The sequence below is a fragment of the Pseudomonas sp. MYb2 genome (assembly GCF_002979955.1).
Taxonomy (GTDB): Bacteria; Pseudomonadota; Gammaproteobacteria; order Pseudomonadales; family Pseudomonadaceae; genus Aquipseudomonas.
The window spans coordinates 337465-395135 of sequence record NZ_PCQC01000003.1 but is presented as its reverse complement, the minus strand read 5'-3'; the positions used below and the strand labels follow the sequence as shown (position 1 = coordinate 395135).

Below are 57671 nucleotides of genomic sequence, written 5' to 3'. Positions count from 1 at the left end.
GTCGATCCGCTGTGTGGCGGCGCCGATTCGCGATGCGAGCAAGGGCATCGTGGCGGCGATCAGTATCGCCAGCACCGTGCCGTACATGCCGCTGGAAAAAATGGCCGAGCTGATTCCCCTGATCAAAGGGGTCACAGCCCGGCTCTCGGCGGAGCTCGGTCTGAAGATTTAAACCTTGAGCGTCGCCATGTCGATCACGAAACGGTACTTCACGTCGCCGGCGATCATGCGCGCATAAGCCTCGTTGATCTGGCGGATGTCGAGCATTTCGATGTCGCAGGTGATGTTGTGCTCGGCGCAGAAGTCCAGCACTTCCTGGGTTTCGGCGACGCCACCGATCAACGAACCGGCCAATACGCGACGGCTCATCACCAGTTTGCCGGCGTGCACTGGCGGATCGATCGGTTCGATCAGGCCAACCAGAATGTGCACTCCATCGAAGCGCAGGGTGTCGAGGTACGGGTTGAGATCGTGCTGCACTGGAATGGTGTCGAGCAGGAAGTCGAAGTAACCCGCGGCAGCTTTCATCTGCTCGGCGTCGGTGGAAACGATCACGTGATCGGCACCCTGACGACGACCTTCTTCAGCTTTGCTCGCTGAGCGGGTAAACAACGTCACTTCAGCGCCCATGGCTTTGGCAAACTTGATGCCCATGTGGCCGAGGCCACCCATGCCGAGGATTCCGACCTTGTCGCCGGCCTTGACGCCGTAGTGCTTGAGCGGCGAGTAGGTGGTGATGCCAGCGCAGAGAATCGGTGCCGCGCTGGCCAACGCGAGTCTTTCCGGGATGCGCACGACAAAGTGTTCGCTGACCACGATGCTGTCCGAATAACCGCCCATGGTGTTGCTGCCATCGACCCGATCCGGGGTGGCGTAGGTCATGGTCGGGCCTTCGAGGCAGTATTGCTCAAGGTTCGACTGGCAGGCTTCGCAGGTGCGGCAGGAGTCGACCATGCAGCCAACCCCGACCAGATCGCCTACTTTGTGTTTAGTGACATTCGCACCGATCGCGGTGACTTTTCCGACGATCTCGTGGCCGGGCATCAGCGGGTAAACAGCGATGCCCCATTCGTTACGGGCCTGGTGGATGTCGGAGTGGCAGACGCCGCAGTAGAGGATTTCGATGGCGACGTCGTCGGCGCGCGGGCTGCGACGTTCGAACTTCATCGGGGCGAGGGGGGTGGTGGCCGATTGGGCGGCATAGCCGATGGCGGTGTACATGTGAAACCTCGCAAAAGCAGGAACAAGTGAGGCGGCGCATTCTGGGCGCCGACTGACCGGTCGGCCATGACGATTCCTCCGGGTCTCATGCCTAATCCTCCGGGATGCGGGTTTGATCGGTCGTATTGGCAAAAGGATCTGCGATGATGCTTTTATCCCTTTTTCCGCCACATTTTCAGTGAAGAGTTTTGATGCAATTAACCCGTCATCTTGATGCCAATGCCCGGCTGGTTTCGTTGATCGAGCCGTTGGCGCTGCGCGATGGTTATTCCCCGACCGGGTTGCCCGGTGTGCAAGTGTTGCGCGCCAGTTGCGACGTTGCCCGTGGCCCGCACATTTATGAACCGAGCCTGATGATCATCGCCCAGGGCAGTAAACTGGCATTCCTTGGGCCGCGCACGATGGAGTATGGCGCTGGGCATTACCTGATTCAGGCGCTGCCGGTGCCGTTCGAGTGCGAGACGTTTGCCTTGCCGGATGCGCCGTTGCTCGGGGTGTCGGTGGCGATAGATCGGGTGTTGCTCGGTGAGTTGGTGCTGGCCATGGGCCTGGCGCCGGGGCGGCATATTCCGGCGCAGACGCCGGAGTCGATGACTTCGGTGGTGCTCGACGATGACATGCGCGGTTGTGTCGAGCGCTTGCTGAGCTGCCTGCACGATCCGCTGGAATGCCAGATTCTCGGGCCGGCGAGGGTAAGGGAATTGTTGTTTGTCGCGTTGCGCGGGCCGCAGGCCGATGTGTTGCGCGCGTTGGTCGAGCAGCAGGGGCAGTTTGCGCGGGTGGCGGCGTCGATCAGTCATCTGCATGCGCATTACACCGAGCCATTGAATGTCGAGACGCTCGCCGGTTGCGCGAACATGAGCGTGTCGACCTTTCATGAGCATTTCAAGCGCAGTACGTTGTTGTCGCCGGTGCAGTATCTGAAGCGTTTGCGGTTGTTGAAGGCGCAGACGTTGCTGGTGGCGGAGGGCTTGGGCGTGGCGCAGGTGGCGCATCGGGTCGGGTATCAGAGTACGTCGCAGTTCAGCCGCGAATACAAGCGCTACTTCGAGCGCAGCCCGGGTGACGAGCGCGCTGCCTGAGGATTTACACACTCCCTGTGGGAGCTGGCTTGCCAGCGATAGCGGTGGTTCAGTTTGCCGTGATGTCGTTTGACACGGCCCCATCGCTGGCAAGCCAGCTCCCACAGGGATTTGTGGTGCTAGCGGAATCGTGGGCAACAAAAAGGCCCCCGTTTCGGGAGCCTTGGTGTTCAGCGTTTCGACTTACATATTCGGATAAGTCGGGCCGCCGGCGCCTTCCGGCGTGACCCAGGTGATGTTCTGCGAAGGGTCCTTGATGTCACAGGTCTTGCAGTGCACGCAGTTCTGGGCGTTGATCTGGAAGCGCTTCTCGCCGTCTTCCTTGGTAATCACTTCGTACACGCCGGCCGGGCAGTAGCGCTGCGCCGGTTCGTCGTACAGCGGCAGGTTCTTGCTGATCGGAATGCTTGGATCGGTCAGCTTCAGGTGGCACGGCTGTTCTTCTTCGTGGTTGGTACCAGAGATGAACACCGAGCTGAGCTTGTCGAAGCTGAGTTTGCCGTCCGGCTTCGGATAGTCGATCTTCTTGCAGTCGGCCGCGAGCTTGAGGCAAGCGTAATCCGGCTTGGTGTCGTGCAGGGTGAACGGCAGTTTGCCGCCGAAGATGTTCTGATCCAGCCAGTTGAAACCGCCGCCGACGATGGCGCCGAACTTGTGGATCGCCGGGCCGAAGTTGCGGCTGGCGAAGAGTTCGTCGTAGAGCCAGCTCTTCTTGAACGCGTCCACATAAGTGGTCAGTTCTTCAGCCCCGTCCTTTTCCGCGAACAGTGCGTCAGCCACCGATTCAGCGGCGAGCATGCCGGACTTCATCGCGGTGTGGCTGCCTTTGATCTTGGCGAAGTTCAGGGTGCCGAGGTCGCAACCGATCAGTGCGCCGCCCTTGAAGACCATTTTCGGCAGCGAGTTCAGGCCACCTTTGCAGATCGCACGGGCGCCGTAGCTGATGCGCTTGCCGCCTTCCAGGTACTGCGCCAGCACCGGGTGATGCTTGAGGCGCTGGAATTCGTCGAACGGCGACAGGTAAGTGTTGCTGTAGGACAGGTCAACGATCAGACCGACCACCACCTGGTTGTTTTCCAGGTGATAAAGGAACGAGCCGCCGGTGTTCTCGGTGCCCATGATGTCCAGCGGCCAACCGGCGGTGTGCACCACCAGGCCTGGCTGGTGTTTGGCCGGGTCGATTTCCCAGATTTCTTTCAGGCCGATGCCGTAGTGCTGAGCGTCGGCATCGCTGTCGAGGTTGTAGCGCTTGATCAGTTGCTTGCCGATGTGGCCACGGCAGCCTTCGGCGAACAGCGTGTACTTGCCACGCAGCTCCATGCCGGGGGTGTACAGGCCTTCTTTCGGGTTGCCTTCGCGGTCGACGCCCAGATCACCGGTGATGATCCCGCGCACCACGCCTTGCTCGTCGATCAGCGCTTCCTGAGCGGCGAAGCCCGGGTAGATTTCTACACCGAGGTTTTCGGCTTGCTGGGCCAGCCAGCGGCACAGGTTGCCGAGGGAGATGATGTAGTTGCCTTCGTTGTGCATGGTTTTGGGCACAAAGAGGTCAGGAATCTTCTGCGCGCTGTCGGCGTTTTTCAGCACGAAAATATCGTCGCGGGTGACAGGCGTGTTCAGTGGCGCGCCAAGTTCTTTCCAGTCCGGGAACAGTTCATTCAGAGCGCGTGGTTCGAACACGGCGCCGGAGAGGATGTGTGCGCCGACTTCGGAGCCTTTTTCGACCACGCAGACGCTGATTTCCTTACCGGCTTCGGCGGCCTTCTGCTTCAGACGGCAGGCGGCGGACAGGCCAGCGGGGCCGGCACCGACGATGACCACGTCGAATTCCATGTATTCGCGTTCCACAGGCTATCTCCTACTCAAGGCTCAACAGTTTTTTTTCTAATTTGGAGGTTCGGTGTCGATCCGTTATTGCCTTTACGTTAACGTCAAGGGTAATAATGGGCAAACCACCTTTCTCTCTAGGCGGCGCATTATATCTACACCACTCCTAGCGTCCAATACAAACGTTTGTTTGAATCGGCTCCAGACCAGAGAAATCAAAGAAGCGCGGCTTATGAATGGTCATTTTGCTGTATTGACCGGAATAGGCGTTCCGGTCAAGATACGGGCGGTTTTGCGCTCGTCGTAGGCAGACTGGTGGTTTCAAGAGCACGTCTAAAGACAGGGCACAGGCAGTAAAAGGTGATGCGCAGCGCAGTCTGGCGCGCATTTTACACCGGGTCAGGATCAATGACTTGTCGGTCACCACTGACGAACGGTCGCAGGTCCTCACACCGGGAATCCACCTGCAGACCCGAGTCGGCGTTTTTAGAGGTGCCCTTGTAGGCCCGATGAGCATCAACCGCCAGGTTCGCCTAGGCGACTTTCTTTTCACCGGAGAGTAACGAGGAATCCATGAAGGTTCTTGTAGCTGTCAAACGCGTTGTGGATTACAACGTCAAGGTTCGCGTCAAGGCGGACAATTCCGGCGTCGATCTCGCCAACGTCAAGATGTCGATGAACCCGTTCTGCGAAATCGCAGTGGAAGAAGCCGTACGCCTGAAAGAGAAAGGTGTTGCGACTGAAATCGTCGTCGTCTCCATCGGCCCGACCACCGCTCAGGAGCAGCTGCGTACCGCACTGGCTCTGGGTGCCGACCGTGCCATCCTCGTCGAATCCGCTGAAGATCTGACCTCGCTCGCCGTGGCCAAGCTGCTCAAGGCTGTGGTCGACAAGGAACAGCCGCAGCTGGTGATCCTTGGCAAACAGGCCATCGACAGCGACAACAACCAGACCGGCCAGATGCTCGCGGCACTGAGCGGCTACGGTCAGGGCACGTTCGCTTCGAAAGTCGAAGTTTCCGGTGACAGCGTTGCCGTGACTCGCGAAATCGACGGCGGCGCGCAGACCGTTTCGCTGAAACTGCCTGCAATCGTCACCACCGACCTGCGTTTGAACGAGCCGCGCTACGCGTCTCTGCCAAACATCATGAAAGCCAAGAAGAAGCCTCTCGAAGTGCTGACTCCGGACGCTTTGGGCGTTTCCACCGCCTCCACCAACAAGACCCTGAAAGTCGAAGCGCCGGCGGCACGCAGCGCAGGCATCAAGGTCAAGTCCGTGGCTGAACTGGTTGAAAAACTCAAGAACGAAGCGAAGGTAATCTAAATGACTATCTTGGTTATTGCTGAACACGACAACAAAGTGCTGGCCCCGGCCACACTGAACACCGTGGCTGCTGCGGCCAAAATCGGCGGCGACATCCACGTTCTGGTTGCAGGCCAAGGCGCTGGCGCCGTGGCTGAAGCTGCTGCGAAAATCGCTGGCGTGAGCAAAGTCCTGAACGCTGATAACGCGGCTTACGCGCATCAGCTGCCGGAAAACGTTGCTCCGCTGGTCGCAGAGCTTGGCGCTGGCTACAGCCACATCCTGGCTGCTGCCACCTCCAACGGCAAAAACATCCTGCCGCGCGTTGCCGCGCAGCTGGACGTTGACCAGATCTCCGAGATCATCTCGGTCGAAAGCGCTGACACCTTCAAGCGCCCGATCTACGCCGGTAACGCTATCGCTACCGTGCAATCGACCGCCGCGATCAAAGTGATCACCGTGCGTGCCACCGGTTTCGACCCGGTTGCTGCTGAAGGCGGTTCGGCTGCCGTTGAAGCAGTCGCTGCTGCGCACAACGCTGGCACTTCGAGCTTCGTTGGCGAAGAGCTGGCCAAGTCCGATCGTCCAGAGCTGACCGCTGCCAAGATCGTCGTTTCCGGCGGCCGTGGCATGCAGAACGGCGACAACTTCAAACACCTGTACGCCCTGGCCGACAAGCTGGGCGCAGCCGTCGGTGCTTCGCGCGCTGCGGTTGACGCAGGTTTCGTACCGAACGACATGCAGGTCGGTCAGACCGGCAAGATCGTTGCGCCACAGCTGTACATCGCCGTTGGTATCTCCGGCGCGATCCAGCACCTGGCCGGTATGAAAGACTCCAAAGTGATCGTTGCGATCAACAAGGATGAAGAAGCGCCGATCTTCCAGGTGGCCGATTACGGTCTCGTGGCGGATCTGTTCGAAGCAGTCCCTGAGCTGGAGAAGCTGGTCTAATCCAGCGGCTTCACTTATAAAGAGCCCGGCCTGTTGGCCGGGCTTTTTTTTGTCTCGGATTTGAGTGGGAGCGTTTCGCCATGGATTTGCGCTGCGGATGGTTGTTGGGATTGGCCCTGTTGCCAGGTTTGGCCGCGGCCGCCGGCAAGTGCGAACGCCTCATCGTCACTGGTAGCCCGGATGCGCCACCGTATCTGTGGCAGGATCCGCAAAATCCCAAGCAGTTGATCGGCGCCAGTGCCGACCTGTTGCAACAAATCGGCAAAGACCTCGGCATCAAAGTCGAGTTGCTCTACGCCGGTAAACGCTCGCAAGCCCTCGATGAAGTGCGCAGCGGGCGCATGGACATGCTGGCTGACGCACCGCTGACCCTCAACGAGTTGGAAACCCTCGACTACATCCATCCACCGTTGCTGGAAAACGACTATCTGGTGTGGACGCGCAAAGGCTCGACACTGGTCTACAGCGAAGCCAAAGACCTGCACGGCCATGCCGGAGCCTTGTCGGAAAAGTCTCGCATGACCCAGGCATTTGGCACGTTCGCCGAGCAGAATCTGACCCTGACCAAGACAGCCAACCTCACCCAAGCGCTACAGAAATTGCTCCTTGGTGAAGTGGAATATGTACTCGCCGGCCGCTATTCGGGCATGGCCGCCGCGCAGGCGTTGGGTATGGCCAATGACCTGTTGGCGTTCGAACAACCCATCGACCGGCCGGGGCTGTTTCTTGCGGTTTCTCACAACTCGGCCTGCAACGATCCGTGGTTGCGCGGACAGCTAGCCAAAAAGATGACAGAATTGCCCGCGTCCGGACTGACGGAAGCCGCGCTGCAACGCAATATCGAGCGCTGGAAGGCGCAGCAGCAACAGCCGCAACAACCTGTCAGTGCCCCAAAACAGTAGGGATTCTTAGTGAGTATTCGACCTCTTTTCGCGGCTGTGGCCGTTCTGGCCCTGGCCGGTTGCGCGACCGATCCGGCACCCGTTGAACAAATGCGCCTGACCGAGCAGGCCATTACCCAGGCCAAGGCTGTCGGCGCCACCGCTGATGAAGTGCCGGAAATGAAACTGGCCGAAACCAAATACGACCGTGCCAAAGGCAACATGGCCGACGAGTCCTACCGCAATGCGCGTATGCGTGCCGAACAGGCTGAGCTGGATGCGCGTCTGGCTGAAGCCAAAGTGCTGACGCAAAAAAGCGAAGAACAGGTGAACGTGCTCAACACCCGCATCGTCCGACTGCGCAAGCAACTGGGAGATGCCCAATGAGCCTCAAATCCAAAGTCGTTGGCGCGCTGATTCTCGCCGGTTGCGCCAGCCTGTACGGCTGCGCCGGACAGCACAGCGAATCCGCTCTGCAAGAAGCCGGCGCCGACTTCCAGAAAGTCAAAGAAGACTCCAACGTGCTGCGCATCGCGCCGAAAGACGTGATTCGTGCAGGAGAATCGCTGGCTCGCGCCGATCGCCTGTCGACCTATTGGGGCAGCGGTTCGGACGTGGTGCACTACGCCTATCTGAGCCAGCGCTACAGCGAAATCGCCCGCGAACACACCAATCAGGTGCTCAACGAAGAGCGCGCGGCCAAGCTCGAACTGGAACGCCAGCGTCTGCAGTTGGCTTTGCGTGAGTCCAAGCTGCTGAGCGTACAGCAGCAGGGTAAATGGCTCGAAGAGCAGATCGTCGCACTGGCCACTACGCAAACTGACCGGGGCCTGGTGATGACCCTCGGCGATGTGTTGTTCGACACCGGTGAAGCGGAGCTGAAAAACTCGGCCAACCGTGTCGTGCTGAAGATCGTTCAGTTCCTGCAACTGAATCCGAAACGCGTGGTGCGCATCGAGGGCTACACCGACAGCACCGGCGGCAAGCAGGAAAACCTCAAACTGTCCCGCGACCGCGCACAAGCCGTGGCGGACGTGCTGATGGATCTCGGGATCGACGACAAACGCATTCAGGTCGAAGGTTACGGCGATGAATACCCGGTAGACGTCAATGCTTCCGAGCGTGGGCGCGCACAGAACCGTCGGGTGGAAATTGTCTTCTCCGACGAAAAAGGCCAGCTCGGCGCCGCCCGCTAAGCAAGGCAAAACCCTGTAGGAGCTGCCGAAGGCTGCGATCTTTTGACTTTTCTTTTTGAAGATCAAAAGATCGCAGCCTTCGGCAGCTCCTACACAGCTCCTGGAAAGCCCGGACTGTCATGCAGTGCCGGGCTTTTTTACGTCTGTCGATTAGCTCGCAAATCAGTACAGTCAGGGGCAGACACCGCACTGTATGGTCGACTAAAGTGGTAACTGTCCCAGTACACTTCTAAACTGTTCCGGTATTGTTTCACACAAGAATAAAATGCCCGTGAAATCGAGTGCTGCGTCATGACCAATCTCTTGCTCTACCAACGTATTGCTCAGCAACTGGCCGAAGACATTCGCCGTGGTGTCTATCAACCGGGGGAGCGCGTGCCTTCGGTGCGCAAGATGAGTTCGCAGCTCAACGTCAGCCATGCGACGGTGTTGCAGGCGTACGCCAATCTTGAAGATCAGGGGCTGATTCGCGCGCGTCCGCAGTCCGGTTATTACGTGCACCAGACACCCGCGTTGACTGCGCCGACGCCCGACATCGCCCGGGTTGAGCGTCCCGGTCTGGTGACCCGCAGCAGCATCATTCAACAGGTTCTGGTCGAATCACGACGCGAAGGTGTATTCCCGTTGGGCGCTGCGGTGCCGAGCGTCGATTACCTGCCGGTTCGGGCGCTGCATCAGCAACTGGCCAAAGTTACCCGTTTCCATAGCCCGCGCGCCTTCAGCTACATGTTCAGCCCCGGTTTTGAACCGCTGCGCCGGCAAGTGGCGATCCGCATGCGCGATGCCGGCGTAGTCGTCGACCCGTCGGAGGTGGTGATCACCCACGGTTGCGTCGACGCCTTGCAGATGTCGTTGCGGGTACTGACCCGGCCCGGCGATCTGATCGCGGCTGAATCACCGACTTATTATGGTCTGTTGCAACTGGCTGACCTGCTCGGCCTGAAAGTCATCGAAATCCCCAGCGATCCCGCCACCGGCATGAGCCTGGAGGCGCTGCAACTGGCGGCCAATCAATGGTCAATCAAAGCGTTGGTGCTGACCACGCGCCTGAGCAATCCCTTGGGCGGCACCATGCCCGAAGAGCGCCAGAAGCAATTGCTGCGCCTGGCCTCGGACTTCGATATCCAGATCGTCGAAGACGACATCTATGGCGAGTTGATGTTCGAGCAGGGTCGCACCAAAGCGCTCAAGGCGTATGACCGACTGGATCGGGTTATCTACTGCTCGAGTTTTTCCAAAACGTTATCGCCAGGGGTGCGCATCGGCTGGATGATCGCCGGCAAATACCAGCAGGAAATCCAGCGCTTGCAGACCTTCAGTACGCATTCGGCGTGCAGCGTGACGCAAATGGCCATTGCCGCCTATCTGGAAAACGGTGGTTATGACCGGCATTTACGGTACATCCGCCAGGAATACCGGAAAAACCTCAGTGCCTTTCAATTGGCGGTGCAGCAGTACTTCCCCGAAGGCACGCAAATGTCCCGGCCCACGGGCGGTTTCATCCTCTGGGTGAGTCTGCCTGGGCGGGTCAATACGCAGGAATTGCATGTTCGCGCCTTGCAGCAGGGCATCAGCATTGCGCCGGGGCTTATCTTCAGTAATACCGAGCAGTTCAACCACTGTATACGCCTCAATTGCGGGATTCCGTGGAATCGCGAAGCGGAGAGGGCGCTGATGACCCTGGGTCTGTTGGCCACTCAACTGTGTCAGGAAACAGCAGGCGGATTCTGAACGAGAGGCGGCTGATGCTTGTCTTGTGACGCTCAACAAGCGAGCATATGGCCCTCTGCCGTTAGTGTCGTTGGGTCCATGAAAGCGATTTTTCCTGCCGCCGGAGTTCTGCTGTGCCTGCTGATGATCGGCCATGCGCCTGCTGTGGCGGCCGCAGTGCAGGAAAAGCCCGCCGTCACGAGTACAGCCAAGAAGCAGGCAACCAGCCAGAAAAAGACGCCGGTCAACAAGGCCCAGAAGAAAAAAGCCGCTGCGGTGAAGAAGCGAGCACCGATCGCTTCCAAGTCAAAACCCGCCAGCGAAGTGGCGAAAACCAGATTGCCAGCGGCCAGGCTCGACTTGAGCCTGCCCAAGGATATGGTTCAGGAGTTGAAACCCAAGGGCACTGTTGAATTGCCCAAGCGCGAGCCGATCCTGCCGCAGATGTTTGGCGAGAAAAACAGCGGTTTCCAACTCAACGGTCGCTTGCTCAGCAACGAAATGCAGTTGCAACTGCGCAACGAAGAGCGTCGCGAAGTCGAAGGCGCGGCACTCGATTTCGAATTCAAGCAGTAAATTCCGCCGGTCTGTGACCCGCACAGCAGACGCTTTGTCGCAGACTGGTCAGTCACATTCGCTTATCGCTAAAAACCCCGGTACCGGCAATTTAAAACAGCCGTTTTAGCGGTTACTCTGTTCGGCGTCTCTTTAACACATCGCCCGTCGCGAGGATTTTTCCGTCATGAAATGCCGTGAAGGCTGTGGCGCTTGCTGCATTGCCCCTTCCATCAGTTCGCCGATTCCCGGCATGCCCGATGGCAAACCTGCCGGCGAACGTTGCGTGCAACTCTCGGTCGAAAACCTGTGCAGCATTTTCGGCCGCCCCGAGCGTCCGACAGTTTGCTCGGGTTTTACCGCGGATCTCGAAACCTGCGGCAGCAGCTCGGAAGAGGCGATCAGGCTGATCGGCTGGTGGGAGCAAATGACGGCGGCGTGATGTGTCAAACGAACGGAACTTCAACAATAAGGAATAAGACTATGGGTTCGCTGCATCGTATCGCTGTGTTGTGTGGTTTGACCGCTGTGCTGGCCACGTCCGTCGCTCAGGCTGAAGACTGGAAGGTCGCCAAGGAGCAGGATGGCATCAAGGTCTCGCTGGCCGAAGTGCCGGGTTCGGACTACAAGTCCTACCAAGGCGTTGCGCTGATGAAAACCACCGTCGCCAAACTGCGCGCACTGCAGGAAGACGTCGCTGGCGCCTGCGCCTGGATTCACGAGTGCAAGACCCAGAAACTGCTCAAACACGAAGGCGATCAGAGCTGGACCTACACCCAGTTCAACACGCCTTGGCCGGTAACTCCACGTGACTCGGTGATCGAAGTCACCACCGTCGAAGGCGCCGACGGCAGCCTGACCCGCAACCTCAAAGGTCTGCCGACGTACGTTCCGGAAGAAAAAGGCTTTGTCCGCGTGCAGCAGGTCAAAGGCTTCTGGAAGTTCGTACCCAAGGGCGACCAGGTTGAAGTGACCTACCAGGTGCACACCGAGCCCGGTGGCAGCGTGCCGGCGATGGTTGCCAACAAGTTCGTGGTCGACGCACCGTTCAACACCCTCAAAGCCTTGAAAGAACGCGCCGAGAAGTAATCAAACGCGCTCTAAGAAACGCCCCGACCGATACGGGGCGTTTTGTTTTGTATCTATATTGTGTTTCCAGATATGCGTTGAACGAAATTTTCACAAAGCGTTCAAGACAATTCGCCCGCGCTGTTTTCCGGCTGTCATCGCTTTAAATGAAAGTGTCTGGCAGCGCGGCAGTAATCAATGGCAATGGCGCGGGTGATCGTGCAACATTTGCGCACCGCGCAAGCCCCGGGGTCTGGAATGACCAATAGAGGGCATGGCGCCGCTGTATTTTGCAACTTCAACTTCCAATGGGTCCTAAAACGACATGGCAAACCCGGACGCCCTGAATCAGCAGCGATCTTCTGCTCGCCTGCTGCAACCGACCGTCAAATCGCATCTGGCCTACACGCTGCTTTGTGCGCTGGTCATGATGGTGATGTTTTCCGTGCTGCGCCTCGCGCTGCTGGTCTACAACCGCGAGATGATCCTCGACACCCCGGCTTCGACCTTCCTCGAAGCCTTCGCCAACGGCCTGCGTTTCGACCTGCGCCTGGTGGTCTATGTGTGCATTCCGCTGGTGCTGGCGCTGTTCAGTGCCCGCGCCATGGCCGCGCGCGGTTTCTTTCGCCTGTGGCTGACCATCGCCTCGAGCATCGCGCTGTTCCTCGGCCTGATGGAGATGGACTTCTACCGCGAGTTCCACCAGCGCCTCAACGGTCTGGTGTTCCAGTACGTGAAGGAAGACCCGAAAACCGTGATGAGCATGCTCTGGTACGGTTTTCCGGTGGTGCGTTACCTGCTGGCGTGGGTCATCGGCACTGTCATTCTGACCCTGGCGTTCAAAGGCGCTGACCGTGCCACGCGTCCGCGCGGACCGTTCAGCGGCGGCAGCGTCAGCAGCCGTCAGGTTGCGCCGTGGTACACCCGTCTGGCGGTGTTCGTGGTCTGCCTGCTGATCTGCGTGGTCGCCGCTCGTGGCACCCTGCGTCAAGGCCCGCCGATGCGTTGGGGTGACGTGTACACCACCGATTCCAACTTCGCCAACCAGCTCGGCCTCAACGCTACGCTGTCGCTGATCGAGGCTGCCAAGTCGCGCATGGGCGAGGATCGCGACAATATCTGGAAAGCGACGTTGCCGCAGGAGCAAGCGCAGAAAGTCGTGCGTGACATGTTGCTGATGCCGGACGACAAACTGGTGGATGCCGATATTGCCGCCGTGCGCCGTGATTACACGCCGCCGGCCGACAAGACCCTGCCGATCAAGAACGTCGTGGTGATCCTGATGGAAAGCATGGCCGGTCACTCGGTCGGTGCATTGGGCGCGCCAGGCAACATCACGCCATACCTGGACAAGCTGTCCAAGGAAGGCCTGCTGTTCGACCGCTTCTTCTCCAACGGTACGCACACTCACCAGGGCATGTTCGCGACCATGGCCTGCTTCCCGAACCTGCCAGGTTTCGAATACCTGATGCAGACCCCGGAAGGCAGCCACAAGCTATCCGGCCTGCCGCAGGTGCTCAGCGCCCGTGACTACGACGACGTGTACGTCTACAACGGCGACTTCGCCTGGGACAACCAGTCAGGCTTCTTCAGCAACCAGGGCATGACCAACTTTGTTGGCCGTAACGACTTCGTCAACCCGGTGTTCTCCGATCCGACCTGGGGCGTGTCTGACCAAGACATGTTCGACCGTGGCCTGCAGGAGCTCAAGGCGCGCGAAAACGGCAAGCCGTTCTACGCGCTGCTGCAAACCCTGTCCAACCACACGCCATACGCCTTGCCGACGCCATTGCCGGTTGAGCGCGTCACCGACCGTGGCAGCCTCAACGAACACTTGACCGCCATGCGCTACTCCGACTGGGCGCTGGGTCAGTTCTTCGAGAAGGCACGCAAAGAGCCGTACTTCAAGGAAACCCTGTTCGTCATCGTCGGCGACCACGGCTTCGGCAACGAGCGCCAGATCACCGAAATGGACCTGGGCCGCTTCAACGTGCCGATGCTGATGATCGCTCCGGGCATCCAGGAGAAGTTCGGTACCCGCGACCACACCGTCGGTACGCAGATCGACATCGTGCCGACTATCATGGGCCGCCTGGGTGGCGAAGTGCGTCATCAGTGCTGGGGCCGCGATTTGCTCAATCTGCCGGAAGGCGACACCGGTTTCGGTGTGATCAAACCGTCGGGCAGCGAGCAGACCACCGCCATCGTCACGGCCGACCAGATTCTGGTATTGCCGAGAGACAAGGACATGGGGCCGAAGATGTGGCAGTACCAGTTGGGCGCCAATCCGCACGCCGAAGTGGTACCGAATGCACCGCGCACCGCCGAGTTGAAACTCAAGCTTGAAGCGTTTCTGCAAACGGCGACCAAGAGCCTGATGGATAACACCGCTGGTGTGATCCACGGCAAGCCGGATTGATCGCCTGGCGACAGTAAAACCCACGCAATAAAAAAGAGGCCCTGAACAGGGCCTCTTTTTTTTGCGCTTGAATCGTTATATCCGACCGAGTAACAGCAGCACTAGCAGCACTACCAATACCACGCCGATAATGCCCGAAGGACCATAACCCCAACTTCTGGAGTGCGGGAAGACCGGCAGACCACCGATCAGCAACAGGATCAGGATAATGATTAGAATTGTGCCCATGTCGATTTCCTTGTTGAGAGAGTTCGAGAAGTCTTGGTGTTCAAGGGGCGACTGGAGACTAAGTAATTCCAGACGGCTTACAAATTCCGACTGGTGCGAGTGAAAGAAAATTCAATGTTTTTTTAATGTATTTGGATCACTCGCTTATTTCCTTTGTAGCGAAAAGATCGCAGCCTCGTTTCACTCGACAGCACCTACACGAATCCATGTAGGAGCTGCCGAAGGCTGCGATCTTTTGATCTTGCATTCAGCAACTTGATGGAGCGTGGGCGCGCGCACAACCTTCGCTACACTCCGCGCATCTTCCCCGGAACAACAAGGCTCTCTGCTATGCAAAATCGCATGATGATCACTGGCGCGGGCTCAGGCCTGGGTCGCGAAATCGCGCTGCGCTGGGCGCGCGAAGGCTGGCAACTGGCGCTGTCCGACGTCAGCGAGCCCGGTCTGCAGGAAACCCTCAAATCAGTTCGTGAGGCTGGTGGCGACGGCTTCATCCAGCGTTGCGATGTGCGTGATTACAGCCAACTGACTGCGTTCGCTCAGGCCTGCGAAGAGAAACTCGGTGGCATCGACATCATCGTCAACAACGCCGGTGTGGCGTCGGGCGGGTTCTTCAGTGAACTGTCGCTGGAAGACTGGGACTGGCAGATCGCGATCAATCTGATGGGCGTGGTCAAGGGCTGCAAAGCCTTCCTGCCGTTGCTGGAACAAAGCAAAGGCAAGATCATCAACATTGCCTCGATGGCGGCGCTGATGCAGGGCCCGGCGATGAGCAACTACAACGTGGCCAAGGCTGGCGTAGTGGCGCTTTCGGAAAGTCTGTTGATCGAACTGGCGCAACAGGAAGTCGGCGTGCATGTGGTGTGCCCGTCGTTCTTCCAGACCAACTTGCTCGACTCGTTCCGTGGCCCGACTCCGGCAATGAAAGCGGCGGTCGGCAAGTTGCTGGAAAGCTCGCCGATTACTGCAGCGGACATCGCTGACTACATCTACCAGCAAGTCGCTGCCGGCGAGTTCATGATCCTGCCGCACGAACAAGGACGCATGGCCTGGGCGATCAAGCAGAAGAACCCGCAACTGCTCTATAACGAGATGACTTCGATGGCGGAGAAAATGCGCGCCAAGGCCAAACAGAACAACGGCTGACCTTGCCCATTGCAGACGGCGTCGTTAGGGTGGCCGCAATGGTCACCCTGTCGAGACGCGTCAATGCTCAATTACTTGTGGTTTTTCCTCGCGGCGTTGTTTGAAATCGCCGGTTGTTTCGCTTTTTACATGTGGCTGCGCCAGGGCAAAAGTGCATTGTGGGTGATCCCGGCGCTGCTCAGTCTGACCTTGTTTGCGCTGTTGTTGACGCGTGTCGAAGCGGGCTATGCCGGTCGCGCCTATGCCGCTTACGGCGGCATCTACATTGTTGCTTCGGTTGGCTGGCTGGCGGTGGTCGAGCGCGTTCGGCCTATGGGGTCAGACTGGATCGGCATGGCGTTGTGCGTGATCGGCGCCAGCGTGATTCTGTTCGGTCCACGGTTTTCAGCCGCTTGAGTCGAAGGTTGTTTAACGATTTGCAGGAAAGGTCTGAAGGATGTTGCGCAGGCCGGTGTAGGGCATTACTGATTTGCCCGGCGTGCATTGAACAGCCGCCGCAAGCCGCGCATCTTCAGGGTTCGCTAACCCTGAAGGACGAATCTCATGCTTGTACTCAGCCGTGTCGTTGGTGAGTTGATTTCAATCGGTGACGACATTTCCCTGCGCGTGCTGTCGGTAAACGGTTCCAGCGTGCGCTTTGGCGTCGAAGCGCCGCAAAAGGTCAATGTGCATCGCGCAGAAGTCTATGACCGGATCAAGCGCAAGCAGGCCACCGAGAAGGCCCGCTGAGGATTTTCAGTCGAACAGATGCTTGGGGACGTCGTGCTTGAGCATCAGTTGGCACTGTTCGCTTTCCGGATCGAAGACGATCAACGCCTGCCCCTTGGTCAATGCCTGGCGCACGCGCAGCACGCGGGTTTCCAGCGGCGTGTCATCGCCGTTGTCGGTGCCGTCGCGGGTGACGAAATCTTCGATGAGGCGGGTGAGGGTGTCGACTTCAAGAGCGTCGTAGGGGATGAGCATGGGGCACCTCGGTCAAATCAATGTCGGGATGCTACGGCGATTGCTGTTTGCCTGCCAGTTTTGTGTTGGATGGGCCGGCCCATTCGCGAGCAGGTCGAATCGTCGCACCGTCGCTCCCACATGGGAACGCATTCCGAATGTGGGAGCGACGGTGCGACGATTCGACCTGCTCGCGAAGGCGATTGCCCAGATGATGGAGATTTAACTGTCGGAACGCTGCCCCACCAGACTGTCCACCGACGGCACCCGCGTATCGCTTTCCATCTGCGTGTCATGTTCGATCTGATGACTGAAGCGATCCAGCGATGCATTCGCCGGCGCCGCATCGCTGGCGAATACCGGCGGGCTCAGAATATAAGCGCCCAACAACCGGCTCAACGCTGCCAGACTGTCGATGTGCGTGCGCTCATAACCATGGGTTGCATCGCAGCCAAAAGCGAGCAGGGCGGTGCGGATATCGTGGCCCGCGGTCACCGCCGAATGCGCATCGCTGAAGTAATAGCGGAACAAATCGCGGCGCACCGGCAATTCATTTTCACTGGCCAGGCGCAGCAAATGTCGCGAGAGGTGATAGTCGTAAGGCCCGCCGGAATCCTGCATCGCCACACTCACCGCGTGTTCGCTGGAGTGTTGCCCCGGCGCGACCGGCGCAATGTCTATGCCGACAAATTCACTGACATCCCACGGCAATGCCGCCGCCGCGCCGCTGCCAGTTTCTTCAGTGATGGTGAACAGCGGATGGCAATCGATCATCAGTTCCTGGCCGCTATCGACGATGGCTTTCAGCGAGGCCAGAAGCGCAGCAACGCCAGCCTTGTCATCGAGGTGTCGAGCGCTGATATGGCCGCTTTCGGTGAACTCCGGCAGCGGATCGAAGGCCACCACGTCACCGACGCTGATGCCCAGCGAATCACAATCGGCCTTGGTCGCGCAGTAGGCGTCCAGACGCAGTTCGACGTGATCCCAACTGATCGGCATTTCATCGACTGCAGTGTTGAAGGCATGCCCGGAGGCCATCAGTGGCAACACACTGCCGCGAATCACGCCGTTGTCGGTAAACAGGCTGACGCGGCTGCCCTCGGCAAAACGGCTCGACCAGCAACCGACGGGGGCGAGGGTCAGACGACCGTTGTCTTTCACCGCGCGCACGGCGGCGCCGATGGTATCCAGGTGCGCCGAAACCGCGCGGTCAGGGCTGTTCTTCTTGCCCTTGAGCGTGGCGCGAATGGTGCCGCGCCGGGTCATTTCGAACGGGATGCCGAGTTCTTCCAGACGTTCGGCAACGTAGCGCACGATGGTGTCGGTGAAGCCGGTAGGGCTGGGAATGGCGAGCATTTCCAGGAGGACTTTTTGCAGGTAGTTGAGATCCGGTTCGGGGATTTGCGTGGTCATGGAAACTCCTGATGGGTTGAGCACTGATCGTTCCCACGCTCTGCGTGGGAATGCAGCCCGGGACGCTCTGCGTCCCAAATGGACGCGGAGCGTCCGGTGAGGCGTTCCCACGCAGAGCGTGGGAACGATCAGGAAATGTCAGACAGCCGGCTGACTGTGCGGAAACAACAAATCGACAAACCGCTCCGCCGTTGGCTGCGGCTCATGGTTGGCCAGCCCGGCGCGTTCGTTGGCCTCGATGAATACGTACTCCGGTTGATCCGCCGCCGGCACCATCAAGTCGAGACCGACCATCGGTATGTCCAGCGCCCGCGCCGCACGCACCGCCGCATCGACCAGGGTCGGATGCAGAATTGCCGTGACATCCTCCAGTGTGCCGCCGGTGTGCAGATTCGCCGTACGGCGTACAAACAGATGCTCGCCCGCCGGCAAAACACTGCTGTAGTCATACCCGGCGGCATGCAAAGTGCGCTGGGTTTCGTGATCCAGCGGAATCTTGCTCTCACCGCTGGTGGCCGCTTGCCGTCGCCGACTCTGGGCTTCGATCAATGCGCCGATCGAATGCTGACCATCGCCGACCACTTCTGCTGGTTTGCGAATCGCTGCCGCGACCACTTCAAAACCGATCACCAGAATCCGCAGATCAAGGCCTTCGTGGAAGCTCTCCAACAGCACGCGGCTGTCGAATGACTTCGCCGCTTCGATCGCCTGCTGCACCTCTTCGATGCTCTGCAAATCCACCGCCACGCCTTGGCCCTGTTCACCGTCGAGCGGCTTGACCACCACGCGTTGATGCTCATCGAGAAAGGCCAGATTGTCGTCGGCATTGCCCGCCAATTGCTGAGACGGCAGATTCAGACCGGCCGCTTTCAGCACCTTGTGCGTCAGGCTTTTGTCCTGACACAGGCTCATGCTGATCGCGCTGGTCAGGTCGCTCAACGATTCGCGGCAACGCACGCGGCGGCCGCCATGGCTGAGGGTGAACAGCCCGGCATCGGCGTCATCGACCTGCACATCGATGCCACGCCGATGGGCTTCTTCAACGATTATCCGCGCATACGGATTGAACTGCGCCTCCGGGCCGGGGCCAAGAAACAGCGGCTGGTTGATGCCGTTCTTGCGCTTGATCGCGAAGGTCGACAGGTTGCGGAAACCAAGCTTGGCGTAGAGGCTTTTGGCCTGACGGTTGTCGTGCAGTACCGACAGATCCAGATAGCTCAAACCGCGACTCATGAAGTGTTCGACCAAGTGCCGCACCAACACTTCACCGACGCCCGGACGCGAGCACTGCGGATCGACCGCCAGGCACCACAGGCTGCTGCCATTCTCCGGATCGTTGAATGCTTTTTGATGATTCAGGCCCATGACGCTGCCAATCACCGCGCCGCTGTCCTCGTCCTCGGCCAGCCAATACACCGGGCCGCCCTGATGATGCGGGGTCAGCAGCGTGGCATCGATCGGCAACATGCCGCGTGCCGAATACAGCTGATTGATCGCCTGCCAGTCCGCCTCGCTCTGCGCGCGGCGAATACGGAAGCCGCGAAACACCCGGGTGGCTTGGCGGTAATCGCTGAACCACAGGCGCAAGGTATCGGATGGATCAAGGAACAGTTGCGTCGGTTCCAGCCCTAGAATCTGCTGCGGCGCAGCGACGTACAAAGCAATATCACGCTCGCCCGGTTGCTCGTTGAGCAACTCCTGCGCCAGCGAGGCCGGATCGGGAAAGGTGTGGCCGATCAGCAACCGGCCCCAGCCGCAATGCACGGCAATCGGGTCGGCAGCGAGGGTGCTGCCATCTTCGGCCAGGCGCGCCTGCAAGCGCTCGTAGGACGGCGTCTGGCCGCGTATCAGCCGTTGGTTAATGGCCGTGGCGTGGGGTTTCATCGATCAGATTCCTTGTTCACTGAGCCACAGGTTCAGGGCCGCCAGTTGCCACAGTTTCGAACCGCGCAACGGCGTCAGTTGGCCTTGCGGATCAGTCAGCAATTTGTCGAGCATGGCCGGGTTGAACAGGCCGCGATCCTGACTCGGATCGAGCAGCAGTTCGCGCACCCAGTTCAGCGTATCGCCCTGCAAGTGCTTGAGGCCGGGCACCGGGAAATAGCCTTTTTTGCGGTCGATCACTTCGCTCGGAATCACTCGGCGTGCAGCTTCTTTCAAGACTTGCTTGCCACCATCGGGCAGCTTGAATTGGCCCGGTACACGCGCCGACAGTTCGACCAGTCGATAATCGAGAAACGGCGTGCGCGCTTCCAAACCCCAGGCCATGGTCATGTTGTCGACGCGTTTGACCGGGTCGTCGACCAGCATCACCGTGCTGTCCAGACGCAGCGCTTTGTCCACGGCCGCATCGGCGCCGGGCTGGGCGAAATGTTCCTTGACGAAGTCGCCGGCAGCATCATTCTCGGTCAGCCATTGCGGTTGCACGGTGGCGGCGTAGTCGTCGTAACTGCGGTCGAAAAACGCGTTGCGATAGGCCGCGTAAGGATCGGCCGCGCCGTCGACTTGCGGGTACCAGTGATAACCGGCGAACAGCTCATCCGCGCCTTGGCCGCTCTGCACCACCTTGCAGTGCTTGGCCACTTCACGGGACAGCAGATAGAAGGCGATGCAGTCATGGCTGACCATCGGCTCGCTCATCGCGCGGAACGCGGCGGGCAATTGCTCGATGATTTCTTTTTCGTCGATGCGCAATTGATGGTGCTGGGTGCCGTAGTGTTTGGCGATCAGATCCGAATACTGGAACTCGTCGCCGCGCTCACCGCCGGCATCCTGGAAACCGATGGAAAAGGTCGAGAGGTTCTCGACGCCGACTTCACGCAACAGACCGACCAGCATGCTCGAATCGACACCGCCGGACAGCAGCACGCCAACATCGACTGCCGCACGTTGACGAATCGCCACCGCCTCGCGGGTGCTGTCGAGGACGCGATCGACCCAGTCTTCCAGGGTCAGATTTTTCTCATCGTCGTGTGGGCCGTAGGGCAGGGTCCACCAGGTTTTCTGTTCGGTGGTGCCATCGGCTTCAACGCGCATCCAGGTGGCTGGCGGCAACTTTTCAATGCCCGCCAACAAAGTGCGTGGAGCAGGCACCACGGCGTGGAAATTCAGGTAATGGTTAAGCGCCACCGGATCGAGGATCGGGTTGATGTCGCCACCCTTGAGCAGCGCCGGCAGGGCCGAAGCAAAACGCAAGCGCTGACCGGTGCGCGACAGGTACAGCGGCTTGACGCCGAGACGGTCGCGGGCAATGAACAGACGCTTGGCGTCGCGCTCCCAAATGGCAAACGCGAACATGCCGTTGAGTTTCGGCAGCAGCGCTTCGCCCCAGGCGTGGTAACCCTTGAGCAGCACCTCGGTGTCGCCACCGGAGTAGAAGGCATAGCCCAGCGCTTCGAGCTCAGCGCGCAATTCCGGGAAGTTGTAGATCGCGCCGTTGAAGGCCAGCGACAGGCCCAGTTGGCTGTCGATCATCGGCTGCGCCGAGCCGTCCGACAGGTCCATGATTTTCAGGCGACGATGGCCCAGGGCAATCGGCCCTTGGGCATGAAAGCCCCACGCGTCGGGGCCGCGAGGCGCCAGGTGATGGGTGATTCGCTCGATGGCTGCAAGGTCTGCAGGTTGTTGATCAAAACGTAACTCGCCAGCTAATCCGCACATAAAGTCCTTACCGGTTTTTCCGTTGGGGAGGGTGTTTCTTCAGCGGCCGACATGGCCGCTACTCAGAAACTGACCCGGTGCGGTTGTGGGAGTTTTAGAACGATAAGTTATAAGTGACGGCGTCAGACCGGCGGGGCACTGTTGCGGCGCCCGTGGTATCCAGTCATTTGCCGCGAATCAGGCGGCGCAAGGCAAAGCGGTTCGGATGGCAGGCTTCGGCGACACTTCTTGGTAGCGGCAACGGTTCGTTATCGAGCCAGGCGGCTAGCAATTCACCCGACAGTGGCGCGGTGATCAGGCCGCGCGAGCCGTGACCGCTGTTGACGTACAGACCATCAAGCCATGGGCAGGCAATGTCCGGAACCAGACGGGCATCTTTGCTCAGTGCCGCGTACACCTCGAGAAACGCTTCGCGGTCAGCGAGAGGGCCAACGATCGGCAGATAATCCGGGCTGGTGCAACGAAAGGCTGCGCGGCCCTGAAGATCTTCGACCAGCTGTTCGCTGATGTGCAGGCGCGTGACGAGATCGGTAGAGATCTCTTCGAGCATCGCCAGATTGCCCACGTGTTCAGCGGTGGTCGGATTCAGATCATCGTTGTTGAAGTCAAAACTGGCACCGAGAGTATGTTCGCCCAAACGCGCAGGGGCGACGTAGCCTTCGGCGCAAACCACCGTAGTCAGCGCCTGACTTTGCGGCGTTTCGGCGAGGCAGGTGATTTGCCCGCGAATGCGTTTGAGCGGCAATTCGGCACTTTGCGCAAAACGCTTGATCTCGGCAGCGCCGGCCAGCACCACCACCGCAGCGCTGGCGAGCAAGCGCTCGCCGTCGAACGCTTGCCACTGGTCATCGATCTTGCGTAGCTCCAGCGCTTCTTGATGGCTGAGCAGTTCGATATTCGCCTGCGCCGCTTGCGCCTGACACAACGCGGGCGGATGCACCCAGCCGCCTTCGGGGTAGTACAAACCACCGTGGGCCAGGCCGACCCCGGCGCGGTTTTGCGCCTCGGGTTGCTCCAGCCATTGCAGCAAATCCTCCGGGAATGCCGCCGCCAATTGCGCGTGACGCTCGGCTTCCTTTGCATTGAACGCCAGTTGCAGCACGCCACAGTCGTCCCAGTCCGTGCCGCGTTGCAGGCTTTCCAGCAGACGTCGGGTGTAGCCGAAACCGCTGACGATCAACTGCGACAACGCCGTGCCATGCGCAGACAACTTCAGATACAGCACGCCCTGTGGATTGCCCGAGGCTTCTTGCGCCACGCGAGCGTGACGCTCAAGCAGACTCACCTGCCAACCGCGTGCGGCCAGGCTGGATGCCGTGGCGCAACCGGCCAGACCGGCGCCGATCACCAGCGCCCGACGTTCACCGTTGACGGCAGCAGGGCGGGCGAACCAGGGCTTTTCAGGGACGGGTGGGGCGACTTCCGGCGGCCAGCCAAGGAACTCGCCACGGAGGATTTCCCACTTGTGGCCGATGCCGGGCGTGCGTTTCATCTTGAACCCGGCAGCGTTGAGCAAGCGCCGTACCCACCCGGTACTGGTAAACGTGCTGATGGTCGAGCCGGGTGCCGCCAGGCGTGCCAGCTCGACGAACAGTTCAGCCGTCCACATATCCGGGTTTTTCGCCGGGGCGAAGCCATCGAGAAACCAGGCGTCGATCTGCGCGTCGAGTTGCGGCAGTTGTTCCAGCGCATCGCCGATCAGCAGGGTCAGGGTGACGCGACCGTTGGCCAAGGTGATGCGCTGGAAACCCTGATGGATCGCTACATAATGCTTGAGCAACTGATCAGCCAGTGGCTTGAGCTCTGGCCACAGTGCCAATGCCCGTTGCAGATCGGCCGGGCTCAACGGGTACTTTTCGACGCTGACGAAATGCAACCGCGCACCGGCCACCGCGTGTTGCTCGAACAACTGCCAGGCGCAGAGAAAATTCAGCCCGGTGCCGAAGCCGGTTTCGCCGATGACCAGGCGACCGCTTGCCGACAAGGCGGCAAACCGTTCGGCCAGACGGTTTTGTTCGAGGAACACATAACGGGTTTCATCCAGACCTGACTTGTCGGAAAAATACACGTCATCGAACACGCGCGAACGCGGGCGTCCCTGGTCATCCCAGTCGAGTTGGGCGTGGGGCAATACAGGTTTCATGGCAGGCTCGGCAACGACAAGGCGGCCATTCTAGCTGATCGGACGAGGGCTGCTTGATCCATGGCAAGGCTTGATTCGGGGGTGTCGTGGAAAATGGCAAAAGATCGCAGCCTGCGGCAACTCCTGCAGGGTGGATCGTATTCCAATGCAGGGACTGCCGCAGATTGCGATCTGTTCAGAGGTTGTCATCATCCGCTAGTCTTGCTGAACCCTGGAAGGAGCCGTCCCATGTTTGAATCCGCAGAAATCGGTCACGCCATCGACAAAGACACCTACGAGGCCGCCGTCCCCGCGCTGCGTGAAGCACTGTTGGAGGCGCAGTTCGAATTGCAGCAACAGAAGCGCTTCCCGGTGATCATCCTGATCAACGGCATCGAAGGAGCGGGCAAGGGCGAGACGGTCAAGTTGCTCAACGAATGGATGGACCCGCGCCTGATCGAGGTGCGCACCTTCGATCAGCAGACCGATGAAGAACTGTCGCGGCCACCGGCGTGGCGCTATTGGCGGATGCTTCCGGCGAAGGGGCGGATGGGGATTTTCTTCGGCAATTGGTACAGCCAGATGCTCCAGGGGCGGGTGCATGGGCTGTTCAAGGATCCGCGCCTGGATCAGGCTATCGCTGGTGCCGAACGCCTGGAAAAGATGCTCTGCGACGAAGGCGCGCTGATCTTCAAGTTCTGGTTTCACTTGTCCAAGAAACAGATGAAAGCGCGGCTCAAAGCACTGGCCGACGACCCTCTGCACAGCTGGCGCATCAGCCCGCTGGACTGGCAGCAATCGCAAACCTACGACAAGTTTGTCAAATATGGTGAACGTGTGCTGCGCCGTACCAGTCGCGACTACGCGCCATGGCATGTCATCGAAGGCATGGATGCCAACTACCGCAGCCTGGCCGTTGGCAAGATTCTCCTCGAGGGTTTGCAAAGTGCGCTGAAGCGCCCGGACGTTCATCCGCATGATGTCAGCGCCGCACCGCTGGGTACACCGGTGGATCACCTCAACCTGCTCGACAGCCTCGACCTGACCCAGCGTCTGGACAAGAAGGACTACGAGGAACAATTGATCACCGAGCAGGCGCGGTTGTCCGGGTTGATGCGCGACAAACGCATGCGTCGCCACGCACTGGTCGCGGTGTTCGAAGGCAATGACGCGGCCGGCAAGGGCGGAGCGATCCGTCGAGTTGCGGCGGCGCTCGATCCACGTCAATACAACATCGTGCCGATTGCTGCGCCGACCGAAGAGGAGCGCGCGCAGCCGTACTTGTGGCGTTTCTGGCGACATATTCCGGCGCGCGGCAAGTTCACCGTGTTCGACCGCTCCTGGTACGGCCGAGTGCTGGTGGAGCGTATCGAAGGTTTTTGTACACCCGCCGACTGGCTGCGCGCCTATGGCGAGATCAACGACTTCGAAGAGCAACTGGCTGACGCCGGAGTGATCGTGGTCAAGTTCTGGCTGGCCATTGATAAAGACACGCAGATGGAGCGTTTCCAGGAGCGTGAGGAAATCCCGTTCAAGCGCTTCAAGATCACCGAAGACGACTGGCGCAACCGTGACAAGTGGGACGATTACCGCGCCGCCGTGGGCGATATGGTCGATCGCACCAGCAGCGAAATCTCGCCCTGGACGCTGGTCGAGGCCAATGACAAGCGCTGGGCGCGGGTCAAGGTGCTGCGCACGATCAACCGTGCGCTGGAAGAAGCCTTCGAGAAATCCGACAAGCACGCCAAGAAGCACAAGGACTGAGCCGATAGACGCGCATACGCGGGGTGAATGATTGTCGCGGTCGTTGATGCAGTGGACTTATGCTCGGTCCACTCTCAACTGACCACAACAATGAGGTATGCCATGCGTGAAGTGGTGATCGTCGACAGCGTGCGGACTGGCCTGGCCAAATCCTTTCGCGGCAAGTTCAACCAGACCCGTCCCGATGACATGGCGGCTCATTGTGTCAACGCGCTGCTTGAGCGCAATGACATCGACCCGGCCAGCGTCGAAGATTGCATCGTCGGCGCCGGCTCCAACGAAGGTGCGCAGGGCTACAACATCGGCCGCAACGTCGCGGTGCTCTCGCGTCTGGGCACCGGCACCGCCGGCATGACCCTCAACCGTTTCTGCTCGTCGGGCCTGCAGGCGATCGCGATTGCTGCCAACCAGATTGCTTCGGGCTGCAGCGACATCATCGTCGCCGGCGGCGTTGAATCAATCAGCCTGACGATGAAAAGCGTCAACACCGATCACCTGATCAACCCGCTGCTCAAACAGCAGGCGCCGGGCATCTATTACACGATGGGGCAGACTGCCGAAGTGGTCGCGCGGCGCTATGGCGTCAGCCGTGAGGCGCAGGATCGTTATTCCCTGCAAAGTCAGATTCGTACCGCTCAGGCGCAGGCCGCCGGGTTGTTCAACGATGAAATCGTGCCGATGGCGGTGAAATATCGCGTCGAGGACAAGAACACCGGCGAGGTGCAGATCCTCGACGGCGTGGTCGATCGCGACGACTGCAACCGTCCGGACACCACGTATGAAAGCCTCGCCGGGCTGAAACCGGTATTTGCCGAAGACGGGTCGGTGACGGCGGGCAACTCGTCGCAGCTGTCCGACGGTGCGTCGATGACACTGGTGATGAGCCTGGAGAAAGCCTTGCAACTGGGGCTCAAGCCGAAAGCGTTTTTCCGTGGCTTTACCGTGGCCGGTTGCGAGCCGGACGAGATGGGCATCGGTCCGGTGTTTTCGGTACCGAAACTGCTCAAGGCCAAGGGCTTGCAGCTGGCGGATATCCATCTGTGGGAATTGAACGAGGCGTTTGCTTCGCAGTGCCTGTACAGCAGGGATCGGCTGGAGATCGACAACGACAAGTACAACGTCAATGGCGGCTCGATTTCCATTGGTCACCCGTTCGGCATGACCGGATCGCGGCAGGTCGGGCATCTGGTGCGTGAGTTGCAGCGGCGTAATTTGCGTTATGGGATCGTGACGATGTGTGTGGGTGGCGGGATGGGGGCGACGGGGTTGTTTGAGGCAGTTCGCTAGGGCAAAAAGAGTTTTGCAGACCTGTCGATTGCTATCGCGAGCAGGCTCACTCCTACAGTTGGAATGCGTTCCCCTGTAGGAGTGAGCCTGCTCGCGATGGCATCAACCGGTTGTCCGATTGGAATCCAGAAGCTGCATCCGCGCGATATAAGCCTTTATTTCCTGCTCAGCCTTCTCGGCACTGTCGAAAGGCCCCTCAAGGGTATTCTCCCGAGTGCTGAAAAACAGTTCGCCATTGACCCGGCACACCCGGTCGCTGCGAAAGTGCATTTCGGGGGCGCTGTCGCGGGCGCGCATTCCTAACATGATCGGTCTCCTTGGCTGCTGTGCTGGAAGGGATCCAATGAGCTTATGCGTGAAGCACTTGGCGCGCGCGCTCAGCCGATCAACGGCAACGCGTCAATTAAATGCTGCGACCTGCACAGTTTCATTCGCGTCCTGAGCGCAACTGTCCCTGTGTCGGGCCAGGTAGCGCGCCTAGAATGAGCGCACTTGTCAGCAGGCTTTTGGGGTTTCCATGCACATTTCATCCGGTCGCTGGGTCTACGGTCTGTTCCTGGCGCTGCTGACCGCGTTTCTGTGGGGCATCCTGCCGATCAAACTCAAGCAAGTCCTGATGGTGATGGACCCGGTCACTGTGACCTGGTTTCGTCTGCTGGTGTCCGGTGGTTGCCTGTTCATTTACTTGGCTTCGGTCAAGCGCCTGCCGAGTCGCAAAGTGCTCGGGCCCAAGGGCGGCTGGCTGGTGCTGATGGCAGTGCTCGGCCTGGTTGGCAACTATGTGTTGTACCTGATGGGCCTCAATCTGCTCAGCCCCGGCACCGCGCAATTGGTGGTGCAAATGGGCCCGATCATGTTGCTGATCGCCAGTCTGTTTGTGTTCAAGGAGCGTTTCAGCATCGGCCAGGGCATTGGCCTGGTGGTGCTGTTGATCGGGTTTGTGCTGTTCTTCAATCAACGGCTAGCGGAGTTGCTGACGTCGCTGTCGGATTACACCGCTGGTGTTTTGCTGGTGTTACTGGCGTCGACGGTCTGGACGTTCTATGCGCTGGGCCAGAAACAACTGCTGACGGTATGGAATTCGCTGCAGGTGATGATGGTGATCTACCTGTTCTGCGCGTTATTGCTGACGCCGTGGGTGCATCCGCTCGAAGCACTGAGTCTGAGCCCGCTGCAGGGCTGGCTGCTGCTGGCGTGCTGCATGAACACGTTGATTGCCTACGGTGCATTTGCTGAAGCGCTGGCCCATTGGGAGGCATCGCGGGTCAGTGCGACGTTGGCGATCACGCCGCTGGTGACGTTTGGCGCGGTGGCGATTGCGGCGCGGATCTGGCCGGAATACGTGCATGCCGAGCAGATCAACGGGCTCGGGTATGGCGGGGCGGTGCTGGTGGTGTTGGGCTCGGCGCTGGTGGCGTTGGGGCCGTCGTTGATTGCCGGGCTCAGGGCGCGGCGGATGCGTATGGCCTGAAGATCAAAAGATCGCAGCCTGCGGCAGCTCCTACACAGGTCGCATGTAGGAGCTGCCGAAGGCTGCGATCTTTTGCTTTTTAACCCTTGGCGCCAGCCTCGATCATGTTTTCCGGCCGCACCCACGCATCAAACTCTTCATCGGTCAGATACCCCAACGCCAACGCCGCCTCACGCAAGGTCAGTCCTTCGCTGTAAGCCTTCTTGGCAATCTCCGCCGACTTGTCATAGCCGATGTGCGGGTTCAGCGCCGTCACCAGCATCAACCCACGCTCAAGATGTCGCGCCATGACCTCGGCATCCGGCTCCAGCCCGGCAATGCAGTGCTGCTGGAAGTTGCTGCAACCGTCGGCAAGCAAGCGAATCGATTGCAGCAGGTTGTGGATGATCACCGGTTTGTACACGTTCAACTGCAAGTGACCCTGACTGGCGGCAATGCCGATGGTCACGTCGTTGCCCAGCACCTGACAGGCGAGCATCGACAGCGCTTCGCACTGCGTCGGGTTGACCTTGCCCGGCATGATCGAACTGCCCGGCTCATTGGCCGGTAACCGCACCTCGGCAAAACCTGCGCGGGGCCCGGAGCCAAGCAGACGCAGGTCGTTGGCGATTTTCATCAGCGCCACGGCGAGGGTTTTCAGTGCGCCGGAGAGGCTGGTCAGCGGTTCGTGGCCGGCCAGCGCCGCGAACTTGTTCGGCGCGGTAACGAATGGCAGACCAGACAGCGCCGCCAGCTCAGCGGCAATCGCTTCACCAAAACCGTGCGGAGAGTTCAGCCCGGTGCCAACCGCTGTACCGCCCTGAGCCAGTTCACACACCGCTGGCAGTGCGGCGCGAATAGCGCGTTCGGCGTAATCGAGTTGCGCTATGAACCCGGACAGCTCCTGACCGAAGGTAATCGGCGTCGCGTCCATCATGTGCGTGCGCCCGGTTTTCACCAGTTTCATGTGCCGCGCGGCCAGCTCGGCCAAACCGCCGGACAGCTCGGCGATCGCCGGCAGCAGTTGTTCCTGCACGGCTTGCGCGGTGGCGATGCTCATGGCGGTGGGGAAGCAGTCGTTGGAGCTTTGCGAGCGATTGACGTGATCGTTGGGGTGCACCGGCGTCTTGCCGCCGCGCGGGTTGCCGGCCAGTTCGTTGGCGCGACCGGCGATCACCTCGTTGACGTTCATGTTGCTCTGCGTGCCACTGCCGGTCTGCCAGACGACGAGCGGGAACTGTTCATCGTGCTGACCGTCGAGCACTTCGTCGGCTGCCTGTTCGATCAGGCGGGCGATGTCGGCGGGCAGGTCGCCGTTGCGGTCATTGACGCGGGCGGCGGCTTTCTTGATCAGGGCCAGGGCGTGCAGCACCGGCAACGGCATGCGCTCCTGACCGATGGCGAAGTTGATCAGCGAGCGTTGCGTCTGAGCACCCCAGTAGGCGTCGTCCGGGACTTCGATCTGGCCCAGGCTGTCGGTTTCGATACGGCTCATCGTGCACACTCCTGTTGGTCTGTTTGCGCAGTTTAGGCCGGCATCGGCCGTGGTGGTTCCATCGAGCCGATTGTTGACCGGTAAAACCCGGCCAATCAAGCGCGGCAAGGCTCGGGGGTTGAGCCGCAGCGTTTTTTAGGCGCAGAATGGTCGCCCTTGGGGTTTGACCTCGCCTAGCTGAAAAGGAAACTCGATGACTCGTCTTCGTGCCATCTGCACCGCGGTTGCACTGGTTTGCGCCAGCGGCCAGGTGCTTGCCGATACCGCCAGCCACAACGCCAGTGCTGAAGCTTTTCTGACCCTGGCGCACGCTGACAAGCTGGGCACTCCGGTGTACATGCAAGTGCAGCAAATGTTCGCTCAGCGTTTCGAGCAGACCAAAGCCCCGGAAGCCAAGAAAGCCGTTCTGGAAACCTACCAGGCCAAGGCCAACGCCGCGCTCGACCAGGCCATTGGCTGGAACAAGCTGAAGCCGGACATGGTCAAGCTCTACACCACCAACTTCAGCGAATCGGAGCTGAAGGATCTGGTCGCGTTCTACCAGTCGCCACTGGGCAAGAAAGTGCTGGAAAAAATGCCGCAGCTGACGCAGCAATCGGCCCAGATGACCCAGGCCAAACTGGAAAGCGCCGTACCGGTCGTCAACAAGCTGCTCGACGACATGACCAAAGAGCTGGCTCCTGCAGCTGCACCGGCCAAGAAGAAGTAAGCGGAGTTCGTGATGACCATGCAACAACGCATCGAATCGACGCTGGCCCTGCTTCAGCCCGAACATCTGCAAGTGCTGGATGAAAGCCACATGCACAGTCGCGGGTTGCAGACGCACTACAAGGCAGTGGTGGTCAGCGCGCAGTTTGACGGCCTGAACCGGGTCAAGCGCCACCAGAAAGTCTACGGCACGCTCGGCGAGCTGATGGGCGAGTTCCATGCGTTGGCGCTGCACACCTACACCCCGCAGGAATGGGCAGAGATCGGCGCCGCTCCGGCGTCGCCAACCTGTGCCGGCGGCAGCAAGCATTAAGCTTCGGTTTTTTGCTAGAATCCGCAACGCGCCGCTCACCCGGCGCGTTTTTTTTTCAATCCGGTTCACCCTTTGCGAGGGTAGCCACCTGGAGAAATACCCATGACACAACCGATTGTCGTGGCGGCACTGTATAAGTTCGTCACCCTCGAAGATTACGTCAACCTGCGCGAGCCCCTGCTGCAAGCGATGGTCGACAACCAGATCAAAGGCACTCTGCTGATCGCCGAAGAAGGCATCAACGGCACGGTGTCCGGCACCCGCGAAGGCATCGACGGCCTGCTCGCCTGGCTGAAGAACGACCCACGCATGATCGACATCGATCACAAAGAGTCGTACTGCGACGAGCAGCCGTTCTATCGCACCAAGGTCAAACTGAAGAAAGAGATCGTCACCCTCGGTGTCGAAGGCGTCGACCCGAACAAAAAGGTCGGCACCTACGTTGATCCGCAAGACTGGAACGCGTTGATCAGCGACCCGGAAGTGCTGTTGATCGACACGCGCAACGATTACGAAGTGTCGATCGGCACCTTCGAAGGCGCCATCGATCCGAAAACCACCAGCTTTCGCGAATTTCCCGACTACATCAAAGAGCATTTCAACCCGGCCGTGCACAAGAAGGTCGCGATGTTCTGCACCGGCGGCATCCGCTGCGAAAAAGCCTCGAGCTACATGCTCGGCGAAGGCTACGAAGAGGTCTACCACCTCAAGGGCGGTATTCTGAAGTACCTCGAAGAGGTGCCGCAGGAAGAAACCAAGTGGCAGGGCGACTGCTTCGTGTTCGACAACCGCGTGACCGTGCGTCACGACCTCAGCGAAGGCGACTACGATCAATGTCATGCCTGCCGCACACCGGTCAGCGTTGAAGATCGCGCCTCCGAGCATTACGTCGCCGGCATCAGTTGCCCGCATTGCTGGGACAAACTGAGCGAGAAGACCCGGCGCAGCGCCATTGATCGGCAGAAGCAGATCGAACTGGCCAAGGCGCGCAACATGCCGCACCCGATCGGCTACAACTACAAGCAAGCATCCACCGAGGCTTAACCATGTCTTCACGTCTGCTCTATGTGATGGATCCGATGTGTTCATGGTGCTGGGGTTTTGCTCCGGTGGCCAAGGCATTGGTCGAGCAGGCGCAAGCAGCCGGGGTCGAGTTGCATCTGGTGGTTGGCGGTTTGCGCACCGGCAGCGGTTCGGCGCTGGAGCCGACCACGCGTCGCTATATTCTTGAACACTGGCAAGCGGTCACCGAGGCCACTGGCCAGCCGTTCAAGTTCGAAGGCGCGTTGCCCGACGGTTTTGTCTACGACACTGAACCGGCCTGCCGGGCGATCGTTACTGCGCGCAGTCTGGCCCCGGACTGCGCGTGGACCCTGGTCGGACTGATCCAGCAGGCGTTTTACGCTGAAGGTCGCGATGTCACCCAGGCCAGTGTGCTGGTGGCGCTGGCAGAGCAGGCCGGCGTCCCGCGTATCGAATTTGCCGCGCTGTTCGATCATGGCGATCAACACAAGGCAACCCAGGCCGATTTCAGTTGGGTGCAGGATCTGGGGATCGCCGGATTCCCGACCCTGCTCGCCGAGCGCAATGGTCAATTGGCGCTGCTGACCAACGGCTACCAACCACTCAGCGAACTCTCGCCTTTGCTCGGTCGCTGGCTGGAACGTGCGGCCTGTGTCTGACCTGGCCGATGACACGCCAGCCGTAAAGCGTGTCGACCGGCTGAGCTGGGCAGAAGTCCGGCGTCTGGCACTGCATCACAAAAAATCCCTGTGGATCGCCAACGGCGTGGCCGTGCTGGCGACGCTGTGCAGCGTGCCGATCCCGTTGCTGTTGCCGTTGCTGGTCGACGAAGTCCTGCTCGGCCACGGCGATGCAGCACTGAAAGTGATGAACCACGTGCTGCCCACGATGTGGCAGCAGGCGGCGGGTTACATCGGCCTGATGCTGGTGGTCACGCTGACTCTGCGTTGCAGCGCGTTGTGTTTTGGTGTGTTGCAGGCGCGGCTGTTTGCGCGGCTGGCCAAGGACATTGTCTATCGCATCCGCGTGCGTCTGATTGATCGGCTGAAGCGGATTTCCCTCGGTGAATACGAAAGCCTTGGCAGCGGCACGGTGACGACGCACCTGGTCACTGATCTGGATACCCTCGACAAGTTCGTCGGCGAAACCCTCAGCCGTTTTCTGGTGGCGATGCTGACCCTCGTCGGCACCGCGAGCATCCTGATGTGGATGCACTGGAAGCTGGCGCTGCTGATTCTGCTGTTCAACCCGTTGGTGATCTACGCCACGGTGCAGTTGGGCAAGCGGGTAAAACACCTGAAGAAACTCGAGAACGACAGCACGTCGCGCTTCACTCAGGCGCTGAGCGAAACCCTCGATGCGATCCAGGAAGTGCGCGCCGGTAATCGCCAGGGCTACTTCCTCGGGCGCCTCGGTCTGCGTGCGCAGGAAGTGCGCAACTACGCGGTCAACTCCCAATGGAAAACCGACGCCTCCAATCGCGCCAGCGGTCTGCTGTTCCAGTTCGGCATCGATATTTTTCGCGCGGCGGCGATGCTCACCGTGCTGTTCTCCGACCTGTCGATCGGGCAGATGCTCGCGGTGTTCAGTTACCTGTGGTTCATGATCGGCCCGGTCGAACAGTTGCTCAATCTGCAGTACGCCTACTACGCAGCCGGCGGAGCGCTGACGCGGATCAACGAGCTGCTCGCGCGTGCCGATGAGCCGCAATATCCTGGTGGCGTAGATCCGTTCAAGGGCCGCGATACCGTGGGGATCGAGGTGCAAGGACTGAGTTTTGGCTACGGCGATGAGCTGGTCCTGGACCAGATGAACCTGTCCATCGCACCCGGCGAGAAAGTGGCGATTGTCGGTGCCAGTGGCGGCGGCAAAAGTACCTTGGTGCAATTGTTGTTGGGGCTTTATACGCCACTGGCGGGAACCATCCGCTTCGGTGGTTCGACCCAGCAGGAAATCGGCCTGGAACTGGTCAGGGAGAACGTCGCCGTTGTGTTGCAACACCCGGCGCTGTTCAACGACACCGTACGTGCCAACCTGACCATGGGCCGCACCCGCAGCGACGAAGCGTGCTGGCAGGCATTGGCAGTCGCGCAGATGGAAGCGACCATTCGGGCCTTGCCGGACGGTCTCGACAGCATCGTCGGTCGCTCCGGCGTGCGCCTTTCCGGTGGTCAGCGTCAGCGTCTGGCCATTGCGCGGATGATCCTTGCCGAGCCGAAAGTGGTAATCCTCGACGAAGCCACCTCAGCCCTCGACGCTGCCACCGAGTACAACCTGCATCAGGCCATGGCACGCTTTCTCAATGGCCGCACCACGCTGATCATTGCCCATCGCCTGTCGGCGGTGAAGCAGGCGGATCGGGTGCTGGTGTTCGATGGCGGCCAAGTGGCCGAGGATGGCGACCATCAGCAACTGATTGCCGATGGTGGCTTGTACGCCAAGCTTTACGGGCATCTGCAGCGCCTGTAATCAACCCCAGAGCACTTGCAGTGCGGCGTCCCCGCCGTCATGACCGAACTGCTTCATCACCACTGAACAGGACTCGCACGGGCGCATGGTCGTGGCGATGTCGATTGCACGAATTTCCGTCGGGTCCGGGTATTTCTCGCGAATCACACTGATCAGCTTGCTTTCACTGTCCAGCGAAGTGGGGCGGCTGGTCTGTGTCGGCTGGTAGGTTTTCAGCTCCTTGATGGTCAGCGGCACCGCCAGCAGTTGACCTTGCTCGGTCACTTCCAGAGATGTGCGCGGGAAGGCAGAGTTGTAGTCGATATTGATGTAGGTAGTCTGCCCGATCCGCACATGTTCGCCGCCCATGTGCCGAAACAACGGCAGGCGCTGGGTGCTGCCCTGTGCGCCGGAGACGCTGACGTAAATTTCCCGCTGGCCGCTGGCGGTGGTGACTTCGGCGAATGCGATGTTGCGTGGGTTGACCGGGCGTTCGCGCATGGGCAGCAGGTTTTGCAACTTCTGCATCGCGCCGTCGATGCGCAATGCCGCGCTGCTATTGGCCGGGTTGATGGTCGGTGACAGAAACAGCGTGTCGAATATTTCCGCGGTTTTCAATCGAAAGGCTTCTGGCGCTTCTTTGCTGCGTGTCCACGTGGCGGCACCCTCGGGCAATCGGGTGACGATCATTCGAGTGGAGTGATCGAACATCAACGCTTCGCCCGGGCTGGTGTCGACTTTCAGCCATTTCATATTGTTCGCCGGTAGCGCACTGGTGCCGATGGGAATAGCGATCTGCTCCATGGTATGCATGGCGCGCTGCACCGCTTCGAGCCCATGGATGCGCACGATGTTGTTGGCGTGCAGCGATCCGGTGTAAACCGTCAGTAGTTCGGCGCCCAGTGTGTCGTTGGCCAGTTCGGCAGGCGACAGGCGATTGAACGTCAAACGGTTGCCCGGGATTTCTCCTTTACGGATGCTCGCCAGATAGTACTCATGGCTGTTGATCCGCAGAAAAACGTAAGAGGCCGAATCGTCGATGGCGGGGACCAGAATCGCTCCGATCTGATGCGTGTCATTGATCCCGTCATAACTCCCGCCGGTCTTTACGCGGGCGAAAATCCCTTTGCGAAATTGCAATGTTGCCTGAATCTGCTGCCTGGGTATCAGCCGGCCATTTCTGAATCCAAGGCGGGCGAGATCATCTCTGAACAGCGTCGGGCGGTTATCGAGGATTCGGTACAGCTTGGCGTCGACCGCCAGAAAGGTACCGTTTTGCCTGGCCAGCGCGGCCGGTTCCGAGATCCTGTCGCCGAACCATGGGGCGTAGCCTTTGTCTTTGTCCACCGTGCCAAGAGCTGGAGTCGGTGCCGGTTCGCCCGTGGTGTAGCTGACGCGGCAGTCGTCCTGGCGCCCAGGTGCGCGTCGCGGCCGGCAGGGTAGTAACGTCCAGTTTCGGCTGTCATCGATCAGATCGACCCGCCGCAGCTCTTCGCCGTCGAGTCGATACGGCGCGTCGTCGATCAGCACGGTGTGGTGTCCGTCAGCTTCAGGCAAGTGCTGCACACGGGTTTTTTCGGGTAGCTTGATGGTGATCTGATTGGCCGTTTTGTCCACGCCGTTGTAGCTGGAGCGCCCCAAAGCAAAATCATGCTCCTGGCGCGTCAACCGTGGGCCAAATGGACGCTCCGACAGCGGGTCCAGCACGTGATAACTGAAGTCGCTGATGGCAACGTTGCGCACCGGAACGTCATCGATGCCTTTGACCGCGGCCAATTGGTCCGAGTGGCTCAAGGGTTTCCAGCGACCGACGTCGAGTGCTTGGGGAAGACTGTGCAGCAGGTCATATTCAGCGCTTGTGCCGGCGAGGCGTTTGAGTCGCGATAATGCCTTTTTTTCCAGATGAATCACGGCCCGCACAGTGCTGGTCAACCCCTTGCCACCAAGGCTGAGCAGGGCCGGCGCGGCATCCAGGGGGTTGAGGTTGTTCAGGCTGGACAGCAATAGCTTTTTAGACAACTGCGCCATGCTTGGCAGCGCGACGCGTATGGCCATTTTGCCGGCTACGACGGCGAGACGGATGCTGCCGGCGACGAACTTGCCCAAGGGAATCGCGAACGACACGATGTCGAGGAGTATTCCAAAGATGCCCAGCGCACGTTTGCCGGGATCGTTCGATTGCAGGTCTTCGAGGCCGCCCCAGAACGGGATAAATCCCTTCAGTGCATGTATCCAGTGCTTGTTGAGGCCTTCGCGTTCGAAGCGGGTTTCTCCCCACGCTTCGCTGTACAACGCCTTCTCATCGACATACAAATGATCGGTAGCGACGAGCGCGCTGATCTGCACGGTTCTCGCCGAGGTAAACGTCAGGTTTGCCCAGGTGTTGTGGTGTGCCTCGGGAATAGCCGAAGGGGCAAGAGCGTCGCCCAGCGGGTCGAGAACGGCGAGGCAAAAAGCACCGCGCTTGGGGATCGAACCTTTCTTGTGGGCGTTCAAATCGAATGGCAGGCGGTGCAGGTGGACCCTGGCGAGGCCTTCGTCCTGGATTTTTCCGTCTTTTGGCGGAGGCCTTCGCGACAGCAGTCCGTCGAGATGCGAGACGGACACATCCCCGCGTTTGCGTATCACACCGGCGCGCGGCAGACATTCGTAAAAATGCTCAGAACCCCGATAGCTCGCGCGCAGAATAAAGCCCATGCGCGCCCGCTGCAGTTGCATGCTTTCGGGCGATTCCGAACGACCAGCGATGTTGTGGGCCTGATCCCTGAGACAGTAAGCCCTCACTTCGCCGTGCTCCAGCGCCTGGCGGTCTGCCCATGGCAGGGTGACCAATTGAGTTTTTATCAGGTACTCATAGGCATTCTTGAGCTTGCGCAGGTAACCCTTGAACTGCTTGTCGAACAACGATTTGATATCGGGCAAGGTCCTCATGTGCGGGAAGCGCGATAGCGGCTGACCAGGGCCTTTGGCGTTGATAAAGCCGCTCCTCAGCGTTCGGTCTGCCGACAGGCTGATCCATTCACTGGTGGTCTTGCCGTTATCGCTGACATACCACCGAGTGTCGGGTTCCAGCCCGCCGGATGCATAGACCTCCAGCAATGGCCAGATTGGCAACGTCACGTCGGGAGTGTCAAAGATGCTGCGCCGGGCACGGTTTGGCGGTTGATGGTGATGGCGCTTGAGGTGAATCCTGGTGTGGTCGTACAGGTCGTTGGCAAGCGCTCGATGCAATTGCTGTTTGGCCAGTGCCAGCCGTTGTGGCGGCTCGATATCCAGACACAGAATCGCTTCGTTCAGTTGCGCTTTATGATCCTCCAGCGCCTGCAGGGCGTCGTGCCCGAAAGGTTGATCGTCGTCAGTTTCGGCCGCTGGCCGTGCGCCGGTTGCCATGGCCCAAGTCTGTGCGGCCGCAACTCGGGTCAAGGTAATCACGGTCATCAGCTCGGCGTTGGCGTTTGCGCTTTTTTTCATCGGCAAGTCGATCAACTGTTGAAAGGTCATTTGTTGCAACGATTCGGGGTCGAGGGCATGCGCGAGTTGCACGCCGTGCACGAAATTGACCCAGACCGCCGAAGCCCCGTACGGCAGATCATCAGGGATACCGCGAACCTGAAAATCGAAGGGAAACTGCGCCAGGCACACCCATCCCAATAAAGCCTTTTCAGCCTGTGTCGAGGCTTGTTGCGATTCTTCCAGATGCTGGAAAAATTCCTCGCGAATGTCTGCGTAGCTTTTCCCATAGTGATGGCGTGGTTCCAGCGAATACCCGGCAACCTGCATCGAATGGCCCTGTCGGGGGACGTCGTACCACAGGCGCAATGCTTCCAGAAACAGATGCGCAGCGATGTCGGGAATCGTCTGTTCATCGGGGAGGGCGCCGTACCAACCCAGTGTTTGCAGCAGACGCTGGCCAAGGCGTTGGGCCGATGGTGTGTCGAGCAGGCGTTCCAGACAGGTTGCAGGCAGGGTTTGCAGTTGCTTGAGCGTGTAGGCAGGCGTGACTTCTCTGGCCAGGTAGTTGATCAGCGATAGCTCTTTACCGCTGACAAACGCCCCGATCACATCGTGAATAACCGCGATGTCGTCGCCGCTCATCAATGCCGCCAACTGCGGGCTGTTTGGCAGGTTCAATCGATGGCTGGCGCGTTGTTCCTCGACCTCGTCGATCAGCCGGGCCAAGCCAGAGGCATCCTTTTCGGCGGGTAGCGTAAAGCCGGAAAAACTCACAAGCTGCGCCAATGGCAGCAGCCTGTTGGAACGCAGGTGTCCACCTATACTCAGCAACGCGCGCTGGAACTGACGAATCTTGCCAGTCGTCTGGGTCACGTCCTTGATGGTGTAAACCTCATCACCGTCATCACCCCTGGAAGTGGTGAAGCGGCAATGATTGGCCGCAGCGCTGACGTAGGTGAGTCCCTTCGATGCTTGCAGCTGCCGGGTCAGCAGTGGGTCGCCGGCGTCCTCGATCAGCGCAAGAAACAGGCGTTGCGCATGATCGTGTGCCAGGCCGAGGCGAGAATGGGCTTGCGGCGACAGGTAAAAGCTCTCCAGCGAGGTGGCTGCGCTGTGCACAGCACGCATCGCCGCGATCATTGCGCGGTATTCGGCCTGTTGAGCGGTGTGGCGTTGCTGCGGGGTTACCGGTAAGTTCATGGGGAGCGGCTCAGAAGTGTTCGATGGCCGTCAGTGTCGAAGTATTCTGTGCTCTCGGTGCGGTACATATGTATCGCGAGTTGAAGTGTCCTGCTTGCCGGAAGGGGGATCGCCCCCTAGGCTAGGTTAGCGATCTCCTCTTTGATGATGGCAGTGCGTGCGCAAAGGACCTCATGAAGCAAAAAAGGACTCTCGGAACGCCACGGTTGTTGGGCATCGTCTGGCCATTTATTGCCGTCGTGCTGTTTCAGGCATTGTTGGGGGGCGTGAGTCTTTACGTTCTGTCGGCCGTTCGCGGTTATGTCGCTGGCGAAAGTCTGTGGTCCAAGGGCCAGAAAGACGCGATCTATTACCTCAACCTGTATGCCGACAGCCGCGACGAAGCGATATACCTCAAGTATCAGACTGCGATTGCCGTGCCGCAGGGCGGGCATCAATTGCGTCTGGCGCTGGATCACCAGCCACCGGATTTGCAGGCCGCGCGCGATGGCATCCTCAAGGGCGGCAATCACCCGGATGACGTTTCGAGCCTGATCTGGCTGTACCTCAACTTTCGTCATTTCAGCTATCTGGAAACCGCCATCGACCGCTGGACGCTGGGCGATGCGTATCTGGTCGAACTGGACAATGTCGCCCGCGAAATGCACCAGTACATCAGAGAGAACAGCGCGACACCGGCCGACATCCAGCGCTGGAAGGCACGGATTTTCGCCATCAATGACGGCGTCACGCCGGCAGCCATGGCCTTTAGCGACGCGTTGGGTGAAGGCTCGCGGATGATCCTGCGCTTGCTGTTGTTCACCAATCTGGCCACGGCGCTGGGCCTGATTGTGTTGGCGTTGCTGCGTACGCATAAATTGCTCAAGCAGCGCCATGCCTTTGCCCAGGCACTGCAACTGGAAAAGGATCGGGCACACGTCACGTTGCATTCGATTGGCGACGGCGTCATCACCACCGATGTCAGCGGCGCGATTGATTACATGAACCCTGCCGCTGAAGCCATGACCCACTGGAAGGCTGAACAAGCCGCCGGCCTGCCGCTGGCCGCGCTGTTCAATTTGCTCGACGATAATGCCCAGGCTGAGGGGCTGACGCTGATCGAACACATTCTCAGCGGCAAACTCAGTGGTGGCAGCGAACATTCGAAACTGATCCAGCGTCTGGATGGCACGACGTTGTCGGTGACGCTGGTCGGTGCGCCGATCCGCAACGCCGGCAAGGTCAGCGGCACGGTGCTGGTGCTGCATGACATGACTCAGGAACGGCAATACATCGCCAATCTGTCGTGGCAGGCCACCCATGACGCGTTGACCGGGCTGGCCAACCGTCGCGAGTTCGAATATCGCCTGGAGCAGGCGTTGCACAATCTCACGCGCCATGCCGGACGACATGCGTTGATGTTCCTCGACCTCGATCAATTCAAACTGGTCAACGACACCTGTGGTCACGCTGCGGGCGATGAACTGTTGCGGCACATCTGCACGCTGCTGCAATCAGGACTGCGCGAGGGCGATACGCTGGCGCGGCTTGGCGGTGATGAGTTCGGCATTCTGCTGGAGAACTGCGCACCGGAGGCGGCGGAGAAAATCGCCGAAGCGCTGCGCCAGACTGTGCAGAATCTGCATTTTGTCTGGAAAGGGCGGCCATTCCTGACCACGGTGAGTATTGGTCTGGTACATGTTGCGCAGACCCCGACGACCCTTGAGGCCTCACTGCGCGCTGCCGACATGGCCTGCTACATGGCCAAGGAAAAGGGCCGTAACCGCGTGCAGGTTTACCACGCCGACGATTCCGAGCTGTCGCTGCGCTTTGGTGAAATGGCTTGGGTGCAGCGTCTGCACATGGCGCTGGAAGAAGACCGCTTTTGTCTGTACGCCCAGGAAATCGCGCCACTCAAGCCGAGTGACAGCAAGGGCGGGCACATCGAAATTCTCTTGCGTCTGCACGACGAAGCCGGGCGAATGATTCTGCCTGACAGTTTCATTCCTGCTGCTGAACGTTATGGGTTGATGAGTCAGCTGGACCGTTGGGTAGTTCAGAACGTATTCAAGGTTATTGCTCAATGTATTGCGCAAGAACATGAAGGTCCTTTAGCAATGTGTGCGATTAATCTGTCAGGCATTACTATAGGAGATGACGCGTTTTTGCACTTTCTGCGCGAGCAGTTTGTTAACTACGCAATACCGCCTGAAATGATTTGTTTTGAAATTACAGAAACCAGTGCAATTGCAAATCTTGGGAGTGCAATTAGATTTATTAATGAACTCAAAGGCTTAGGTTGCTACTTTTCGTTAGATGATTTTTGCGCCGGAATGTCTTCATTCGCTTATCTGAAACATTTGCCTGTAGACTTCCTGAAGATCGACGGGAGTTTCGTAAAGGATATGCTGGACGACCCGATTAACCGCGCAATGGTCGAAGTGATCAATCACATCGGGCATGTCATGGGTAAGCAGACAATTGCCGAGTTTGTTGAAACAACCCAGATCGAGCAGGCATTGCTTGAAATTGGTGTGGATTACGCTCAAGGGTATGTTATAGAACGCCCACAGTTGTTTACCTGTGACAGTTTGCAAAGTCGGCCCGCCAGACCGCAGCCGCTGTTGTTCAAGGCGCCTGGCACGTTCCGTTGAAGTCTCTTGCCGATCCTTACAATCACAAATCAAAAGGAGCCGAACAGTGATCGACACATTCAACCGAACCGGACCACTCATGGAAGCTGCAAGTTATCCCGCCTGGGCACAACAGTTGATCCAGGATTGCAGCGAGAGCAAACGCCGGGTTGTCGAACATGAGTTGTACATGCGCATGCGTGATAACAAGCTCAGTGCCAAAACCATGCGTCAGTACTTGATCGGCGGCTGGCCGGTCGTCGAACAGTTCGCCTTGTACATGGCGCAGAACCTGACCAAAACCAGGTTTGCCCGTCACCCCGGTGAGGACATGGCGCGCCGCTGGCTGATGCGCAATATCCGCGTTGAGCTCAACCATGCCGATTACTGGGTGCATTGGAGTCGCGCACATGGCGTCAGCCTGGAAGACCTTCAGGCCCAGCACGTGCCGCCCGAGCTGCATGCCTTGAGTCATTGGTGCTGGCACACCAGTTCAGCTGACTCTTTGATCGTCGCGATCGCTGCCACCAACTATGCAATCGAAGGCGCGACCGGGGAGTGGTCGGCGCTGGTCTGTTCCACTGGAGTGTATGCTGCAGCGTTTCCCGAGGAGGAGCGCAAGCGGGCGATGAAATGGCTGAAGATGCATGCACAATACGACGATGCCCATCCATGGGAAGCGCTGGAAATCATTTGCACGCTGGCCGGTATGAACCCGAGCAAGGCTTTGCAGAGCGAGCTGCGTCAGGCGGTGTGCAAGAGCTACGACTACATGTATCTTTTTCTGGAGCGTTGCATGCAACTGGAAACGTCGGAGCGCTTGTTGGTCAACCGAGAGCGCAGGGCGGTAGTCGAGAGCTGATACACCGCGTAAAAATGTAGGAGTGAGCCTGCTCGCGATAGCGGACTGTCGGTCAACATCAGTGTTGAATGTCAGATCGTCATCGCGAGCAGGCTCACTCCTACAGTAGTTTTGGGGTGTCTGGAAAGTCAGCCCGCCATGGCCAACCGGTTGCGACCTTCACGCTTGGCCACATACAGCGCGCTGTCGGCGCGGCGCAGCAAGCTGTCGGCCGATTCGCCCGGCAACAACGTCGAACATCCCAGGCTCACAGTCAATTCGATCAACTGCCCATCCGCATAGTATTCCGCTGCCTGCGTCGCATAACGCAACCGTTCGCCGACCATTGCGGCCGCATCCCGGCTGGTATTGGACAGCAGCACCAGAAACTCTTCGCCACCGTAACGAAACACCATGTCGACGTTGCGCAACTGCGCCTTGATTGTCGCGGCGATGGCCTTAAGTACGTCATCGCCGGCGCTGTGACCATGGCTGTCGTTGACCCGTTTGAAGTGATCGATGTCGAGCATCAGCACCGAGAGCGGCTGCACATGCCGACGCGACATATCGATCTCGCGCTGCAAGGTCTGCTCCATGGCGATGCGGTTACCGGCGCCGGTCAACGGATCACGCAGGGCGCTCTGCGTGGCGGCGCGGTAGAGCAGGGCATTGCGCATCGGGTACAGCAGCGACGACAACAGCGATTCAAGGTTGCCCTGATCCAGTTCGTTGAAGCGCTGGTTGCGGCGGAATATCAGTTCGCCCATGTGCTCGCCTTCGTGGCTGAGGCTATAGCTGATCGAATGGTGACCGCGAGTGCCGAACTCCAGGCGCAGGTCGCTGCCCTGGTGCACATAGCTCAGGGCATCGAGCGGGACAAGGCGCTGAACTTCGCGGAAAAACAGACCGAGGATGCGTTGCGGCTCAAGACTGGTTTGCAGTTGCAGGCTCATTTGCTGGCGCAATTGCGCAAGACTGGCCGGTCGCTCCAGGAGGGGAGGCAGTTGACCAAAGCCCAGGCGTTGCAATTTGGCACTGTCAAAGTCAATTGCATTGGTCTGGGAGGGTGATTTCATATGGCGTGAACCCTTAGCGGTAAGTCTGTCTTACAGGCTGGGTGAGAGCGGCTATGGGCTGCGCGTCATACTGATCCATCAGTCCCGTAGGACGTTTGGCGTAAGTTTAGTCTGCCTGATGACGATTAGTAAGCTATCGAAATCGGCCTCGCCCCATTGCCTTCACGCGGCTTGCTTTGAAGAAAATTAGAGCGAAAGTCGTGCCATTCGGTTCGTTTTTATTTAAACCTTGTTAAATCAATGGTTTGGCTTAGAGGGTGGGCGGTGGGTGCTGGAAAATTGACTGGATTGTGACGCTCTCAAGCGGCAAATGCCTGCCGCGACAGGAATCTGCCGCGGCAACAAATGCGACGTATGGCAGTTATTGCGCGTTGAATGCCTGACCATTGATGCCGGTGCTGTCCGGGCCCATCAGGTACAGGTATACCGGCATGATTTCTTCCGGCGTCGGATTGTTCAGCGGGTTTTCTCCCGGATAGGCCTGGGCACGCATGCTGGTGCGCGTACCACCCGGGTTGATGCTGTTCGAGCGCACTGGCGCCACACCATCGACTTCATCGGCCAGGGTTTGCATCAAGCCTTCGGTGGCAAACTTCGACACGCCATAAGCGCCCCAATAAGCGCGGCCCTTGCGCCCGACGCTGCTGGAGGTGAACACCACCGATGCATCCTGCGACAGCTTGAGCAGCGGCAGCAGGGTGCTGGTCAGCATGAACATGGCGTTGACGTTGACCTGCATGACGCGCATGAAGTTTTCGCCGGACAACTGCTCGATCGGTGTGCGCGGGCCGATGATCGAGGCGTTGTGCAGCAGGCCGTCGAGATGGCCGAACTCGGTCTCGATCATTGCCGCCAGTTCATCGTATTGATGAGGCAGGGCGGTTTCGAGGTTGAACGGGATGACTGCCGGTTGCGGATGCCCGGCGGCTTCGATCTCGTCATAGATCTGGGTCAGATTGGCTTCTGTCTTGCCCAGCAGCAAAACGGTGGCGCCATGAGCGGCGTAGGTTTTTGCGGCGGCCGCGCCGATGCCACGACCGGCACCGGTGACCAGAATGACCCGATCCTTGAGCAATTCGGGACGAGCGGAGTAATCAAACATAAAAACCTCATTAAGAGTCAGATCGTTCCCACGCTCCGCGTGGGAATGCAGCCAATGACGCTCTGCGTCAGGTTTCAGCAGCTGCAAAGCACGCTATCGAGCACCTTGCGCAACTCCGACGGATGATCCACCACCACGTCCGCGCCCCAATGGCGTGGGTTGTCGTCCGGGTGAATGTAGCCAAACGTCACCGCAGCGGTTTTCGTACCGGCATCGCGCCCCGATTCGATATCGCGCAGATCATCGCCCACAAACAGAACTGTCGACGGATCCAGATCAAGCATTTTGCAGGCAAGGATCAACGGCTCAGGATCCGGCTTGCTGTTCTTCACATGATCCGGGCAGATCAGCAGTGCCGAACGCTCGGCCAGCCCCAACTGCTGCATGATCGGTTCGGCAAAGCGCAGCGGCTTGTTGGTCACCACGCCCCAGATCAGGTTGGCCTTCTCGATGTCGGCGAGCAGTTCGCCCATGCCGTCGAACAATTTACTGTGCACGGCGCAGCCGACCAGATAGCGCTCGAGGAACTCCAGGCGCAGTTCTTCGAAACCCGGCGATTCCGGATCCATCGAAAACGTCACCGCGACCATGGCTTTGGCGCCGCCGGAAATCTCGTCGCGAATGTGCTTGTCGTTGATCGGCGGCAAGCCACGATCAGCGCGCATTGCCTGGCAGATGGCGATGAAGTCCGGCGCCGTGTCGAGCAGGGTGCCGTCCATGTCGAAGAGAACTGCTCTGATGGCCATCGGCTTACTCCTCGCGCAGGGTCTGGATCATGTAGTTGACGTCAACGTCGTTGGCCAGCTTGTAGTGCTTGGTCAGCGGGTTGTAGGTCAGGCCGATGATGTCCTTGACGGTCAGGCCGGCCATGCGGCTCCAGGCACCGAGTTCGGACGGGCGGATGAATTTCTTGAAGTCATGGGTGCCGCGCGGCAGCAGCTTCATGATGTATTCAGCGCCGATGATGGCGAACAGGTACGCCTTCGGGTTGCGGTTGATGGTCGAGAAGAACACCTGGCCGCCGGGCTTGACCATGCGGAAGCAGGCGCGGATGACCGACGATGGATCGGGCACGTGCTCGAGCATCTCGAGGCAGGTCACCACGTCGAACTGCTCGGGCATTTCTTCGGCCAGGGCTTCGGCGGTGATCTGGCGGTATTCGACGCTGACGCCGGATTCCAGCTGATGCAGTTGCGCGACCGCCAGCGGCGCTTCGCCCATGTCGATGCCCATCACGGTGGCGCCACGCTGGGCCATGGCTTCGCTGAGAATGCCGCCGCCGCAACCGACGTCGAGGACTTTCTTGCCGGCCAGATTGACCCGTTCATCAATCCAGTTGACCCGCAACGGGTTGATGTCGTGCAGCGGTTTGAACTCGCTTTCGCGGTCCCACCAGCGATGGGCCAGGGCTTCGAATTTGGCGATTTCGGCGTGGTCGACGTTGCTCATGTTAAATCCTCTGAAACTTGAAAAAGGCTGTAGCCCCGGTTTTGCGCTCCGGAGTGTTTACGATTCGGTGTGGCCGCTGATGCGCTGGCCCCAGGCCCGGGCAGTGGCGCCCAATTGCTCTTCGTCCATGCGCGTCAGGCGCCGGTCGTCGAGCAGTTGCTTGCCAGCGACCCACAGGTGTTTCACGCAGTCGCGTCCGGTGGCATAAATAAGCTGCGAAACCGGGTCATAGACCGGTTGCTGAGCCAGCCCGGACAGGTCGAAGGCGACGATGTCGGCGGCTTTGCCAATTTCCAGCGAGCCGACCTGTGCTTCGATGCCCAGTGCCCGTGCGCCATTCAATGTCGCCATGCGTAGCGCACGATGGGCGTCCAGCGCGGTGGCTGAACCGGCGACGGCTTTGGCCAGCAGCGCGGCGGTGCGGGTTTCGCCAAGCAGATCCAGATCATTGTTGCTGGCAGCGCCATCGGTACCGACGGCGACATTCACGCCAGCCTGCCACAAACGCTCGACCGGGCAGAAGCCGCTGGCCAGTTTGAGGTTGGATTCCGGGCAATGGATCACGCTGGTGTTGCTTTCTACCAGCAACGCCAGGTCGTCATCGCTGATCTGGGTCATGTGCACGGCCTGGAAACGCGGGCCAAGCAGGCCGAGGCGACCAAGGCGAGCGAGCGGACGTTCGCCGTGTTGCTCCAGTGCTTGCTGGACTTCGAACGCCGTTTCGTGGACATGCATGTGGATCGCTGCGTCCAGCTCCTCGGCAATTACGCGGATTTTCTCGAGATTCTCGTCGCCGACGGTGTACGGTGCATGAGGGCCGAAGGTGATCTTGATGCGGTCGTGATGCTTCAGGTCGCCGAACAGCTCGACGCCCTGACGAATGGCTTCATCGGCGCTGGCGGCGCCGGGAATCGGAAAGTCGAGGATCGGAATGGCGATCTGTGCACGAATGCCGCTGTTGTGCACGCGCTCGCTGGCGACTTTCGGGAAGAAATACATGTCCGAAAAACAGGTGATGCCACCCTTGATCTGCTCGGCGATGGCCAGATCGGTGCCATCACGGACAAAATCTTCGCTGACCCATTTCGCTTCGGCCGGCCAGATGTGGTTTTCCAGCCAGGTCATCAGCGGCAGATCGTCGGCCAGGCCACGGAACAGCGTCATCGCCGCGTGGCCGTGGGCGTTGATCAGGCCGGGGGCGAGTAGCACATCCGGCAGTTCGCGGACTTCGGTGGCGTTACACTTCAATGCTTCGGCACGCGGGCCGATAAACACGATGCGACCGTCGCGGATGCCCAGGCCATGCTCCTTGAGCACAACGCCTGCGGGTTCGACGGGTACCAGCCAGGTCGGCAGCAATAATAAGTCGAGCGCAATGGCAGGTTTCGGCATCGAGGGTCGGTTCCAGTGCTTTTGTAAAGGATGGCGAAGTATACCCGAGCGTCTTCGCGGGGGGATCGCTATAATCGGCGGCTTTTGTTCATGAGTGCGGGGTGTGGGATGCGCGATCGACTGTTGGCTGCGGAAAAAGTGAAGGCCATCGATTGGCGTGACGGCGCGCTGCACCTGCTGGATCAGCGTATTTTGCCGTTCGAGGAAACCTGGATCGCCTACACCAGCGCCGCTGGCGTGGCCGAGGCCATTCGCTCGATGGTAGTGCGCGGTGCGCCGGCCATTGGCATCAGTGCAGCCTACGGCATCGTGCTGGCAGCACGTGCGCGGATTGCCGAAGGTGGCGACTGGTACGCGGCGCTGGAAGAGGATTTCGCCCTGCTGGCCGATTCTCGCCCGACCGCAGTCAACCTGTTCTGGGCGCTCGGCCGTATGCATGATCGCCTCGATCGCCTGAAAGAAAACGCCGATCCGCTGGCGGCGCTGGAAGCCGAAGCCGTCGCCATCCACGAAAGCGACCGTGAAGCCAACCTGACCATGGCGCAGCTCGGCGTAGACCTGATCCGCAAACATCAGGGCAATGCTCAGGCGATTCTGACCCACTGCAATACTGGCGCGTTGGCCACCGGTGGTTTCGGTACGGCACTGGGCGTTATTCGCGCAGCCTTTATAGAAGGCATGGTCGAGCGCGTTTACGCCGATGAAACCCGTCCGTGGCTGCAAGGCTCGCGCCTGACCGCGTGGGAGCTGGCCAACGAAGGTATCCCGGTAACGCTCAATGCCGACTCCGCCGCCGCGCACATCATGAAAACCAAAGGCGTGACCTGGGTGATCGTCGGCGCTGACCGCATCACCGCCAACGGTGATGTGGCGAACAAGATCGGCACCTATCAACTGGCGGTCAACGCCATGCACCACGGCGTGCGCTTCATGGTGGTGGCACCGAGTTCGACCATCGACATGAACCTGGCCAGCGGCGACGACATCCCGATCGAAGAACGTGATGGCGCCGAGCTGCTGGAAGTCGGCGGCAAGCGCGTCGGTGCCGACGTTGAAGCGTTCAACCCGGTTTTTGACGTGACGCCGGCCGACCTTATCGACGCGATCGTCACAGAGAAAGGCATCGTCGAGCGCCCGGATACCGCCAAAATGGCCCAGTTGATGTGCCGCAAACGCCTGCACTAATGCGGTGATACTCAATGTAGGAGATGCCGAAGGCTGCGATCTTTTGATCTTGCTTTTTAGAGGGCAGAATCAAAAGATCGCAGCCTTCGGCAGCTCCTACAGGTGTTTGTACCCCTAAATGTCAATAAACATCCCCAAACCAAGCCTGAATTCTGCATTCAAACAAGCTCTGAGCCTCTCTCGTCCCCGTTAAGCCTGTCACCGGTCAACTAACTATGCTCCATGCGCATCTGGGGGATAGGTGCGTGGCGGCCTTTGTGATAACATCCGGCGTTTTCCGAGGCAGCTTCACGAAGCTGTCTTTACTGCGCAAATCCGCGATCCAATGTTGATTTGTCGTAAGTCGGCGCATGGCACTCGGCCGGCCCCGACGAGCTTCGTTGCTCCCACATGGATATGACGAAGTTTCACCAGAAAAAGGAATCAGGCTTCTCATGGGCGAACTGGCCAAAGAAATCCTCCCGGTCAATATCGAAGACGAGCTGAAACAGTCCTACCTCGACTACGCGATGAGCGTAATCGTCGGCCGTGCACTGCCGGATGCGCGCGATGGCCTCAAGCCCGTGCACCGTCGCGTACTGTTCGCGATGAGCGAGCTGGGCAACGACTTCAACAAGCCGTACAAGAAATCTGCCCGTGTTGTCGGCGACGTGATCGGTAAGTATCACCCGCACGGTGACACCGCCGTGTACGACACCATCGTTCGTATGGCTCAGCCTTTCTCCCTGCGCTACCTGCTGGTAGACGGTCAGGGCAACTTCGGTTCGGTCGACGGCGACAACGCTGCGGCCATGCGATACACCGAAGTGCGCATGACCAAACTGGCGCACGAGCTGCTGGCTGACCTGCACAAAGAAACCGTGGACTGGGTGCCGAACTACGACGGCACCGAAATGATCCCGGCGGTCATGCCGACCCGTATCCCGAACCTGCTGGTCAACGGCTCCAGCGGTATCGCCGTGGGCATGGCGACCAACATTCCGCCGCACAACCTCGGTGAAGTCATCGACGGTTGTCTGGCGCTCATCGACAACCCTGAGCTGACCGTCGATGAACTGATGCAATACATCCCGGGTCCGGACTTCCCGACCGCGGCGATCATCAACGGTCGCGCCGGCATCATCGAAGCCTACCGCACCGGTCGCGGGCGCATTTACATGCGTGCGCGTTCGATCATTGAAGACATCGACAAGGTCGGTGGCCGTCAGCAGATCGTCATCACCGAACTCCCTTACCAGCTGAACAAGGCGCGTCTGATCGAGAAGATCGCCGAGCTGGTCAAAGAGAAGAAGCTGGAAGGCATTACCGAACTGCGCGACGAGTCCGACAAGGACGGTATGCGCGTCGTGATCGAACTGCGTCGCGGCGAAGTGCCTGAGGTCATCCTCAACAACCTCTACGCCCAGACCCAGCTGCAATCGGTTTTCGGCATCAACATCGTTGCGCTGATCGACGGCCGTCCACGCATCCTGAACCTCAAGGATCTGCTGGAAGCCTTCGTTCGTCACCGTCGCGAAGTCGTCACCCGCCGTACCGTGTTCGAACTGCGCAAGGCGCGCGAGCGTGGCCACATCCTCGAAGGCCAGGCCGTTGCCCTGTCGAACATCGACCCGGTTATCGCCCTGATCAAGGCCTCGCCGACGCCGTCGGAAGCTAAAGAAGCGCTGGTCAGCACGCCGTGGGAATCTTCGGCCGTAGTGGCGATGGTTGAACGTGCCGGTGCTGATTCGTGCCGTCCGGAAAACCTCGATCCGCAATACGGTCTGCGCGAAGGCAAGTACTTCCTCTCGCCAGAACAGGCGCAAGCCATTCTGGAGCTGCGTCTGCACCGTCTGACCGGTCTGGAACACGAAAAACTGCTGGCCGAGTATCAAGAGATTCTCAACCAGATCGGCGAGCTGATCCGCATCCTCAACAGCGCTGTGCGCCTGATGGAAGTGATCCGCGAAGAGCTGGAAGTGATTCGTGCCGAATACGGCGACCAGCGTCGCACCGAAATCCTTGATGCCCGTCTCGACCTGACCCTGGGTGACATGATCCCGGAAGAAGAGCGCGTCGTGACCATCTCCCACGGTGGCTACGCCAAGACCCAGCCATTGGCTGCGTACCAGGCTCAGCGTCGTGGCGGTAAAGGCAAATCGGCGACCGGCGTCAAGGATGAGGACTACATCGCTCACCTGCTGGTTGCCAACAGCCACACCACGCTCCTGCTGTTCTCCAGCAAGGGCAAGGTGTACTGGCTCAAGACCTACGAGATTCCGGAAGCGTCCCGCGCCGCCCGTGGTCGTCCGCTGGTCAACCTGTTGCCGTTGAGCGAGGGTGAATACATCACCACCATGCTGCCGGTCGATCTCGAAGCCATGAAGCGTCAGGCTGATGAAGAAGAAGCCGAAGGCGCCGAGGCTGATGTAGAAGAAATCGAAAACAGCAACGAGACCGACGAAGAGCGTCGTGCCCGTATCAAGGCTGCCGATCGCAAGAAAGCGCCGTTCATCTTCATGTCGACCGCCAACGGTACCGTGAAGAAGACTCCGCTGGTGGCCTTCAGCCGTCAGCGCAGCGTCGGTCTGATCGCGCTGGAGCTGGACGAAGGCGACATCCTGATCTCCGCTGCCATCACCGATGGCGAGCAGGAAATCATGCTGTTCTCCGACGGCGGCAAAGTGACTCGCTTCAAGGAATCCGAAGTTCGCGCCATGGGCCGTACCGCCCGCGGTGTGCGTGGCATGCGTCTGCCGGAAGGGCAGAAGCTGATCTCCATGCTGATTCCGGAAGAAGGCAGCGAGATTCTCACCGCTTCCGAGCGCGGCTACGGCAAGCGCACGGCGATCACCGAGTTCCCTGAATACAAGCGTGGCGGTCAGGGCGTAATCGCCATGGTCAGCAACGAGCGTAACGGCCGTCTGGTCGGCGCGGTTCAGGTGCAGGACGGTGAAGAGATCATGCTGATCTCTGATCAGGGCACCCTGGTGCGTACCCGTGTCGACGAAGTGTCGAGCCTGGGCCGTAACACTCAAGGTGTGACGCTGATCAAGCTGGCCAAGGATGAAACCCTGGTCGGGCTGGAGCGGGTTCAGGAGCCTTCGGAAGTTGAAGGTGAAGAGCTTGAAGGGGAAGAGGGCGAGGAATTCGAAGGTACTGTCGTAAACGACGATGCCGGTGAAGACCAGCAACTCGACGCCGCAGCAGACGAAGAACCGCAAGAATAAGCGGGCAAACGAGGGGGCGGATGAGAATTCGCCCCCTTGTTATTTGTCCGGTATGAAATTTCGACATCATGGAGATCCCCTGTGGGAGCGAGCCTGCTCGCGAATGCAGGCGCTGCGGTAACTCTGACGCACCGCGGTGATGCATTCGCGAGCAGGCTCGCTCCCACAGGGCCGTGTTGATCGGTAGTGTGATTTATTGCGTGATACCACCAAATCAGAGCGAGATTGGATGTGAGCAAGCGAGCCTATAACTTCTGCGCCGGTCCTGCGGCGCTTCCTGAAGCTGTCCTGCAGCGCGCCCAGGGTGAACTCCTTGATTGGCACGGCAAGGGTCTGTCGGTCATGGAAATGAGCCATCGCAGCGATGAGTTCGTGTCCATCGCCACCCAGGCCGAGCAGGATCTGCGTGACCTGCTGAATATCCCGTCGAACTACAAAGTGCTGTTTCTGCAAGGTGGCGCCAGCCAGCAATTCGCGCAGATCCCACTGAACCTGCTGCCTGAAGGCGGCTCGGCCGACTATATCGACACCGGTATCTGGTCGCAGAAAGCCATTGAAGAAGCTTCGCGCTACGGTCACGTCAATGTCGCCGCCACCGCCAAGCCTTACGACTATTTCGCCATCCCCGGCCAGAACGAGTGGAACCTGTCGAAAGACGCCGCTTACGTTCATTACGCGCCGAATGAAACCATCGGTGGTCTGGAATTCCAGTGGATTCCGCAAACCGGTGACGTGCCGCTGGTAGCCGACATGTCCTCGGACATTCTGTCGCGTCCAGTCGACATCTCGCGTTTCGGCATGATCTACGCCGGCGCGCAGAAGAACATCGGCCCGAGCGGCATCGTCGTCAACATCATCCGCGAAGACCTGCTCGGCAAGGCGCGCTCGCTGTGCCCGACCATGCTCGACTACAAAGTCGCAGCCGATAACGGTTCGATGTACAACACCCCGCCGACCCTGGCCTGGTACCTGTCCGGTCTGGTGTTCCAGTGGCTGAAAGAACAGGGTGGCGTTGAAGCGATCGCCCAGCTCAACGACGTCAAACAGCGCACGCTGTACGACTTCATCGACGCCAGCGGCCTCTACAGCAACCCGATCAACAAGTCGGACCGCTCGTGGATGAACGTGCCGTTCCGTCTGGCTGACGATCGTCTGGACAAGCCGTTCCTGGTCGGCGCCGAAGCGCGCGGTCTGCTCAACCTCAAGGGCCACCGCTCCGTGGGCGGCATGCGCGCCTCCATCTACAACGCCGTCGACATCACCGCGGTTAATGCGCTGGTGGCGTACATGGCAGAATTCGAGAAGGAACACGGCTGATGTCCGAGCAAGAACTCAAGGCACTGCGCGTTCGCATTGACGCTCTGGACACCAAAGTCATGGAGCTGATCAGTGAGCGTGCGCGTTGCGCCCAGGAAGTCGCGCGAGTAAAGATGGCCTCGCTGGCCGAAGGCGAAGTGCCGGTGTTCTATCGTCCTGAGCGCGAAGCTCAGGTGCTCAAGCGCGTGATGGAGCGCAATCAGGGGCCGCTGGGCAACGAAGAGATGGCGCGGTTGTTCCGCGAAATCATGTCGTCGTGCCTGGCGCTGGAGCAGCCGCTGAAAGTGGCCTATCTGGGCCCTGAAGGCACCTTCACCCAAGCCGCGGCCATGAAGCACTTCGGTCACGCGGTGATCAGCAAGCCCATGGCGGCGATCGATGAAGTGTTCCGTGAAGTGGCGGCTGGTGCGGTGAATTTTGGCGTGGTCCCGGTGGAAAACTCCACCGAAGGCGCGGTCAACCACACGCTGGACAGCTTCCTCGAGCACGACATGGTGATCTGCGGCGAAGTCGAGTTGCGCATTCACCATCACCTGCTGGTCGGTGAAAACACCAAGACCGATAGCATCAGCCGTATCTACTCTCACGCGCAGTCGCTGGCCCAGTGCCGCAAGTGGCTGGACGCGCACTACCCGAATGTCGAGCGTGTCGCGGTGTCGAGCAACGCCGAAGCGGCCAAGCGGGTTAAAGGTGAGTGGAACTCGGCGGCGATTGCCGGTGACATGGCGGCAGGGCTGTATGGCCTGACCCGTCTGGCCGAGAAGATCGAAGACCGTCCGGACAACTCGACGCGCTTCCTGATGATCGGTAACCAGGAAGTGCCGCCGACTGGCGACGACAAGACCTCGATCATTGTGTCCATGAGCAACAAGCCCGGCGCGCTCCACGAGCTGCTGGTGCCGTTCCATGACAACGGGATCGACCTGACCCGTATCGAAACCCGTCCATCGCGCAGCGGCAAATGGACGTATGTGTTCTTCATCGACTTCGTCGGCCACCACCGTGATCCGTTGATCAAGGGTGTATTGGAAAAGATCAGTCAGGAAGCGGTAGCACTCAAAGTGCTGGGTTCTTACCCGAAAGCAGTTCTCTAAGGGGCGGTAGCAAATGAGTGGCAATTTCCTCGCTCTGGCACAGCCGGGCGTGCAACAACTTTCGCCGTACGTTCCGGGCAAGCCTGTGGACGAACTGGCGCGCGAGCTGGATCTGGATCCGGCAAAAATCGTCAAGCTGGCGAGCAATGAAAACCCGCTGGGTGCCAGTCCGAAAGCCTTGGCGGCGATCCGCGAAGAGCTGGCCGAGCTGACCCGTTATCCGGATGGCAACGGTTTCGCGCTGAAATCACTGTTGGCCGAGCAATGCCGCGTCGAGCTGAGTCAGGTCACCCTGGGCAACGGCTCCAACGATATTCTTGAGCTGGTCGCACGCGCCTATCTGGCGCCGGGCCTGAATGCGGTGTTCAGTGAGCACGCGTTCGCTGTGTATCCGATCGCCACTCAGGCGGTCGGCGCGCAGGCCAAAGTGGTGCCGGCCAAGGATTGGGGGCACGACCTGCCAGCAATGCTCGCGGCTATCGATGCCAACACCCGTGTGGTGTTCATCGCCAACCCGAACAACCCGACCGGCACCTGGTTCGGCGCTGAAGCGCTGGACGAGTTCCTGCAGGATGTTCCGGAGCACGTGCTGGTAGTGCTCGACGAGGCTTACATCGAATACGCCGAAGGCGGCGATCTGCCGGACGGTCTGGATTTCCTCGCCGCGTATCCGAATCTGCTGGTGTCGCGCACCTTCTCCAAGGCCTATGGTCTGGCGGCGTTGCGCGTCGGCTATGGCCTGTCGACCCCGGTTGTTGCGGACGTGCTGAACCGCGTTCGCCAGCCATTCAACGTCAACAGCCTCGCGTTGGCGGCGGCGTGTGCGGCGTTGAAAGACGAAGAGTATCTGGCGCAAAGCCGCCAACTCAACGAATCGGGCATGCAGCAGCTGCAAGCCGGTTTCCGTGAGCTGGGCCTGAACTGGATCGAATCCAAAGGCAACTTTATCTGCGTCGATCTCGCTCAGGTTGCGGCCCCGGTATTCCAGGGCTTGCTGCGTGAAGGCGTGATCGTGCGTCCGGTGGCCAACTACGGCATGCCGAACCACCTGCGGGTGACCATCGGTCTGCCGGCGGAAAACAGCCGCTTCCTCGAAGCGCTGCGCAAGGTTCTGGCTCGTGGGTGATGTCACTGCACTGCAATCTGCTGCACCTATGATCGGTCGCCTTGTGGTGGTCGGTCTGGGGTTGATCGGTGGTTCGTTTGCCAAAGGCTTGCGTGAAAGTGGCGTGTGCCGCGAAGTGGTCGGGGTCGATCTCGATCCGCAATCGCGCAAACTGGCGGTCGAGTTGGGTGTGGTTGATCGCTGTGAGGATGACCTGGCTGCGGCATGCCAGGGCGCTGACGTGATTCAACTGGCGGTGCCGATCCTGGCCATGGAAAAAGTGCTCGCGCGTCTGGCGAGCATGGATCTGGGGCAGGCGATTCTGACTGATGTCGGCAGTGCCAAAGGCAATGTAGTGCGTGCGGCGACCGAGGCGTTTGGCGGTATGCCGGCGCGTTTCGTGCCGGGCCATCCGATCGCCGGTTCCGAGCAGAGCGGGGTGGAAGCCTCCAATGCCGAACTGTTCCGTCGTCACAAGGTGATTCTTACGCCGCTCGATCAAACCGATCCGGCTGCACTGGCGGTGGTTGATCGTCTGTGGCGCGAATTGGGTGCCGACGTCGAGCACATGCAGGTCGAGCGTCACGATGAAGTGCTGGCCGCGACCAGTCATCTGCCGCACCTGTTGGCCTTTGGTCTGGTCGACTCATTGGCCAAGCGCAATGAAAACCTTGAGATCTTCCGTTACGCTGCGGGTGGTTTTCGCGATTTCACAAGAATCGCCGGAAGCGACCCGGTGATGTGGCACGACATCTTCCTTGCCAACCGCGAGGCTGTCCTGCGCACACTCGATACATTTCGCAGCGACCTCGACGCCTTGCGCGACGCGGTCGATGCAGGGGATGGGCACCAATTGTTGGGCGTTTTCACTCGCGCCCGGGTTGCCCGCGAGCATTTCAGTAAAATCCTGGCCCGCAGGGCCTATGTGGACGCTATGAATTCCAACGATCTGATCTTCCTGGCTCAACCTGGTGGCCGCCTGTCCGGTCGGATTCGCGTACCGGGTGACAAATCCATTTCCCACCGCTCGATCATGCTCGGCTCGCTGGCTGAAGGCGTTACCGAAGTCGAAGGCTTCCTCGAGGGCGAAGACGCCTTGGCGACCTTGCAGGCGTTCCGCGACATGGGCGTGGTCATCGAAGGCCCGCACCACGGCCGCGTGACCATCCACGGTGTCGGCCTGCATGGCCTGAAGCCGGCGCCGGGCCCGATTTATCTGGGCAACTCCGGCACTTCGATGCGCCTGCTGTCCGGCCTCCTGGCGGCGCAGAACTTCGACAGCGTCTTGACGGGCGATGCGTCGCTGTCCAAGCGTCCGATGAATCGCGTGGCCAATCCACTGCGTGAAATGGGCGCCGTGATCGAGACCGCCGCTGAAGGTCGTCCACCGATGACCATTCGTGGCGGTCACACGCTCAAAGGTCTGACCTACACCATGCCTATGGCCAGTGCTCAGGTGAAGTCCTGCCTGCTGCTTGCCGGTCTGTACGCTGAAGGCAAAACCACCGTGACCGAGCCGGCGCCGACTCGCGATCATACCGAGCGCATGCTGCGTGGCTTTGGCCATCCTGTGAGCGTTGAAGGTGCTACGGCCTCGGTTGAGTCCGGCGGCAAACTGACCGCGACTCATATCGAAGTGCCAGGCGATATCTCGTCCTCGGCGTTCTTCCTCGTGGCAGCGTCTATCGCCGAAGGGTCGGAGCTGGTGCTTGAGCACGTCGGCATCAACCCGACCCGCACTGGCGTGATCGACATCCTGCGTCTGATGGGCGCGGACATCACTCTGGAGAATCAGCGTGAAGTCGGCGGCGAGCCGGTGGCCGACCTGCGCGTGAAGGCAGCTAAACTCAAAGGTATCGAGATTCCCGAAGAGCTGGTTCCGCTGGCCATCGACGAATTCCCTGTGCTGTTCGTCGCCGCTGCTTGTGCTGAAGGGCGCACCGTACTGACCGGCGCCGAAGAGCTGCGGGTCAAGGAATCGGATCGCATTCAGGTGATGGCTGACGGCTTGCTGGCACTGGGCGTCAAATGCCAGCCGACCCCGGACGGCATCATCATCGATGGCGGCCAGATCGGCGGCGGCGAAGTGCACGGTCACGGTGATCACCGTATCGCGATGGCGTTCAGCGTCGCTTCGTTGCGCGCCACTGCACCGATCCGTATCCATGATTGCGCCAACGTCGCGACGTCGTTCCCCAACTTCCTCGCATTGTGCGGGCAGGTCGGCATTCGTGTGGCACAAGAGGCTCAGTCGTGAAGAACATTGCACCGGTCATCACCATTGATGGGCCAAGTGGCTCGGGCAAAGGCACCGTGGCCGGGATTCTGGCCAAGCGTCTGGGCTGGAACCTGCTGGATTCCGGTGCGCTTTACCGTTTGCTGGCGTTTGCTGCGCACAATCATGGCGTTGACCTGACCAATGAAG

48 protein-coding genes (2 of these 48 only partly in view) are annotated in these 57671 nt (G+C 59.7%); 32 read left to right on the top strand and 16 right to left on the bottom strand.

Translation table 11 applies throughout. The features are described 5' to 3' along the window. Nucleotides 1–172, top strand: partial view of an IclR family transcriptional regulator gene (locus CQ009_RS06990; protein WP_007908330.1) — the 3' end only. The gene continues 632 nt to the left of window position 1, outside the view; only the last 172 of its 804 coding nucleotides appear in the window; its start codon lies beyond the left edge, outside the window; its stop codon occupies nucleotides 170–172. Here the strand turns inward: CQ009_RS06990 and CQ009_RS06985 are convergent. Further along, nucleotides 169–1221 (bottom strand): NAD(P)-dependent alcohol dehydrogenase, encoded by a 1053-nt coding sequence (locus CQ009_RS06985; protein WP_105705269.1) that lies wholly within the window; start codon nucleotides 1219–1221, stop codon nucleotides 169–171. The genes CQ009_RS06990 and CQ009_RS06985 overlap by 4 nt on opposite strands. A gap of 191 nt (nucleotides 1222–1412) precedes the next feature. Between CQ009_RS06985 and CQ009_RS06980 the strand changes: the two genes are divergently transcribed. Beyond that, the gene (locus CQ009_RS06980) at nucleotides 1413–2303 is read left to right on the top strand and encodes an AraC family transcriptional regulator (protein ID WP_008085522.1); all 891 of its coding nucleotides are present in this window, start codon (nucleotides 1413–1415) and stop codon (nucleotides 2301–2303) included. Between the two features lie 183 nt (nucleotides 2304–2486). On the opposite strand, the gene CQ009_RS06975 is transcribed toward CQ009_RS06980, so the two are convergent. Beyond that, the gene (locus tag CQ009_RS06975; protein WP_105705268.1) at nucleotides 2487–4151 is read right to left on the bottom strand and encodes an electron transfer flavoprotein-ubiquinone oxidoreductase; all 1665 of its coding nucleotides are present in this window, start codon (nucleotides 4149–4151) and stop codon (nucleotides 2487–2489) included. Between the two features lie 552 nt (nucleotides 4152–4703). Between CQ009_RS06975 and CQ009_RS06970 the strand changes: the two genes are divergently transcribed. From CQ009_RS06970 to CQ009_RS06925, 10 genes are all read left to right on the top strand, one after another. Continuing rightward, entirely contained in the window at nucleotides 4704–5453 is a 750-nt protein-coding gene (locus CQ009_RS06970) for an electron transfer flavoprotein subunit beta/FixA family protein (RefSeq protein WP_007908338.1), read from the top strand. Beyond that, complete coding sequence (locus tag CQ009_RS06965; protein ID WP_034155324.1) at nucleotides 5454–6383, top strand: electron transfer flavoprotein subunit alpha/FixB family protein; 930 nt, start codon at nucleotides 5454–5456, stop codon at nucleotides 6381–6383. An 80-nt stretch (nucleotides 6384–6463) separates the two neighbouring features. Then, complete coding sequence (locus CQ009_RS06960) at nucleotides 6464–7285, top strand: ABC transporter substrate-binding protein (protein ID WP_105705267.1); 822 nt, start codon at nucleotides 6464–6466, stop codon at nucleotides 7283–7285. A gap of 9 nt (nucleotides 7286–7294) precedes the next feature. Then, the gene (locus CQ009_RS06955) at nucleotides 7295–7651 is read left to right on the top strand and encodes a DUF4398 domain-containing protein (RefSeq protein WP_082355479.1); all 357 of its coding nucleotides are present in this window, start codon (nucleotides 7295–7297) and stop codon (nucleotides 7649–7651) included. Next, nucleotides 7648–8460: an OmpA family protein gene (locus CQ009_RS06950; protein WP_064391473.1), complete on the top strand. Its 813-nt coding sequence runs from the start codon at nucleotides 7648–7650 to the stop codon at nucleotides 8458–8460. Before CQ009_RS06955 ends, CQ009_RS06950 begins: the two co-directional genes overlap by 4 nt. 291 nt (nucleotides 8461–8751) lie before the next feature. After that, a complete protein-coding gene (locus CQ009_RS06945) occupies nucleotides 8752–10191 on the top strand; it encodes a PLP-dependent aminotransferase family protein (RefSeq protein WP_064391472.1) in 1440 nt (479 codons plus the stop codon). Nucleotides 10192–10269: 78 nt separating this feature from the next. Then, nucleotides 10270–10746, top strand: coding sequence for a hypothetical protein (locus tag CQ009_RS06940; RefSeq protein ID WP_064391471.1), 477 nt, complete (start codon nucleotides 10270–10272; stop codon nucleotides 10744–10746). 166 nt (nucleotides 10747–10912) lie between these two features. Further along, nucleotides 10913–11167 (top strand): YkgJ family cysteine cluster protein, encoded by a 255-nt coding sequence (locus CQ009_RS06935; RefSeq protein WP_105705266.1) that lies wholly within the window; start codon nucleotides 10913–10915, stop codon nucleotides 11165–11167. A gap of 41 nt (nucleotides 11168–11208) precedes the next feature. Then, nucleotides 11209–11814 (top strand): START domain-containing protein, encoded by a 606-nt coding sequence (locus CQ009_RS06930; protein WP_105705265.1) that lies wholly within the window; start codon nucleotides 11209–11211, stop codon nucleotides 11812–11814. Nucleotides 11815–12118: 304 nt separating this feature from the next. Further along, nucleotides 12119–14212, top strand: a complete 2094-nt coding sequence (locus CQ009_RS06925) for an LTA synthase family protein (RefSeq protein ID WP_064391469.1) — start codon at nucleotides 12119–12121, stop codon at nucleotides 14210–14212. A 75-nt stretch (nucleotides 14213–14287) separates the two neighbouring features. Here CQ009_RS06925 and CQ009_RS06920 read toward each other — a convergent pair whose 3' ends face one another. Then, nucleotides 14288–14446 carry a DUF3309 family protein gene (locus CQ009_RS06920; RefSeq protein WP_169432680.1) on the bottom strand — a complete coding sequence of 53 codons (159 nt, stop codon included), beginning with the start codon at nucleotides 14444–14446 and terminating at the stop codon, nucleotides 14288–14290. A 324-nt stretch (nucleotides 14447–14770) separates the two neighbouring features. Here CQ009_RS06920 and CQ009_RS06915 point away from each other — a divergent pair, with 324 nt between their 5' ends. The 3 genes from CQ009_RS06915 (at nucleotide 14771) to csrA (ending at nucleotide 16315) form a co-directional block, all read left to right on the top strand. Continuing rightward, nucleotides 14771–15586, top strand: coding sequence for an SDR family oxidoreductase (locus tag CQ009_RS06915; protein WP_105705264.1), 816 nt, complete (start codon nucleotides 14771–14773; stop codon nucleotides 15584–15586). Between the two features lie 63 nt (nucleotides 15587–15649). Further along, nucleotides 15650–15982 carry a YnfA family protein gene (locus CQ009_RS06910; RefSeq protein ID WP_105705263.1) on the top strand — a complete coding sequence of 111 codons (333 nt, stop codon included), beginning with the start codon at nucleotides 15650–15652 and terminating at the stop codon, nucleotides 15980–15982. Nucleotides 15983–16129: 147 nt separating this feature from the next. Next, nucleotides 16130–16315: a carbon storage regulator CsrA gene (gene csrA / locus CQ009_RS06905; RefSeq protein WP_064391466.1), complete on the top strand. Its 186-nt coding sequence runs from the start codon at nucleotides 16130–16132 to the stop codon at nucleotides 16313–16315. 6 nt (nucleotides 16316–16321) lie between these two features. On the opposite strand, the gene CQ009_RS06900 is transcribed toward csrA, so the two are convergent. The 5 genes from CQ009_RS06900 to mnmC form a co-directional block, all read right to left on the bottom strand. Continuing rightward, on the bottom strand, nucleotides 16322–16549 hold the full coding sequence (locus tag CQ009_RS06900; RefSeq protein ID WP_003192759.1) for a YheU family protein: 228 nt from the start codon (nucleotides 16547–16549) through the stop codon (nucleotides 16322–16324). Between the two features lie 201 nt (nucleotides 16550–16750). Beyond that, nucleotides 16751–17941, bottom strand: coding sequence for an osmoprotectant NAGGN system M42 family peptidase (locus CQ009_RS06895; protein WP_105705262.1), 1191 nt, complete (start codon nucleotides 17939–17941; stop codon nucleotides 16751–16753). A 138-nt stretch (nucleotides 17942–18079) separates the two neighbouring features. After that, complete coding sequence (gene ngg / locus CQ009_RS06890) at nucleotides 18080–19825, bottom strand: N-acetylglutaminylglutamine synthetase (RefSeq protein ID WP_064391464.1); 1746 nt, start codon at nucleotides 19823–19825, stop codon at nucleotides 18080–18082. 3 nt (nucleotides 19826–19828) lie between these two features. Continuing rightward, on the bottom strand, nucleotides 19829–21601 hold the full coding sequence (locus CQ009_RS06885) for an N-acetylglutaminylglutamine amidotransferase (RefSeq protein WP_105705261.1): 1773 nt from the start codon (nucleotides 21599–21601) through the stop codon (nucleotides 19829–19831). Between the two features lie 163 nt (nucleotides 21602–21764). After that, nucleotides 21765–23744, bottom strand: coding sequence for a bifunctional tRNA (5-methylaminomethyl-2-thiouridine)(34)-methyltransferase MnmD/FAD-dependent 5-carboxymethylaminomethyl-2-thiouridine(34) oxidoreductase MnmC (mnmC, locus tag CQ009_RS06880; RefSeq protein WP_105705260.1), 1980 nt, complete (start codon nucleotides 23742–23744; stop codon nucleotides 21765–21767). Between the two features lie 228 nt (nucleotides 23745–23972). On the opposite strand from mnmC, the gene pap reads away from it, so the two are divergent. Then, nucleotides 23973–25487: a polyphosphate:AMP phosphotransferase gene (gene pap, locus CQ009_RS06875; RefSeq protein ID WP_105705259.1), complete on the top strand. Its 1515-nt coding sequence runs from the start codon at nucleotides 23973–23975 to the stop codon at nucleotides 25485–25487. A 102-nt stretch (nucleotides 25488–25589) separates the two neighbouring features. Then, nucleotides 25590–26774, top strand: coding sequence for a thiolase family protein (locus CQ009_RS06870; RefSeq protein ID WP_105705258.1), 1185 nt, complete (start codon nucleotides 25590–25592; stop codon nucleotides 26772–26774). A gap of 102 nt (nucleotides 26775–26876) precedes the next feature. Here CQ009_RS06870 and CQ009_RS06865 read toward each other — a convergent pair whose 3' ends face one another. After that, nucleotides 26877–27080, bottom strand: coding sequence for a DUF6316 family protein (locus tag CQ009_RS06865; RefSeq protein ID WP_064391459.1), 204 nt, complete (start codon nucleotides 27078–27080; stop codon nucleotides 26877–26879). Between the two features lie 211 nt (nucleotides 27081–27291). On the opposite strand from CQ009_RS06865, the gene CQ009_RS06860 reads away from it, so the two are divergent. Continuing rightward, on the top strand, nucleotides 27292–28245 hold the full coding sequence (locus CQ009_RS06860; protein ID WP_105705257.1) for a DMT family transporter: 954 nt from the start codon (nucleotides 27292–27294) through the stop codon (nucleotides 28243–28245). Between the two features lie 79 nt (nucleotides 28246–28324). On the opposite strand, the gene CQ009_RS06855 is transcribed toward CQ009_RS06860, so the two are convergent. Further along, nucleotides 28325–29719 carry a class II fumarate hydratase gene (locus tag CQ009_RS06855; protein WP_105705256.1) on the bottom strand — a complete coding sequence of 465 codons (1395 nt, stop codon included), beginning with the start codon at nucleotides 29717–29719 and terminating at the stop codon, nucleotides 28325–28327. A gap of 193 nt (nucleotides 29720–29912) precedes the next feature. Here CQ009_RS06855 and CQ009_RS06850 point away from each other — a divergent pair, with 193 nt between their 5' ends. From CQ009_RS06850 to CQ009_RS06830, 5 genes are all read left to right on the top strand, one after another. Beyond that, the gene (locus CQ009_RS06850) at nucleotides 29913–30428 is read left to right on the top strand and encodes a DUF2059 domain-containing protein (protein WP_064391456.1); all 516 of its coding nucleotides are present in this window, start codon (nucleotides 29913–29915) and stop codon (nucleotides 30426–30428) included. Nucleotides 30429–30440: 12 nt separating this feature from the next. After that, nucleotides 30441–30740, top strand: coding sequence for a BolA family transcriptional regulator (locus CQ009_RS06845; protein WP_064391455.1), 300 nt, complete (start codon nucleotides 30441–30443; stop codon nucleotides 30738–30740). A 102-nt stretch (nucleotides 30741–30842) separates the two neighbouring features. Further along, the gene (locus CQ009_RS06840; protein WP_064391454.1) at nucleotides 30843–31784 is read left to right on the top strand and encodes a rhodanese-related sulfurtransferase; all 942 of its coding nucleotides are present in this window, start codon (nucleotides 30843–30845) and stop codon (nucleotides 31782–31784) included. A gap of 35 nt (nucleotides 31785–31819) precedes the next feature. Next, the gene (locus CQ009_RS06835; protein WP_177431007.1) at nucleotides 31820–32422 is read left to right on the top strand and encodes a DsbA family protein; all 603 of its coding nucleotides are present in this window, start codon (nucleotides 31820–31822) and stop codon (nucleotides 32420–32422) included. Next, on the top strand, nucleotides 32415–34232 hold the full coding sequence (locus CQ009_RS06830; RefSeq protein WP_105705254.1) for an ABC transporter ATP-binding protein: 1818 nt from the start codon (nucleotides 32415–32417) through the stop codon (nucleotides 34230–34232). Before CQ009_RS06835 ends, CQ009_RS06830 begins: the two co-directional genes overlap by 8 nt. Here CQ009_RS06830 and CQ009_RS06825 read toward each other — a convergent pair whose 3' ends face one another. Further along, nucleotides 34233–38864, bottom strand: a complete 4632-nt coding sequence (locus tag CQ009_RS06825; RefSeq protein ID WP_105705253.1) for a deaminase domain-containing protein — start codon at nucleotides 38862–38864, stop codon at nucleotides 34233–34235. Between the two features lie 173 nt (nucleotides 38865–39037). Between CQ009_RS06825 and CQ009_RS06820 the strand changes: the two genes are divergently transcribed. Next, nucleotides 39038–41497, top strand: coding sequence for an EAL domain-containing protein (locus CQ009_RS06820; RefSeq protein WP_105705252.1), 2460 nt, complete (start codon nucleotides 39038–39040; stop codon nucleotides 41495–41497). 79 nt (nucleotides 41498–41576) lie between these two features. Beyond that, nucleotides 41577–42338 carry a TenA family transcriptional regulator gene (locus CQ009_RS06815; protein ID WP_371920174.1) on the top strand — a complete coding sequence of 254 codons (762 nt, stop codon included), beginning with the start codon at nucleotides 41577–41579 and terminating at the stop codon, nucleotides 42336–42338. Nucleotides 42339–42466: 128 nt separating this feature from the next. Here CQ009_RS06815 and CQ009_RS06810 read toward each other — a convergent pair whose 3' ends face one another. The 5 genes from CQ009_RS06810 to CQ009_RS06790 all read right to left on the bottom strand — a co-directional run bounded on the left by CQ009_RS06810 (nucleotide 42467) and on the right by CQ009_RS06790 (nucleotide 47336). Continuing rightward, nucleotides 42467–43393, bottom strand: coding sequence for a GGDEF domain-containing protein (locus CQ009_RS06810; RefSeq protein ID WP_064391448.1), 927 nt, complete (start codon nucleotides 43391–43393; stop codon nucleotides 42467–42469). Between the two features lie 361 nt (nucleotides 43394–43754). Beyond that, nucleotides 43755–44495: a YciK family oxidoreductase gene (locus CQ009_RS06805; RefSeq protein ID WP_016986965.1), complete on the bottom strand. Its 741-nt coding sequence runs from the start codon at nucleotides 44493–44495 to the stop codon at nucleotides 43755–43757. Between the two features lie 74 nt (nucleotides 44496–44569). Then, nucleotides 44570–45241, bottom strand: a complete 672-nt coding sequence (gene mupP, locus CQ009_RS06800; RefSeq protein WP_105705251.1) for an N-acetylmuramic acid 6-phosphate phosphatase MupP — start codon at nucleotides 45239–45241, stop codon at nucleotides 44570–44572. Nucleotides 45242–45245: 4 nt separating this feature from the next. Beyond that, a complete protein-coding gene (gene ubiG, locus CQ009_RS06795) occupies nucleotides 45246–45944 on the bottom strand; it encodes a bifunctional 2-polyprenyl-6-hydroxyphenol methylase/3-demethylubiquinol 3-O-methyltransferase UbiG (RefSeq protein WP_007908399.1) in 699 nt (232 codons plus the stop codon). Between the two features lie 57 nt (nucleotides 45945–46001). Continuing rightward, nucleotides 46002–47336: a TRZ/ATZ family hydrolase gene (locus CQ009_RS06790; protein WP_105705250.1), complete on the bottom strand. Its 1335-nt coding sequence runs from the start codon at nucleotides 47334–47336 to the stop codon at nucleotides 46002–46004. A 108-nt stretch (nucleotides 47337–47444) separates the two neighbouring features. Between CQ009_RS06790 and mtnA the strand changes: the two genes are divergently transcribed. The 7 genes from mtnA to cmk form a co-directional block, all read left to right on the top strand. After that, entirely contained in the window at nucleotides 47445–48521 is a 1077-nt protein-coding gene (gene mtnA / locus CQ009_RS06785; RefSeq protein WP_105705249.1) for an S-methyl-5-thioribose-1-phosphate isomerase, read from the top strand. 434 nt (nucleotides 48522–48955) lie between these two features. Then, the gene (gyrA, locus tag CQ009_RS06780; protein WP_038364370.1) at nucleotides 48956–51730 is read left to right on the top strand and encodes a DNA gyrase subunit A; all 2775 of its coding nucleotides are present in this window, start codon (nucleotides 48956–48958) and stop codon (nucleotides 51728–51730) included. Between the two features lie 231 nt (nucleotides 51731–51961). After that, a complete protein-coding gene (gene serC / locus CQ009_RS06775; protein ID WP_105705248.1) occupies nucleotides 51962–53047 on the top strand; it encodes a 3-phosphoserine/phosphohydroxythreonine transaminase in 1086 nt (361 codons plus the stop codon). Next, nucleotides 53047–54141: a prephenate dehydratase gene (pheA, locus tag CQ009_RS06770; RefSeq protein ID WP_007908404.1), complete on the top strand. Its 1095-nt coding sequence runs from the start codon at nucleotides 53047–53049 to the stop codon at nucleotides 54139–54141. Before serC ends, pheA begins: the two co-directional genes overlap by 1 nt. Before the next feature lie 13 nt (nucleotides 54142–54154). Continuing rightward, complete coding sequence (gene hisC / locus CQ009_RS06765; protein ID WP_105705247.1) at nucleotides 54155–55267, top strand: histidinol-phosphate transaminase; 1113 nt, start codon at nucleotides 54155–54157, stop codon at nucleotides 55265–55267. A gap of 28 nt (nucleotides 55268–55295) precedes the next feature. Continuing rightward, nucleotides 55296–57503 (top strand): bifunctional prephenate dehydrogenase/3-phosphoshikimate 1-carboxyvinyltransferase, encoded by a 2208-nt coding sequence (locus CQ009_RS06760; RefSeq protein ID WP_256585388.1) that lies wholly within the window; start codon nucleotides 55296–55298, stop codon nucleotides 57501–57503. Next, nucleotides 57500–57671 carry the 5' end (the start) of a (d)CMP kinase gene (gene cmk, locus CQ009_RS06755; protein WP_064391442.1) on the top strand. 518 nt of this gene lie beyond the right edge of the window, so 172 of the gene's 690 nt are visible here — the first part of the coding sequence; it begins with the start codon at nucleotides 57500–57502; its stop codon lies off the right edge, out of view. The genes CQ009_RS06760 and cmk overlap by 4 nt, the downstream gene beginning before the upstream one ends.

Excerpts from the sequence above, each read along its gene's own strand:
- CQ009_RS06960 (WP_105705267.1), top strand. The coding sequence starts at position 6,464 with ATGGATTTGCGCTGCGGATGGTTGTTGGGATTGGCCCTGTTGCCAGGT.
- CQ009_RS06835 (WP_177431007.1), top strand. The coding sequence starts at position 31,820 with ATGTGTTCATGGTGCTGGGGTTTTGCTCCGGTGGCCAAGGCATTGGTC.
- CQ009_RS06885 (WP_105705261.1), bottom strand. The coding sequence starts at position 21,601 with ATGTGCGGATTAGCTGGCGAGTTACGTTTTGATCAACAACCTGCAGAC.
- gyrA (WP_038364370.1), top strand. The coding sequence starts at position 48,956 with ATGGGCGAACTGGCCAAAGAAATCCTCCCGGTCAATATCGAAGACGAG.
- mnmC (WP_105705260.1), bottom strand. The coding sequence starts at position 23,744 with ATGAAACCTGTATTGCCCCACGCCCAACTCGACTGGGATGACCAGGGA.
- CQ009_RS06840 (WP_064391454.1), top strand. The coding sequence starts at position 30,843 with ATGACACAACCGATTGTCGTGGCGGCACTGTATAAGTTCGTCACCCTC.
- CQ009_RS06985 (WP_105705269.1), bottom strand. The coding sequence starts at position 1,221 with ATGTACACCGCCATCGGCTATGCCGCCCAATCGGCCACCACCCCCCTC.
- CQ009_RS06760 (WP_256585388.1), top strand. The coding sequence starts at position 55,296 with ATGATCGGTCGCCTTGTGGTGGTCGGTCTGGGGTTGATCGGTGGTTCG.
- hisC (WP_105705247.1), top strand. The coding sequence starts at position 54,155 with ATGAGTGGCAATTTCCTCGCTCTGGCACAGCCGGGCGTGCAACAACTT.
- ngg (WP_064391464.1), bottom strand. The coding sequence starts at position 19,825 with ATGAAACCCCACGCCACGGCCATTAACCAACGGCTGATACGCGGCCAG.
- CQ009_RS06925 (WP_064391469.1), top strand. The coding sequence starts at position 12,119 with ATGGCAAACCCGGACGCCCTGAATCAGCAGCGATCTTCTGCTCGCCTG.
- CQ009_RS06860 (WP_105705257.1), top strand. The coding sequence starts at position 27,292 with ATGCACATTTCATCCGGTCGCTGGGTCTACGGTCTGTTCCTGGCGCTG.
- CQ009_RS06945 (WP_064391472.1), top strand. The coding sequence starts at position 8,752 with ATGACCAATCTCTTGCTCTACCAACGTATTGCTCAGCAACTGGCCGAA.
- CQ009_RS06895 (WP_105705262.1), bottom strand. The coding sequence starts at position 17,941 with ATGACCACGCAAATCCCCGAACCGGATCTCAACTACCTGCAAAAAGTC.
- CQ009_RS06790 (WP_105705250.1), bottom strand. The coding sequence starts at position 47,336 with ATGCCGAAACCTGCCATTGCGCTCGACTTATTATTGCTGCCGACCTGG.
- CQ009_RS06810 (WP_064391448.1), bottom strand. The coding sequence starts at position 43,393 with ATGAAATCACCCTCCCAGACCAATGCAATTGACTTTGACAGTGCCAAA.
- CQ009_RS06805 (WP_016986965.1), bottom strand. The coding sequence starts at position 44,495 with ATGTTTGATTACTCCGCTCGTCCCGAATTGCTCAAGGATCGGGTCATT.
- CQ009_RS06915 (WP_105705264.1), top strand. The coding sequence starts at position 14,771 with ATGCAAAATCGCATGATGATCACTGGCGCGGGCTCAGGCCTGGGTCGC.
- CQ009_RS06870 (WP_105705258.1), top strand. The coding sequence starts at position 25,590 with ATGCGTGAAGTGGTGATCGTCGACAGCGTGCGGACTGGCCTGGCCAAA.
- CQ009_RS06930 (WP_105705265.1), top strand. The coding sequence starts at position 11,209 with ATGGGTTCGCTGCATCGTATCGCTGTGTTGTGTGGTTTGACCGCTGTG.
- csrA (WP_064391466.1), top strand. The coding sequence starts at position 16,130 with ATGCTTGTACTCAGCCGTGTCGTTGGTGAGTTGATTTCAATCGGTGAC.
- CQ009_RS06850 (WP_064391456.1), top strand. The coding sequence starts at position 29,913 with ATGACTCGTCTTCGTGCCATCTGCACCGCGGTTGCACTGGTTTGCGCC.
- CQ009_RS06820 (WP_105705252.1), top strand. The coding sequence starts at position 39,038 with ATGAAGCAAAAAAGGACTCTCGGAACGCCACGGTTGTTGGGCATCGTC.
- CQ009_RS06965 (WP_034155324.1), top strand. The coding sequence starts at position 5,454 with ATGACTATCTTGGTTATTGCTGAACACGACAACAAAGTGCTGGCCCCG.
- CQ009_RS06970 (WP_007908338.1), top strand. The coding sequence starts at position 4,704 with ATGAAGGTTCTTGTAGCTGTCAAACGCGTTGTGGATTACAACGTCAAG.
- CQ009_RS06865 (WP_064391459.1), bottom strand. The coding sequence starts at position 27,080 with ATGTTAGGAATGCGCGCCCGCGACAGCGCCCCCGAAATGCACTTTCGC.
- CQ009_RS06910 (WP_105705263.1), top strand. The coding sequence starts at position 15,650 with ATGCTCAATTACTTGTGGTTTTTCCTCGCGGCGTTGTTTGAAATCGCC.
- CQ009_RS06980 (WP_008085522.1), top strand. The coding sequence starts at position 1,413 with ATGCAATTAACCCGTCATCTTGATGCCAATGCCCGGCTGGTTTCGTTG.
- ubiG (WP_007908399.1), bottom strand. The coding sequence starts at position 45,944 with ATGAGCAACGTCGACCACGCCGAAATCGCCAAATTCGAAGCCCTGGCC.
- CQ009_RS06935 (WP_105705266.1), top strand. The coding sequence starts at position 10,913 with ATGAAATGCCGTGAAGGCTGTGGCGCTTGCTGCATTGCCCCTTCCATC.
- CQ009_RS06950 (WP_064391473.1), top strand. The coding sequence starts at position 7,648 with ATGAGCCTCAAATCCAAAGTCGTTGGCGCGCTGATTCTCGCCGGTTGC.
- CQ009_RS06855 (WP_105705256.1), bottom strand. The coding sequence starts at position 29,719 with ATGAGCCGTATCGAAACCGACAGCCTGGGCCAGATCGAAGTCCCGGAC.
- CQ009_RS06815 (WP_371920174.1), top strand. The coding sequence starts at position 41,577 with ATGGAAGCTGCAAGTTATCCCGCCTGGGCACAACAGTTGATCCAGGAT.
- mtnA (WP_105705249.1), top strand. The coding sequence starts at position 47,445 with ATGCGCGATCGACTGTTGGCTGCGGAAAAAGTGAAGGCCATCGATTGG.
- CQ009_RS06845 (WP_064391455.1), top strand. The coding sequence starts at position 30,441 with ATGACCATGCAACAACGCATCGAATCGACGCTGGCCCTGCTTCAGCCC.
- pheA (WP_007908404.1), top strand. The coding sequence starts at position 53,047 with ATGTCCGAGCAAGAACTCAAGGCACTGCGCGTTCGCATTGACGCTCTG.
- mupP (WP_105705251.1), bottom strand. The coding sequence starts at position 45,241 with ATGGCCATCAGAGCAGTTCTCTTCGACATGGACGGCACCCTGCTCGAC.
- CQ009_RS06825 (WP_105705253.1), bottom strand. The coding sequence starts at position 38,864 with ATGAACTTACCGGTAACCCCGCAGCAACGCCACACCGCTCAACAGGCC.
- CQ009_RS06940 (WP_064391471.1), top strand. The coding sequence starts at position 10,270 with ATGAAAGCGATTTTTCCTGCCGCCGGAGTTCTGCTGTGCCTGCTGATG.
- CQ009_RS06900 (WP_003192759.1), bottom strand. The coding sequence starts at position 16,549 with ATGCTCATCCCCTACGACGCTCTTGAAGTCGACACCCTCACCCGCCTC.
- pap (WP_105705259.1), top strand. The coding sequence starts at position 23,973 with ATGTTTGAATCCGCAGAAATCGGTCACGCCATCGACAAAGACACCTAC.